The organism is Kitasatospora sp. NEAU-CNBT7 (assembly GCF_057220535.1).
This window is the reverse complement of record NZ_JBXQQB010000010.1, coordinates 1-55,738: the sequence shown is the minus strand read 5'-3', so window position 1 is coordinate 55,738 and position 55,738 is coordinate 1. Positions and strand designations below refer to the sequence as shown.

At 72.8% G+C, this 55,738-nt stretch carries 53 protein-coding genes and 4 pseudogenes (1 of these 57 cut by a window edge); 29 read left to right on the top strand and 28 right to left on the bottom strand.

The window, feature by feature from the left end:
• Positions 1-215: the beginning of a DUF6801 domain-containing protein gene (locus AC2TEW_RS15710; protein ID WP_484624115.1), read on the bottom strand. 841 nt of this gene lie to the left of the window's left edge; the window shows 215 of its 1,056 coding nt (coding positions 1-215); the start codon lies at positions 213-215; its stop codon lies beyond the left edge, outside the window.
• 82 nt (positions 216-297) lie between these two features.
• Positions 298-2,646: a helix-turn-helix transcriptional regulator gene (locus AC2TEW_RS15705; RefSeq protein WP_484623947.1), complete on the bottom strand. Its 2,349-nt coding sequence runs from the start codon at positions 2,644-2,646 to the stop codon at positions 298-300.
• Between the two features lie 216 nt (positions 2,647-2,862).
• On the opposite strand from AC2TEW_RS15705, the gene AC2TEW_RS15700 reads away from it, so the two are divergent.
• The 11 genes from AC2TEW_RS15700 (at position 2,863) to AC2TEW_RS15650 (ending at position 12,957) form a co-directional block, all read left to right on the top strand.
• Positions 2,863-3,546, top strand: a complete 684-nt coding sequence (locus tag AC2TEW_RS15700) for a vWA domain-containing protein (RefSeq protein WP_484623946.1) — start codon at positions 2,863-2,865, stop codon at positions 3,544-3,546.
• Positions 3,547-3,716: 170 nt separating this feature from the next.
• Positions 3,717-4,562, top strand: coding sequence for a protein phosphatase 2C domain-containing protein (locus AC2TEW_RS15695; RefSeq protein WP_484623945.1), 846 nt, complete (start codon positions 3,717-3,719; stop codon positions 4,560-4,562).
• Positions 4,559-6,508 carry an LppU/SCO3897 family protein gene (locus tag AC2TEW_RS15690; protein ID WP_484623944.1) on the top strand — a complete coding sequence of 650 codons (1,950 nt, stop codon included), beginning with the start codon at positions 4,559-4,561 and terminating at the stop codon, positions 6,506-6,508. Before AC2TEW_RS15695 ends, AC2TEW_RS15690 begins: the two co-directional genes overlap by 4 nt.
• A gap of 86 nt (positions 6,509-6,594) precedes the next feature.
• Complete coding sequence (locus AC2TEW_RS15685; protein ID WP_484623943.1) at positions 6,595-6,822, top strand: hypothetical protein; 228 nt, start codon at positions 6,595-6,597, stop codon at positions 6,820-6,822.
• 55 nt (positions 6,823-6,877) lie between these two features.
• On the top strand, positions 6,878-7,429 hold the full coding sequence (locus AC2TEW_RS15680) for a hypothetical protein (RefSeq protein ID WP_484623942.1): 552 nt from the start codon (positions 6,878-6,880) through the stop codon (positions 7,427-7,429).
• A gap of 523 nt (positions 7,430-7,952) precedes the next feature.
• Entirely contained in the window at positions 7,953-8,588 is a 636-nt protein-coding gene (locus tag AC2TEW_RS15675) for a sensor domain-containing protein (protein ID WP_484623941.1), read from the top strand.
• Positions 8,585-10,459 (top strand): DNA/RNA non-specific endonuclease, encoded by a 1,875-nt coding sequence (locus AC2TEW_RS15670; RefSeq protein ID WP_484623940.1) that lies wholly within the window; start codon positions 8,585-8,587, stop codon positions 10,457-10,459. Before AC2TEW_RS15675 ends, AC2TEW_RS15670 begins: the two co-directional genes overlap by 4 nt.
• Positions 10,460-10,494: 35 nt before the next feature.
• Positions 10,495-11,109 (top strand): hypothetical protein, encoded by a 615-nt coding sequence (locus tag AC2TEW_RS15665; protein ID WP_484623939.1) that lies wholly within the window; start codon positions 10,495-10,497, stop codon positions 11,107-11,109.
• Positions 11,110-11,220: 111 nt separating this feature from the next.
• Positions 11,221-12,021, top strand: a complete 801-nt coding sequence (locus AC2TEW_RS15660) for an SCO4651 family lipoprotein (protein ID WP_484623938.1) — start codon at positions 11,221-11,223, stop codon at positions 12,019-12,021.
• Between the two features lie 208 nt (positions 12,022-12,229).
• The gene (locus AC2TEW_RS15655) at positions 12,230-12,670 is read left to right on the top strand and encodes a hypothetical protein (protein WP_484623937.1); all 441 of its coding nucleotides are present in this window, start codon (positions 12,230-12,232) and stop codon (positions 12,668-12,670) included.
• 104 nt (positions 12,671-12,774) lie between these two features.
• Positions 12,775-12,957 (top strand): hypothetical protein, encoded by a 183-nt coding sequence (locus tag AC2TEW_RS15650; RefSeq protein ID WP_484623936.1) that lies wholly within the window; start codon positions 12,775-12,777, stop codon positions 12,955-12,957.
• 217 nt (positions 12,958-13,174) lie between these two features.
• On the opposite strand, the gene AC2TEW_RS15645 is transcribed toward AC2TEW_RS15650, so the two are convergent.
• From AC2TEW_RS15645 to AC2TEW_RS15630, 4 genes and pseudogenes are all read right to left on the bottom strand, one after another.
• Positions 13,175-13,315 carry a hypothetical protein gene (locus AC2TEW_RS15645; RefSeq protein WP_484623935.1) on the bottom strand — a complete coding sequence of 47 codons (141 nt, stop codon included), beginning with the start codon at positions 13,313-13,315 and terminating at the stop codon, positions 13,175-13,177.
• Positions 13,316-13,444: 129 nt separating this feature from the next.
• Complete coding sequence (locus tag AC2TEW_RS15640) at positions 13,445-14,044, bottom strand: hypothetical protein (RefSeq protein ID WP_484623934.1); 600 nt, start codon at positions 14,042-14,044, stop codon at positions 13,445-13,447.
• Positions 14,045-14,183: 139 nt separating this feature from the next.
• On the bottom strand, positions 14,184-14,519 hold the full coding sequence (locus AC2TEW_RS15635; RefSeq protein WP_484623933.1) for a hypothetical protein: 336 nt from the start codon (positions 14,517-14,519) through the stop codon (positions 14,184-14,186).
• 421 nt (positions 14,520-14,940) lie between these two features.
• Positions 14,941-15,321 (bottom strand): annotated as a pseudogene (locus AC2TEW_RS15630) (class I SAM-dependent methyltransferase); the annotation flags it as partial.
• A 61-nt stretch (positions 15,322-15,382) separates the two neighbouring features.
• Here AC2TEW_RS15630 and AC2TEW_RS15625 point away from each other — a divergent pair.
• Positions 15,383-16,051 carry a TMEM175 family protein gene (locus AC2TEW_RS15625; RefSeq protein WP_484623932.1) on the top strand — a complete coding sequence of 223 codons (669 nt, stop codon included), beginning with the start codon at positions 15,383-15,385 and terminating at the stop codon, positions 16,049-16,051.
• A gap of 161 nt (positions 16,052-16,212) precedes the next feature.
• Positions 16,213-16,623 carry a hypothetical protein gene (locus tag AC2TEW_RS15620; protein WP_484623931.1) on the top strand — a complete coding sequence of 137 codons (411 nt, stop codon included), beginning with the start codon at positions 16,213-16,215 and terminating at the stop codon, positions 16,621-16,623.
• A gap of 73 nt (positions 16,624-16,696) precedes the next feature.
• Here AC2TEW_RS15620 and AC2TEW_RS15615 read toward each other — a convergent pair whose 3' ends face one another.
• A complete protein-coding gene (locus AC2TEW_RS15615; RefSeq protein ID WP_484623930.1) occupies positions 16,697-17,521 on the bottom strand; it encodes an alpha/beta fold hydrolase in 825 nt (274 codons plus the stop codon).
• A gap of 99 nt (positions 17,522-17,620) precedes the next feature.
• Between AC2TEW_RS15615 and AC2TEW_RS15610 the strand changes: the two genes are divergently transcribed.
• Positions 17,621-18,040: a winged helix-turn-helix transcriptional regulator gene (locus tag AC2TEW_RS15610; RefSeq protein WP_484623929.1), complete on the top strand. Its 420-nt coding sequence runs from the start codon at positions 17,621-17,623 to the stop codon at positions 18,038-18,040.
• Positions 18,041-18,055: 15 nt separating this feature from the next.
• Here AC2TEW_RS15610 and AC2TEW_RS15605 read toward each other — a convergent pair whose 3' ends face one another.
• Positions 18,056-18,790: a TetR/AcrR family transcriptional regulator gene (locus tag AC2TEW_RS15605; protein WP_484623928.1), complete on the bottom strand. Its 735-nt coding sequence runs from the start codon at positions 18,788-18,790 to the stop codon at positions 18,056-18,058.
• A gap of 94 nt (positions 18,791-18,884) precedes the next feature.
• Here AC2TEW_RS15605 and AC2TEW_RS15600 point away from each other — a divergent pair, with 94 nt between their 5' ends.
• Complete coding sequence (locus tag AC2TEW_RS15600) at positions 18,885-19,970, top strand: alpha/beta fold hydrolase (RefSeq protein WP_484623927.1); 1,086 nt, start codon at positions 18,885-18,887, stop codon at positions 19,968-19,970.
• Positions 19,971-20,135: 165 nt separating this feature from the next.
• Positions 20,136-20,633, top strand: coding sequence for a cupin domain-containing protein (locus tag AC2TEW_RS15595; RefSeq protein WP_484623926.1), 498 nt, complete (start codon positions 20,136-20,138; stop codon positions 20,631-20,633).
• Positions 20,634-21,207: 574 nt separating this feature from the next.
• On the opposite strand, the gene AC2TEW_RS15590 is transcribed toward AC2TEW_RS15595, so the two are convergent.
• Positions 21,208-21,936 (bottom strand): TetR/AcrR family transcriptional regulator, encoded by a 729-nt coding sequence (locus AC2TEW_RS15590; protein ID WP_484623925.1) that lies wholly within the window; start codon positions 21,934-21,936, stop codon positions 21,208-21,210.
• Between the two features lie 111 nt (positions 21,937-22,047).
• Between AC2TEW_RS15590 and AC2TEW_RS15585 the strand changes: the two genes are divergently transcribed.
• Positions 22,048-23,181: an FAD-dependent oxidoreductase gene (locus AC2TEW_RS15585; protein ID WP_484623924.1), complete on the top strand. Its 1,134-nt coding sequence runs from the start codon at positions 22,048-22,050 to the stop codon at positions 23,179-23,181.
• Between the two features lie 335 nt (positions 23,182-23,516).
• Here the strand turns inward: AC2TEW_RS15585 and AC2TEW_RS15580 are convergent, their stop codons facing one another.
• Together AC2TEW_RS15580 and AC2TEW_RS15575 are read right to left on the bottom strand one after the other, a co-directional pair.
• Entirely contained in the window at positions 23,517-24,161 is a 645-nt protein-coding gene (locus AC2TEW_RS15580; protein ID WP_484623923.1) for a putative DNA-mimic protein, read from the bottom strand.
• 321 nt (positions 24,162-24,482) lie between these two features.
• Positions 24,483-25,229: a LysM peptidoglycan-binding domain-containing protein gene (locus AC2TEW_RS15575; RefSeq protein WP_484623922.1), complete on the bottom strand. Its 747-nt coding sequence runs from the start codon at positions 25,227-25,229 to the stop codon at positions 24,483-24,485.
• A 1,320-nt stretch (positions 25,230-26,549) separates the two neighbouring features.
• On the opposite strand from AC2TEW_RS15575, the gene AC2TEW_RS15570 reads away from it, so the two are divergent.
• Together AC2TEW_RS15570 and AC2TEW_RS15565 are read left to right on the top strand one after the other, a co-directional pair.
• Positions 26,550-26,954 carry a nuclear transport factor 2 family protein gene (locus tag AC2TEW_RS15570; protein WP_484623921.1) on the top strand — a complete coding sequence of 135 codons (405 nt, stop codon included), beginning with the start codon at positions 26,550-26,552 and terminating at the stop codon, positions 26,952-26,954.
• A 122-nt stretch (positions 26,955-27,076) separates the two neighbouring features.
• Entirely contained in the window at positions 27,077-28,549 is a 1,473-nt protein-coding gene (locus AC2TEW_RS15565; RefSeq protein ID WP_484623920.1) for an FAD-dependent monooxygenase, read from the top strand.
• A gap of 257 nt (positions 28,550-28,806) precedes the next feature.
• On the opposite strand, the gene AC2TEW_RS15560 is transcribed toward AC2TEW_RS15565, so the two are convergent.
• Both AC2TEW_RS15560 and AC2TEW_RS15555 read right to left on the bottom strand, forming a co-directional pair.
• A complete protein-coding gene (locus AC2TEW_RS15560) occupies positions 28,807-29,631 on the bottom strand; it encodes a hypothetical protein (RefSeq protein WP_484623919.1) in 825 nt (274 codons plus the stop codon).
• A gap of 239 nt (positions 29,632-29,870) precedes the next feature.
• Positions 29,871-30,947 (bottom strand): hypothetical protein, encoded by a 1,077-nt coding sequence (locus AC2TEW_RS15555; RefSeq protein WP_484623918.1) that lies wholly within the window; start codon positions 30,945-30,947, stop codon positions 29,871-29,873.
• Positions 30,948-31,237: 290 nt separating this feature from the next.
• Between AC2TEW_RS15555 and AC2TEW_RS15550 the strand changes: the two genes are divergently transcribed.
• Entirely contained in the window at positions 31,238-31,417 is a 180-nt protein-coding gene (locus AC2TEW_RS15550; protein WP_484623917.1) for a hypothetical protein, read from the top strand.
• A gap of 132 nt (positions 31,418-31,549) precedes the next feature.
• On the opposite strand, the gene AC2TEW_RS15545 is transcribed toward AC2TEW_RS15550, so the two are convergent.
• The gene (locus tag AC2TEW_RS15545; RefSeq protein ID WP_484623916.1) at positions 31,550-32,734 is read right to left on the bottom strand and encodes a hypothetical protein; all 1,185 of its coding nucleotides are present in this window, start codon (positions 32,732-32,734) and stop codon (positions 31,550-31,552) included.
• A 747-nt stretch (positions 32,735-33,481) separates the two neighbouring features.
• Here AC2TEW_RS15545 and AC2TEW_RS15540 point away from each other — a divergent pair.
• Positions 33,482-34,051 (top strand): hypothetical protein, encoded by a 570-nt coding sequence (locus AC2TEW_RS15540; RefSeq protein WP_484623915.1) that lies wholly within the window; start codon positions 33,482-33,484, stop codon positions 34,049-34,051.
• A gap of 428 nt (positions 34,052-34,479) precedes the next feature.
• Positions 34,480-34,866, top strand: a pseudogene (locus AC2TEW_RS15535) (transposase); the annotation flags it as partial.
• Here the strand turns inward: AC2TEW_RS15535 and AC2TEW_RS15530 are convergent.
• The 3 genes and pseudogenes from AC2TEW_RS15530 to AC2TEW_RS15520 all read right to left on the bottom strand — a co-directional run bounded on the left by AC2TEW_RS15530 (position 34,831) and on the right by AC2TEW_RS15520 (position 37,066).
• Entirely contained in the window at positions 34,831-35,616 is a 786-nt protein-coding gene (locus AC2TEW_RS15530; RefSeq protein WP_484623914.1) for a class I SAM-dependent methyltransferase, read from the bottom strand. The pseudogene AC2TEW_RS15535 and the gene AC2TEW_RS15530 overlap by 36 nt on opposite strands.
• Before the next feature lie 242 nt (positions 35,617-35,858).
• Positions 35,859-36,095: pseudogene (locus AC2TEW_RS15525) on the bottom strand (transposase); the annotation flags it as partial.
• Positions 36,096-36,148: 53 nt separating this feature from the next.
• A complete protein-coding gene (locus AC2TEW_RS15520; protein WP_484623913.1) occupies positions 36,149-37,066 on the bottom strand; it encodes a hypothetical protein in 918 nt (305 codons plus the stop codon).
• Positions 37,067-37,278: 212 nt separating this feature from the next.
• On the opposite strand from AC2TEW_RS15520, the gene AC2TEW_RS15515 reads away from it, so the two are divergent.
• Complete coding sequence (locus tag AC2TEW_RS15515) at positions 37,279-37,665, top strand: barstar family protein (RefSeq protein WP_484623912.1); 387 nt, start codon at positions 37,279-37,281, stop codon at positions 37,663-37,665.
• On the opposite strand, the gene AC2TEW_RS15510 is transcribed toward AC2TEW_RS15515, so the two are convergent.
• Positions 37,659-37,832, bottom strand: coding sequence for a hypothetical protein (locus AC2TEW_RS15510; protein WP_484623911.1), 174 nt, complete (start codon positions 37,830-37,832; stop codon positions 37,659-37,661). The genes AC2TEW_RS15515 and AC2TEW_RS15510 overlap by 7 nt on opposite strands.
• Positions 37,833-38,319: 487 nt before the next feature.
• Between AC2TEW_RS15510 and AC2TEW_RS15505 the strand changes: the two genes are divergently transcribed.
• Positions 38,320-40,308, top strand: a complete 1,989-nt coding sequence (locus AC2TEW_RS15505) for a hypothetical protein (RefSeq protein ID WP_484623910.1) — start codon at positions 38,320-38,322, stop codon at positions 40,306-40,308.
• Between the two features lie 15 nt (positions 40,309-40,323).
• Positions 40,324-41,340, top strand: coding sequence for a hypothetical protein (locus AC2TEW_RS15500; protein ID WP_484623909.1), 1,017 nt, complete (start codon positions 40,324-40,326; stop codon positions 41,338-41,340).
• A gap of 162 nt (positions 41,341-41,502) precedes the next feature.
• Here the strand turns inward: AC2TEW_RS15500 and AC2TEW_RS15495 are convergent, their stop codons facing one another.
• The 6 genes from AC2TEW_RS15495 to AC2TEW_RS15470 form a co-directional block, all read right to left on the bottom strand.
• Entirely contained in the window at positions 41,503-42,405 is a 903-nt protein-coding gene (locus tag AC2TEW_RS15495; RefSeq protein ID WP_484623908.1) for a hypothetical protein, read from the bottom strand.
• 264 nt (positions 42,406-42,669) lie between these two features.
• A complete protein-coding gene (locus AC2TEW_RS15490; protein WP_484623907.1) occupies positions 42,670-44,466 on the bottom strand; it encodes a WD40 repeat domain-containing protein in 1,797 nt (598 codons plus the stop codon).
• A 4-nt stretch (positions 44,467-44,470) separates the two neighbouring features.
• A complete protein-coding gene (locus tag AC2TEW_RS15485) occupies positions 44,471-45,328 on the bottom strand; it encodes a nucleic acid/nucleotide deaminase domain-containing protein (protein WP_484623906.1) in 858 nt (285 codons plus the stop codon).
• Positions 45,329-45,375: 47 nt separating this feature from the next.
• Positions 45,376-45,936, bottom strand: coding sequence for an SUKH-4 family immunity protein (locus tag AC2TEW_RS15480; protein ID WP_484623905.1), 561 nt, complete (start codon positions 45,934-45,936; stop codon positions 45,376-45,378).
• Between the two features lie 92 nt (positions 45,937-46,028).
• Positions 46,029-46,928, bottom strand: a complete 900-nt coding sequence (locus tag AC2TEW_RS15475) for a nucleic acid/nucleotide deaminase domain-containing protein (RefSeq protein ID WP_484623904.1) — start codon at positions 46,926-46,928, stop codon at positions 46,029-46,031.
• The gene (locus AC2TEW_RS15470) at positions 46,925-47,650 is read right to left on the bottom strand and encodes a WXG100-like domain-containing protein (RefSeq protein ID WP_484623903.1); all 726 of its coding nucleotides are present in this window, start codon (positions 47,648-47,650) and stop codon (positions 46,925-46,927) included. Before AC2TEW_RS15470 ends, AC2TEW_RS15475 begins: the two co-directional genes overlap by 4 nt.
• Positions 47,651-47,835: 185 nt before the next feature.
• Between AC2TEW_RS15470 and AC2TEW_RS15465 the strand changes: the two are divergent.
• Both AC2TEW_RS15465 and AC2TEW_RS15460 read left to right on the top strand, forming a co-directional pair.
• Positions 47,836-48,426: pseudogene (locus tag AC2TEW_RS15465) on the top strand (transposase); the annotation flags it as partial.
• A 215-nt stretch (positions 48,427-48,641) separates the two neighbouring features.
• On the top strand, positions 48,642-49,835 hold the full coding sequence (locus AC2TEW_RS15460; RefSeq protein ID WP_484623902.1) for a hypothetical protein: 1,194 nt from the start codon (positions 48,642-48,644) through the stop codon (positions 49,833-49,835).
• A gap of 513 nt (positions 49,836-50,348) precedes the next feature.
• Here AC2TEW_RS15460 and AC2TEW_RS15455 read toward each other — a convergent pair.
• From AC2TEW_RS15455 to pdxR, 4 genes are all read right to left on the bottom strand, one after another.
• Positions 50,349-51,239 carry a hypothetical protein gene (locus AC2TEW_RS15455; protein ID WP_484623901.1) on the bottom strand — a complete coding sequence of 297 codons (891 nt, stop codon included), beginning with the start codon at positions 51,237-51,239 and terminating at the stop codon, positions 50,349-50,351.
• A gap of 175 nt (positions 51,240-51,414) precedes the next feature.
• Positions 51,415-52,083, bottom strand: a complete 669-nt coding sequence (locus AC2TEW_RS15450) for a DUF402 domain-containing protein (RefSeq protein ID WP_484623900.1) — start codon at positions 52,081-52,083, stop codon at positions 51,415-51,417.
• The gene (locus tag AC2TEW_RS15445; RefSeq protein WP_484623899.1) at positions 52,062-52,523 is read right to left on the bottom strand and encodes a hypothetical protein; all 462 of its coding nucleotides are present in this window, start codon (positions 52,521-52,523) and stop codon (positions 52,062-52,064) included. Before AC2TEW_RS15445 ends, AC2TEW_RS15450 begins: the two co-directional genes overlap by 22 nt.
• Positions 52,524-52,739: 216 nt before the next feature.
• On the bottom strand, positions 52,740-54,140 hold the full coding sequence (gene pdxR / locus AC2TEW_RS15440; RefSeq protein WP_484623898.1) for a MocR-like pyridoxine biosynthesis transcription factor PdxR: 1,401 nt from the start codon (positions 54,138-54,140) through the stop codon (positions 52,740-52,742).
• Positions 54,141-54,264: 124 nt separating this feature from the next.
• On the opposite strand from pdxR, the gene AC2TEW_RS15435 reads away from it, so the two are divergent.
• Both AC2TEW_RS15435 and AC2TEW_RS15430 read left to right on the top strand, forming a co-directional pair.
• Entirely contained in the window at positions 54,265-55,017 is a 753-nt protein-coding gene (locus AC2TEW_RS15435) for a metallophosphoesterase (protein WP_484623897.1), read from the top strand.
• 117 nt (positions 55,018-55,134) lie between these two features.
• On the top strand, positions 55,135-55,323 hold the full coding sequence (locus AC2TEW_RS15430; protein WP_484623896.1) for a hypothetical protein: 189 nt from the start codon (positions 55,135-55,137) through the stop codon (positions 55,321-55,323).
• Positions 55,324-55,738: the final 415 nt, after the last annotated feature.

Below are 55,738 nucleotides of genomic sequence, written 5' to 3'. Positions count from 1 at the left end.
AGCGACCTGGGGACGTCCGTGGAGATCCTCGCGGTGATGGGCTGGGCGCCGATCGTCGGGAAGGTGCAGGTGTACCGCAGCGCCGGTGCGGCCGGCTGCGCGGCCGCCGTTCCGACACCGAGGACGCCCACCAGCGCGCCCGCCGCTCCCCAGGCCGTCGCCACCGCGACGATGCTCCTCCGCCAGGTGCTTCGCGCACCGTACCCGGCCCTCATGGTCACCCTCACCCTCCACTGCAGGTCTGCACCGGTACTCGAACGATCTGTGCGGATCCCGGGGACCGGGCCCGCGTCCCCGTCAGGTGGCCCGGACCGGATCGCCGTCGGCCGGCGGTCCCGGCCGACGGGGCTCGTGCCGTTCTTGGAAGGCCCGGCTCAGGTGGCCCTGGATCCGGGCGTGGCGGAACTGGTAGACCGCGCCGACCTGGCGGAGCACACCTCGTTGGTGGGCGTCGTCCAGGAAGGCGATCAGCGCCCAGGGCAGCCGCCCGGTCAGCGGGAGCCAGATGCGGGCGAGGGCCACCCACTGACCCCAGGCGGTCAGGCTGAGCCCGTACCCGAGCCCCGCCCCGAAGGCCGCTTCGAGTCCGAACACGGTGCCGACCTCGAGGCCGCGGACGGGCCCGTACACGATCCCGTTGAGCAACCCGACCAGGAGTCCGATCACCAGGGCCCAGGTGACGAGGTGGAAGGCCACATTGCGGCGGTCCATGTCCAGCAGGCCGGCCGGGCTGACGACCGATTCGGTCCTGACGGGGGCTTCGAGCACGGCTATCACGGCGAACACCAGCCCGGTCGCGAGCGCGATCGCGGGGATGAACACGAGCCCGGTCAGCAGTCCGTCGCCGCGCTGGCCGTCCCCGAGCCCGAGCGGGGCGACGAGGCCCTCGTCGATGAGCACCAGCATGGCCATGGCGGCCAGCCCGCAGCCCACCCCGACCACGAACCGGGCGCGGGCGTTCCCGCGGGTCTGCCTGGTCCCGCCCGAGAGCCTGATGCGGACGGGGGACGGTTTGAAGGCCTCACGCTCGGAGGCGTACCAGTACACCAGCCCGAAGAGCAGTCCGGCCGCGAGCCCGTGCAGGACGCCGACCACCAGCCCGCGCACGATCGCGAACCTGAGCCCGTGCGAGGTCGCGACCAGGTCCACCGGGAGGTTGCCGACGGCGGTCGTGACGCCGAACGCCAGCCCCGCCAGGAACCCGACGATGAGCGTGCGCGAGGAGCGGCGCATGCTGGTGCCCAGCTCCCACCAGGCGAGGTCCTGCCGCTCGCGGTCCAGCCGGACCAGGTGGTGGGCGAGGTAGCCGAGCCACCGCTGGGAGCGTTCCGGGTCCCACTGCGCTCGGTGGGGACGGCCGTCGTCGAGCCGCTCGGGGGCGCGGCGCCGGTACACGGCCGGGACGAAGCCCGCGAGGAGGTGCTCCTCGATGGCGTGCGGGTCGGGGAACCGGGTGGTGTCCAGCAGTTCGTCCGGCCGCCGGTCGGGGGTGTCGCTGTACATCGTCCGGGCGAGGGCGATCATCAGCGGGGTGCTCAGCGCGGCGGCGAGGTTCGCGCCCCCCGCGCTCCGCGAGAGCCGCGCCTCGTCCAGGACGGTGTCCCAGGTCGCGCCGGGCTCGTCGGGGCTGGGATGGCCGGGGAACGCCGGATCGGTCCGGGGCAGGTAGTTGCGCAGGTCCTCGAGGGTCAGGTCGCACAGCTCGAGGACGACGGCCGAGGCGAGCGGTGCGTGGGCCGAGCGGACCGCGTCGGTGAACTCGTGGTGACGGCTGGTCAGGACGAGCGGCAGCGGGGAGAGGTTGAGCGCGTCGAGGGCCTCGCCGCGTAAGCCTTCCGCGATCTCGTCGAAGCCGTCGAGGACCGGCAGGATGAGATCGTCGTCGAGGAGGTCCGCGGCGAGCGACTTCCCGCTCGGGACCCGGCGGGCCAGATGCGGGTAGTCGCGCAGCAGCCGGGCGATCAGCCAGTCGCGCAGGGCGACGGCGGTCGGGTCCCAGGAGCCGAGGCTGAAGATCACCGGCACCCGCTCGGACCGGGCCCGGGCGTCCAGCAGGTCCAGCGCGAACCGGATCGCCAGGATCGACTTGCCCGAGCCGGCCCGTCCCAGCACCACCAGCCGCCCGGACGGGATCCGCCGGTAGACCTCGGCCACCCGGCGCAGGTCACCGCTCAGGTCCACCTCGGACGAGGTGTCACCCGGCGCCAGGCGCTGGGTGTTCTCCGACCGGTCGGACACTCCCGCGGGTACCTGCCGCCACCGCACCGGCAGCGCGAACGGGTGGTGCACCCGGTGCTGGGCCTCCTCGCGCCGCCAGCGCCGCTTGCTCTCCCTGGCCAACTCGTCGGCGGCGTCGGCGAGCGGGCCGTGCGCCCGCACCGGTGCGGACGGGGGACCGGGCGGCTCCTGCGGCGGTATCTCCTCGGCGCCGCCGGCCGCCGCCGACAGCCGCCGGCGGTCCTCGGGGCCGGCGTCCAGCGCGTCCGCCAGCCGTGCCACGGTCCCGAGCCGGTGGTCGAAGGGCTTGTCGTTCTCGATCCTGCCGATCGTCCGTTCGCCCAACTGGGCGCGCTCCGCCAGCTGGAACTGCGTCATGCCGGCCTGCTTGCGCAGACGGCGAACCAACCCCCCGAGCGTCTCCGCCACGGCCCGGCCCTTCTCCCCACGATCCGGAACAGGCGTTGAGCCTACCCTGACAACTGGTCATCCATGACCAGTGCTTTGACCTGTGCAGTTCCCCGCCCGGACGCCAGCATCAGCGGTGCGGGCCACCGGTCCGGCGGCCCCGGCGGACCCCTCCGAGGCCCCGGCGGACACGCCCGCGAACATCCGTGCGTGGAAGTGAAGGAGGCGGAATTCCTGATGGCGGAGACGAAGGGCGTCCTGCTGCCGGCCTACGTGGTGGCCGACGAGTCGGGCTCGATGGCGCCGTACCAGAGCGAACTGGGGGGCGGCGTGGCGTCCCTGTGCGAGGGGCTGCGGGCGGAGCCGATGATCGCGGCCAAGCTACGGCTGGCGGTGCTGGGCTTCTCCGACGACGTCCAGGTCCGGCTCGCGGTGGCCGACATGCGCACCGAGACCACCGTGCCCCGGCTGGAGATCCGCGGGATGACCAACTACCAGGCCGTCTTCGACGACCTGCTGCAGCGGATCCCCGCCGATGTGCAGTGGCTCCGCGGGGAGGGCTACAAGGTGCACCGCCCGGTGGTGTTCTTCCTCAGCGACGGCCTGCCCACCGACGGCACCGCCTGGCACCGGCCGCACGCCGCCCTGACCGACCGGGGCCGGACCCCGGCCGCACCGAACATCATCGCCTGCGGTATCGGCGACGCGCAGGCCCGGACCATGGTCGAGGTCGCCACCCGGCCCGAGTTCGCCTTCATCGCCAAGTCCGGTGCGGACGTCGGGCGGGCGATCTCCGAGTTCTTCCACTCCCTCACCGCGAGCCTGGTGGCCTCGGGGCACGCCCTGAACTCGTCCAACCCGCAGCTGATAGTGAACCGCCCGGACCAGTTCACCATGGCCATCGACGAGGTCGGCCTGTGACACCGGGCCGCCGGGAGGACCCGGCCCACCCGGCACCCGCACCCGGCCACCGGCCCGGGCCGCTCACCTCGCCACCGACAGCGCCGCCGACACCGCCGCCGCCCCCGGTACCGCCCCGCGCGCCGTCCGAACCGGCGCCGTGGCAGCGGATCACGGTGGGCGTCGCCGGCATGGAGTTCGAGGCCCGCCCGCCCAGCCAGTACGCCTTCGACTTCCCCGACAGCGAGTGCGAGGGCTGGTCCACCGACGCCCTCACCCTGCGGTTCGCCTCGGTACGCGGCGCCAAGCACCGCTACTACCGCCAGCCGCGCCAGGACGCGGCCCGGGCAGCCGTGCACGAGGCCACCGACAGCATCGTGTTCGCGGTCGCCGACGGCGTCTCCAGCGCCTCCGAGTCGCACCAGGGCGCGGTCGAGGCCTGCCGGGCCGCCGTCGAGCGGATCCTGCACCTGCTCGACCGGACACCCGGACCGCTCGACCCCGCCGACGTCGCCGCGCACGCCGCCGAACGGCTGCGGCAGCTCGCCCAGTGGCGGTTGGGCATCACCGAGCCGGGCCCCGCCGAGGTGGCCCGCCTGTACGCGACCACCCTGGTCGCCGGCGCGGTCCGCCCCACGGCCCAGGGCCTGCGCATCGAGCTCTTCCGGATCGGCGACTCCGGGGCCTGGATCCTCGACCGGGCGCAAGGGCGCTACCGGCCGCTGTTCGGCTCGAAGACCGGAACGGACACCCTGCTGGTCACCAACGAGGTGTCCCCGCTGCCCCTGGTCCCCGACCGGCTGGAGACGGCCACCGGACGGCTGGAGCCGCCCTGGACGCTGCTGGTCGGCACGGACGGCTTCGGCGACCCGCTCGGCGAGGGCGACGGCCGGGTCGGCGCGCACTTCGCCCGCCACCTCGGCACACCGCCGCCGCCGCTGTGGCTCGGGCACGTCCTGGACTTCACCCGGGAGACCTTCGACGACGACCGCACCCTGCTGGCCCTCTGGCCCCGCAACGAGGCGCGGCCGCGATGAGCACCGACCCCGCCGCCCCGGTCGACGTCACCGCCCTGGCCCTGGGGCACCAACTCGGGCAGGGCGGCCAGGGCTCCGTCCACCAGGTGCTCAACAAGCGCATCAACGAGGGCGCCCCCGACGGCGGCTGGGAGATCGTCTACAAGGAGTACAGCCCCGCCGTCCTGCCCCTGCTCGACGCCGCCGCGCTCGAGGACGCCGCGGCCCTGCTCGGCCGGCTCGGCGGAGCACAGGGCCGCTGGCTCTGCGAGAAGACCGCGTGGCCGGCCGCCACGGTCCGGCGCCAGGGACGGACCTGCGGCTTCCTGATGCGTGCCGTGCCCGACCGCTACCACTTCATGCTCCGGACCCTGACCGGCGCGAGGACCGGGGCCCGGCGGCCGGCCACCATGGAGTACCTCCTCAACGACGACGCCTACATCGCCGGGATCGGACTGGCGGTCAGCGACCGCCACCGGCTGCTCCTGCTCGCCGACCTGGCGGCCACCATGGACCGCCTGCACCGGCTCGGCGTCACCGTCGGCGACGTCTCCCCGAAGAACCTGCTGTTCGGCCTGGCACCCGAACCCGGGTGCTTCCTGATCGACTGCGACGCCATGCGCCTGCACGGTGCGAGCGCTCTGCCGCAGGCCGAGACTCCCGACTGGCAGGTCCCCGCGGGTGAGGAACTGGCCACCCGGGCGAGCGACGTGTACAAACTCGCGCTGCTCGCCGTCCGGATCTTCGCCCGCGACCAGACCACCACCGCGTCCACCGCCCTCGCCGCGATCAGCCCCGAGCTCGGCGACCTGGCCCGAGCCTCGCTCGACCCCGACCCGGCGCGGCGGCCCACCCCCGACGTGTGGGCCGAGCGGCTCGCCTCGGTCGCGGTCGGCGCGTCCACCCGCACCACGCCGAGGGCGCCCCGGCACCCGAGGCGGTCTCCCGGCCGGCCACCCACGACCACCGGGACGCCCAGGCCGCCCACCACCACCGGGACGCCCAGGCCGCCCACCACCGGCACACCGAAACCGCCGACCTCCGCGGCGGCCAAGGTCGGCAAGGCGGTCGGCGCCCTCGTCGCCGGCCTGGCCCTCCTGCTGGTGATCGTCAGCAACCAGCACTCCTCGCAGGCCGACACCTCCCGGGCGGCGAGCTCCCACACCCCGTACGTTCCCCACGTTCCCGCGTGGACGCCCGCTCCCCAGCCGGCGGAGACCACCTCCGCCCCGCAGATCCCGGAACCGCCCCCGACCCCGACCCCGACACCAACGCCGACCCCGAGCCCGACGCCGACCAGCCCCTTCGCCACCGCGGAGGTCGGCGACTGCTTCTACGAATCCGGCACCGACGGCCACGCCGTCCTGACCGCCACCGACTGCACCTCCGGGGCGTTCAAGGTCGTGCGGATCAATGCCGGCAGCACCGACCTGAACAGCTGCGACAACGTCACCGACAACGACGAGAGCGTCTCGTCCACCCTGTACGACCGGGTTCTGTGCCTCAGTTACCAGAGTTCCGGCGGCACCGCCTACCACGCCCGCCAAGGCGACTGCGTCTTCGGGGCCCCCGGCGCCGACGCCTGGTCGGCGCAGACCTGCCAGACCGGCAACTTCAAGGTCCTGGCGGTCTACCGCGGAACCGCCGACCACAGCAAGTGCGACAACTGGCCGCACTACAACTACTGGCGTTCGATGCCCACGGCCGGGCACTCCGGCCTCGACGTCCTGCTGTGCCTGTCCATGAACTACCCGGACGACGCCGGCTACGCGACCGTCAACGAATGCCTGCTCAAGTCGGGCTCCACCTTTACCAACGTCGGCAGCTGCGGCGGATCCAACGTCTACGTCACCGGACGCACCAGCACCGCGTACGACACCGCGTTCTGCGGCACCAGCGGCTCCACCTACTGGCGGTCCGTCGACTACCCGGCCTTCGGCTACACCGTCTGCTGGCGCTGGCGCTGATCCCCGGACCCGCCCTCGGCGGACAACCCGCCACCCAGGCTCGCGAGAGCACGAGAGCACGAGAGCACGAGAGACGAGGAACTGACATGGCATACCGCTACCGCTGCGGCGAGTGCGGCTTCAAGACGTCCTGGGGCACCGAGTCCCACGGCGAGCAGGAACAGATCGCGCACTACGCCGACCGCCACCCCGGCCTCTTCCCCGGCGGCCTGGTCGAGACCAACACCAAGAAGCCGGACGGCGGCAACGGCTGCCTCACCTTCGTGGCCGTCGCGATCCTGCTGCTCTTCCTGGCCGCCTCGTGCCACCGCTGACGCAGCTCCGGCACCGCCAACCGCGCAGCACCACCGCCCCCGGAGGAGATCCGCCATGGCCACCCCGACCACCGGCATCACCGACACGTTGATCCGACGAGCCGTCAAGGAGCGAGAAGCACGGCGGTCGGGACGGTCCCGGGCCGTCGCGGTCATGCTGTTGCTGGCCCTCTTCGCCCTCGGCCTGGTGCTGGCTGTCGCCGTCTACCCCGGCCATCCGGACGACACCTCGGCGCCCCGGTGCGACGGCACGGCGATGACGCCGCGCGACATCTGCGACGCGTACGTCAACGGCGCGTTGACGCACTCCTACAGCTACCAGGAGATGCTCCACCGGCAGCAGGCCGCCCACCCCGGCGCACTCGTCGCCGGAATCATCGCCATGGCGGTCGCCGCACTCCTGTTGGTCCCCTTGCTCCGCGCCTTCGACCCGGCGAAGCCCTGGGGGACGGCCCGGCCCGGGGACTGCCCACGGTGCCGACAGCCGAACCTGCGGGAGAAGCCGATGACCCACGCCGAGACGCGCGGCCGCGTCCAGCGGCGCTGGAGCGGCATCGTCACCCTCTGCGCCCCCGGCTGCGACTTCGCCACCGTACGGCCACGCTGACCGGCTGGCGGACCCACGGAAGCCGTATCCGTCCGTCGACGGCCCGGCGGCTCCCACCAACGGTCCGGCGACCACCCGGCCCCCCGGCTGCGCACCGTGCCCGAGGCGGAGCCGCGACCCGAACGGCGCCGACCGGACCACCACGACAAGCGGGACCACCGACCGGCGGGACCACCACGACAAGGGAGAAGGCATGACAGAGCACTACTGGAACCCGGATCCGGCGGCGCCGGCACCCCCGACCTGGCAGCAGACCCCGAGGGCGGTGCCGCCGCAGTTCGGCCGGCCCGGCTCCGCGGCCCCGCCCGCGCGAGGCGGGTCGCCGGGCAACCCGACGCCACCCGCCCCCGGCCCTGCCGCTGCCCCCGGCCCTGCTCCTGCCCCCGCCCCTGCTCCTCCTCCTGCCCCCGGCCCCTCGGGTGCACCAGGTCCGAGCGCGCGCCGACGCGTTCGGGTCCTGCCCCGCCTGCGTCGGCCGCCCCGCCTGCCCCGCCTGCGCCACTGGCGGCTGCTGCTGGCCGCGGTGGTCCCCTGCCTCGTGCTGGCCGGCATCGGGTGGTGGGTCTGGCCGCAGCAGCCCACCGGCCTCCCGCCGCACATAGCCGAGGGGACCGTCCAGGCGGGCCTCCTCGATCCTGACGCCGTCAGCCGGCTGGCCGGGACGACGCTGGCCGCCGGCCCCGGGTCGAACCGGCCGCACGCCCCGCTCACCGTGGCGCCGTCGGAGTGCGCCGCCGCGGCGGGGCCGACCACGCAGTCGGTCTACGCCCAGACCTGGAAGGCGTACCTGTCGGCGACCTACCAGGACACCGCAGGCTCGGGCGCCTACACCGTGAACCAGGTGCTCGGGGTCTTCCCGGACACCGACAAGGCCGCCGCCGCCTTCCGGACGCTCACCGACGGCCTCGCCAAGTGCCCGTCCGCCACGGTCACCGGCCAGGCCGACCGCAGCTCCAAGTGGTCCTACACGGCGCGGCCCGCCACCGAGGTCGCCGTGGCGTGGACCGCGGCACAGGACGGCAGCCCGGGCTGGGCCTGCTACCACCAGGCGCGGTTGAAGGGCACGAACCTGGTCCAGGCCTCCGTCTGCCAGGCAGGTGACGGCGAGTCGACCGCCTGGAAGGTCGCCGACGAACTCACCGGGAAGGTGAGCGGATGACCGCGCCCACGTTCAGGACGGCCGGCCGTCCCCGCCGGGTGGTGGGGCGTGGCGTCGCCCTGGTGCTGGCGCTCCTGCTGCCGGTCCTGCCGGTGCTGCCGGTCATCGGCTCGGCGGCGGCAGCGACACGGGCCGCCGCCGACACGCCGGTCATGAGCCCGCCCGGCACCGTGGCCGCCCTCTCGCTGTCCAGGGACCTCGCGGCCGTCGCCCCGGCGCTCGCCGAGAAGATCGCGGCACAGACGCGGACCCAAGCCGAGATCGACCAGCTGGGGAAGGAGGTGGTCGCCGAGGCAGAACGGATCGCCAAGGAAGCCGCCGAGGTCAGCAGCGCCGACACCGCGCTCGACGCCAAGGCCGCTGCGGTGAACGCGGAGACCGACAGCCACAACCAGCGCGCGAAGGAACTCGGCGGCAGGATCGACGCCCACAACGCGGCCAAGCCCCCCAGCGACCAGGCAGCCGCGGTCGGCCGCTACAACGCCGAAGCGGACCGGCTCCAGGCCGAACAGAACCAGGTCCAGGCCGAAGAGACCAAGATCGAGGGCGAGCAGAGCGAGATCAAGCAGGAGGAGGCCCAGCTCAACTCCCGCAAGTCCCAACTCAACGCCGCCTCCCAGGCCAACGCCGAGAAGGCCTCCGCGGCCAGGGCCGAGGCCCAGCAGCTCCAGCTCCAGACCCAGCAACTGCTCGAGCAGATGGCCCAGTTGCTCCAGAGCCTCGCCCAGACCCCGCCCGACCCGGCGGCGACGATGGACCAGGGCGGCGACGCGCCCGCACCGCTGGAGCACAACGACGAGGCCCGAGGCCAGGACGCCGACACCGCCGACAGCCCTTACCGGCAGCCGCAGACCTCCGCCATGAAGCAGTACGCGCAGCAGACCGGCACGACCCTCGAGGCGCGGCCGGGCACCGCCTACCTGACGCCCGAAGCCGTCCGGCGGCTCCCGGCTGCCCAGGCGGCCACGCTGACCAGCCCCGCCATCACCTACGACGGGCTGGTCCGCAAGCCCAACGGGCACTACACAGCGCTACGGGTACAGGCGCCCACCACCCCGGCCACCGCCCCGGCCACCACCTCGGCCACGGCCACGGCCACGGCCGCCGCCGCCGCATCCCCGGCCCCGGCGTCGGCCCCCGCGCCGGTCCCGACGGGCTTCGACCTCGGCGGGCTCGTCACGTTCCTCAACGGCCGACAGGTCGCCATCGACGCGATCGCGGTGCTTCAGGAAGCGGCCGCCTCCTCGGAGTCCGGCCAGGGGCACGGCAGCCCGAGCACCGGCGACAGCGGCAACCGGCCCATCCCCACCTGCAAGGACCTGGAGCCGGCGGGGGCCGTACCCCTGAACGGTGGCGGATGGGTCGTCTACCTGCCGTCGGACCGTCAGGGCCGCAATCGGGGAGTCAACGCCTGCCTCGAAGGCACGCCCGATTCCGAGAGGGGTGAGGACGCGGCCGGCAACATTCGGGGCTGGAGCGACGCCCAGACGCGGGCGGACGACCTCGGGTTCACTCCGACGTCGGATCTCGCCCGTTGTCACTCCGTGCCGCGCATGGCCGGTGGAACAGCGGACGAGCGGAATCTGACGCCGTGCTTCCAACGCGGTGCCAACATCAACCAGCGGACCGGCGGCAAGATCACCAACAGCATGCGGACATTCGAGGCCAGGGCCGGGAGAAGCATGGGGCAGGGGTTCGTGCTGTACAACGTGCTTCCGCAGTACAACAGCACCAGCAGCACCATTCCGAACAAATGGGAGATGTCGCTCTACGCCTGGAACGCCACCACCGGATCGACCATGGACTCCCCATGGACGACCGTGGACAACGCGACGTACGGCCCGAGCGGATTGGTGAACCTGGGAAACTAGCCCCCGGCGGGGACGGGTGGCGGATGGGAGCGGACGTGAACATCGAGGAAATGCTGGTCGGGCTCGGCGCGGTGATCGGACCGCCGCCTGCGGGCGGAGTGGTCCCGGTCCCGTGGGATCTGGGTCCCGAGGCGGTCGGTTTCCAACTGCCCTCGGATTACCGGGCATTCGCCGACCGGTACGGGATGGTGAGCATCAGCGACGAGCTGCACATCTACACACCATCGGCAGCGCCCAGTTCCAAGACCGAGCAACCGCTCGGCTTCGAGGGATTCCTGTACCACACGACGGATCCCTATGGATACTGCGCCATGCTGGCCCAGGCCTACCGGGACGGGGACCACGACGAGTGCCCGTATCCGCTGTTCCCGACCGAGGGTGGGCTCGTGAAGTGGGGCAACAACTGGAACTCCGACCAGTTCTTCTGGCTGATGCGGGGCCCGGACCCGGACCGGTGGCCGGTGGCTGCCAAATTCGACTCGCGGCTGAAGTGGGACCTGTTCGAAGGCGGCTTCCTGGAGTTCCTGCTGGCGGCGGTGACGGCGCAGTATCCGTACCACGGGAGTGTTGTTCCCGGCGGGATGAGGCAGGTCGGTGACGGCCGTGCCTATCGCCCACGGGGTGACTGGTCGGAGCAGCTCTGGCAGTGAGCCTGCGAATGGTCAGCGGCCGGGTACGGGTACCTGTCCTCAGCCGGGGTAGCAGCGGCCCCCGCGTGTCATACTTCGGCGGCCGACCACTTCTGACCTGAGGAAACACCCTTGCGCAGCTCCCGAGCAGCGGCCCGTGCCGCCGTTGTCGCTCTCGCTCTCGCACTCAACTGCGGGCTGACTGCCTGTTCGGACGGGTCCCCCGAGGGCCCGTCCGGCCAGGAGCTGCTGCGCCGGGCGGCGCAGACCATGGGCAGGGCGCAGAGCGCGGTGGAGCGGATCGACGTCGAGCAGCCGGACGGTATCCGGCGGATGTCCGCGAAGGTGAGTTGGGCGTCGCCGGAGATACGCGCCGATCTCGGGAGCGGTGTCCGGGTGGTGGACGGTGCGGCGTATCAGGACGCTTCCTGGGCGGGGCTGAAATGGGTCCGGATCGACGGCCCCGAGGGCCGGCCGGCGAACGCCTGGGCCGACCGGGCGGCGTCGTTCAACACGGCCGGGGGCTTTCTCCGGCTGCGCCGGCAGCTCAACCCCGTTACGGGCGTGGCCGGTGCCGGTGCCTCGGGCGCATTGGAGAACCTGGGGAGTGCCGACGTCGGCAAGGTCCGCAGCACCCGCCTGCGGGTCCGGATGCCGGCCGTCGACTACTACGCCGCCGGTCTTGGTGCCGACGAGCGCTCACTGGTCGCCCGGTCGCTGTCGGACGAGGGAACCGGCACGGTCACCGTGGACCTGTGGATCGGCGCCGGCGGAGAACTGGTCAAACGCGCGGAGACCGAGGACACCTCCCAGGGCCCGCGCACCACGACCACCACCTACCTGGACCTCGGCGTCACCGTCGACGTCCAGGCGCCGCCCGCGTCGGACCTGTCCAGCAACCAGGAACTTCTGCAGCACGCCATCCACCCCTGACAGCGGCTGGCCGGTGGTGCCCCGCAGGTCCCGGCGGTGCCCCCTGCGTTCCGGCGGCTGCTACGGCCGACCGAGGTGGGTCCGGGCGGAGCGCCGGGGCCGTCGCGGCTCGCCGCCCGCCCGGTCAGTGCTGCTGCTCCGGCGGTCGGGCCCGGTTGCCCGGACCCTGGTGCGTGCGGTGGCGGGGTGGGCAGGCTAGGTTGCCCGGGTGAGTCTTCTTGAGGATGTGGCCGAGCGTGACGGCTGGCGGTGCTGGGTGTGCGACGAGGCGGTCGACCCCGGCATGTCGGTGAACGATCCGCGGGGGCCCAGTGTCGACAGCCGGACCGCCGACCGGAAGGCGAAGGTCGCCGAGCGGCTCGCGCACCGCGGGTGCAACACCCGCAAGGGCGCGGTCAAGGTGGTCATCGCCTGGCCGGACCGCCTGTACGTGGTCGAACCCGCGCCGCTGATCACCGTTGCCGGAAGGCTGGAACGCAAGGGGGGCCGGGAGATGGTGGGCCGCTGCCCGACCAGGAAGGACGCCCAGGAAGCGGCGGACTGGCTGGTGGACCGGTTCTCCCGGCTGGTGCCCGGCCTGCCGGTGACCGCCGACATCGAGCCGGGCGGCGGCCAGTTCCTCGTCACCCTGTCCACCGGCCGCCGCTGACCGGGAACGATCGGCGCCCCGCCCCGCCCCGCTCCTCCGCCGCCCGGACGGACAGATCCGCCGTGAGGCGCGTGCGTGGCCGATTCTGCTACGAGGAAAGGCAGATGATGAGGACAAGAATCAACGTGCGGACGCTCGCGACCGTTGCGGTGTTCTCGACCGCGGGGGCACTGGCAGCCGTCGCCCTCGAACAGCTCGGCCTGGTCCGCGACTCCACCGTGACCTGGGTCCTGTGGTGGGGGACAACGGCACTCGGCGCGGGGGTCGCTTCCCGTCCTGCCAGGTGACAGGACGAGGACACCGGCCGGGATGCGGTGATCGACCTGTGGGCGCCGTACGACGGCCGGTGCTTCGACGGGTTCGGGCGCCTGTTCGGGGTCCGCAACCACGCCGGGTTCCGGCCGCCGTCCGGGGTCGCTCCTCGGGCCTCCAGGATCCCGCTCTCCAGGTGTTGCTGCTGCCGGTGGTGGGCCGGCGCGGGTGGGGGCGGGCCCGCGCCGGCGCTCAGTGCCAGTAGCTGGGGGTGTTGCTGCCGGGCTGGTTCCAGGCCCAGACCAGGAAGGCGATGAAGGCTGCGGCGATGAGGACGGCAAGGACGAAGCAGCCGAGGGTGCCTCGCCGGTTCCGGCGGTCGGTGTCGTCCACTGGGCCCCCAGGAGTCGGGTTCGACGTGAGTTCGAGCGTGGCTGCCGGACGGGCGTAAGGCAAGAGCGCGGTCGACGCGGGGCCGGCCCGACTCGTTCTCACCGACGAGGCCGCGGGAGTGGCCCGGGTTCAGTCCAGCCACTCGCGCCTGACCGGGCGCCACCTCCACGAGGTCCTGCGCGGGTGCCCGGCCAGCTCCCCGCGCCCGGTGCACCAGAGCAGGACGTCCGCCGGGTCGGCGTCCGGTTCCTGCGGCGCGTCCGGGAAGAGCCAGTGCAGCACGTAGTGGCTCGTGTGCTCGGGGACCGGCCGGTGCACGCCGAGGCCGCGGCAGATGTCGTGGGTGTGCAGCGCAAGTTCGGCGACGCCCATCGCCGTGAAACCGCCCGGATCGCAGGGCCCGTCGTGGTGGGCGCGGACATCGTCCGTGGTGCCGTCGAGGGTGTGGGCGAGCAGCCCGCCGGCGGCGGTGACGACCGACAGCACCTGCGCCGGGTCGGCCTCCGGGCGGACGACGAGGTCCATCGGCAGGTAGTGGTCCCTGGGCCGGGCGGTGAGCTGTCCGGCGTAGGCGACGAGCTCGTGGGCGATGTGTGCGGCCGTGGCGCGGCAGCTCCACGCCAGCGCCCCGGCGGGGACGCTCCAGTCCCGGTCGGCGGCGAGCGGGGTCAGCACCTGCAGGCAGTCGAGCAGCGTCTCCCGTACCGGGTCACCGTTCATGAAGATCATCTATCGGGTCATCCTTCACGGGCATCGGCACGCCTGGCGGACCGTCACACGATAGGGCCGGGGTCCGACAGCCCCCGCCCGTCACACCGCCCGGGCACCCGGCCGGACGGCCCCGGCCCGCCCGCGGGGTCCACGGTGGTCACCCGGACCCGGCCAAGGCGTCCCTCTGCAACTGCACCGCCGCCGCCAGGCTCAGCCTCGGCTCCGCCTTCCGCAGTGCCTTCACCGCAGCGACGGACGCGATGTCACCCGTGTACCCGACGTCCGCGAGCCGGGCGCGCACCCAGTCGGCGCGCACCTGCCGCTCGGTGGCGGCGGCAGTGGCGGCGACGAGCGCGGCGGCGCGTTCCAGCCCCGGGCGCTCCTCGGGGGAGGCCACGGCCAGAGCCCGGTCCAGAGCGCCGGCGAGGAGGTCCGAGTCGCGGATGAGCAGGACGAAGTTGTGCTCCGGCCGCACTCCCAGAAAACCAGTCATACCGGCATCGTGGTGGCCAGGACGGTCGGACGGCAACGAACTTGAGCAACACCAGAGGTTGTCCGGCGACGCGGGCGCAGCAGGCAGCGACCCCACCGCGCACGCCGCGCTCGCGGCGGATACCCGCGGACACCTCGCGCGCCCACGGACGCCATGCCGCGTCGCCGCCTGCCCGCCGTAGGGGCGCTGCCGCTCCCGACCGGAGCTGGGCCGCGGCCGGTCGGCGGCCGTGCCCACGATCATCGGGCTCTCCACCCGGGGTACCTGCGGGCCCTCGCTGCGAAGGCCCGACCCCACGGTGAGCGGGGAGGCCTCGATCTCCCCCGGCGTCGCCCGGTCGGGGCGGCGGCCGATCAGTGGGCAGGGGACGGCCGTCCGCCCTGCTTGGCGGCGACCTTCGAGCTGCGGAGCGCACGTGTTCGAGGAACAGCAGCCTCCCGTCCGGCCGCAGCACCCGCGCGATCTCTGCCAGTACGCTCTGCTCCTCCGCGATGCTGAACGGCGCGAAGGTCACCACGGCCGAGCCGAACGAGGAGTCGGGGAGGGGCAGTTGCTCCGCCGAGGCGTCCAGGATCTCGGCCGCCCGGTCGAGCCCGGCGGCGCGGGCGCACAGGTGCCGATCCCGGTGACCGGGGCTCGTGGTGGGCCGCTCGACGAGGTCCGCGGTCGAAACGGGTGCCCTCGGTCCGACAGGCGGAGCCGCGAGCGTTCCCCGTTCCGGCTCGGACCACGTGGCATCGTGGTCCGCGAGCCCGCCCACGGGGGCAAGCACGACGGCGCCGCCCGGCCGACGCCCGCCCATCCGGTCGGGACCTCCGGGAGCCCATCGCCTTCGCCGGACCGAACCCCCCTTCGGAGACCGCATGACCAGCCAGGACGAGCCCTCCGCGTCGGCCGCGGGCCGGATCGCGTACTTCAGCACGAGCCGTCTCGAGGCTTTCAGCGACGGTGTCTTCGCCATCGCGATCACGCTGCTGGTCCTCGACCTGAAGGTGCCGGAGCCGGACGCCCTGCACGACGGGTCGCTGGCTGCTGCCCTCGCGCATCAGTGGCCCTCCTACTTCGCCTACCTGGTCAGCTTCCTGGTCATCGGGATCATCTGGATCAACCACCACGCGATGTGCGCGCTCGCGCGCCGGGTGGACCGGCGCACGCTGTTCGCCAACCTCTTCCTGCTGCTCACCGTCTCCGTCATCCCGTTTCCCACCCGCCTCCTCGCCACCTATCTCACCGCGGACAACAGCGACGCCCACACCGCGGCCGCCGTCTACGCCCTGACCATGGTGGCCATGAGCATCGCCTTCTCCATGCTCTTCCTCGCCTTCACCCGCGACGCCCGACTGCTGAACCGCCCGATCCCGCCTGAGGACAGGCGCACCGCCGGACGCCGCTTCGGCATCGGGGGCCTGTGCTACCTCGCCACCGTCGGCCTCGCCTACCTCAGCCCCGTCGCCATGCTGGCCACCCACGCGGTCCTCGCCGTCTACTACTGCTTCGACCAGCTCGCCCCCGCACGCGCCACTCGCAGGTAGGGGGCGAGGGCGGCGGCGCAGTCGCCGTCGGGCCGGGAGGGCCGCCCGGGTGGGGCGGGGCGGGGTGCTTCGGTTGCTGCTGTGCGGGGTAGCGAGGGGGTGACGGACCCGCCGCCTGCCATTCGACCGGAGCCCGCGTGCGTCACAGAACCCTTGCAGGGATGATCAGTTGCCTCCTGTTGGCGTCGGCGGCCGGCTGCGCGCCGCCGCACGGAAACGACCCGAACCGCGCCTCGTGCTACTACCAGGTCCGTATCGGCCGCGTCGCCGGCAGTACGGGGGCCACCGTGTTCGCCCGGTGCGACCCATCGCCGTCGGCCTTCAGCATGGCGCTGGAACTGCAGTACGCCCCGCCGGTCCCGTTCCAGGACGAGTGGCACACCAAGGCGACCAGCGCACCCGACACCCGTATCCCCGACACCAACGGCCTGACCTACAGCGTCGTCAACACCATCTGCCTGATCGGCGTCTGGCGCGTCGTCGCGCACGCGAAGGGCACCAACCCCGACGGCACCGACATGGGGCCGATCTCGCTCGGGAACGACCCACGGCACCCGGAGTTCTGCCAGTGAGAACCCCGCCCCGGCCGGTCCGACTCCTTGCAGTGCAGGAGATGCGTCGGCACCCGCCCCGGGCGCCTGTTCGTCATGATCGTGCCTCCGCCGACTCGACGTGCTGCGCCACCAGTGCCGCAAAGTCTTCGGGCGCGTCGATCGGAAGGATGTGGCCGGCGTCGGGCAGCAGTCTGGCCGTCAAGTTCGCCGTAAAGGGCGCGATTTGGCGTGCGGTGACGTCGCCGACCGCGGCTCCGCCGATGGTGAGCACCGGAAGTGTGAACACATTCCGCGTCACCCACGAGGCGATCCAGTCCGCGTTCGCGGGCATCGCGCGGTAGTGCTCGAACGCGGCCCGCAAGGACTCCCGCCCGCGGTACGCCTCGACGATCCGGGCGGTCAGCGCCTCCGGGAGCCCGCGGCGGCTCCCGCCGTCGAGGAAGAACCGGATGTAGCGGTCCTCCCGTCCCTCCAGGAGGTCCTCGGCGAACCCGCCGGGCGCCGAGTGGAGGCCGAACCACCAGGGCGCGCCGTTCGCCGTGAAGGATTCGGCGCCGGGCAGAGTGCCGATCATCGCCTCACTCAGCGTCAGGCTGGACACCCGGTGCGCGTGCGCGGCGGCCAACGCGAACGCCGGTGCGGTGCCGAGGTCGATGCCGACGACGTGCGCCTGGTCGATGTCGAGCGCGTCGAGGACCCCGACCAGGTCCCCGGCGAGCTCGGTCGCGAGGTAACCGCCGGCCGCTCGGTCGCTGTCGCCCAGTCCGCGCAGATCCGGCGCGACGACACGAAGCCCGGCCGCCGTCAGCAGGGGCGCGACGTCCGACCAGATCGCCCGTGTGTGCGGAAACCCGTGCAGCAGCAGGACCGCGGGGCCCTCACCCGCCACCTCGACCGCGAAGCGGACGTCGTTCACCGCGACGTACCGCGCTCGGGCGTCCGCCAGGTAGGAACTCAGCATCGTTCATCTCATCCACTCGGTTACCATCGGATACCAGGCGAACATAGGAGACCGATGGTGGACGTTCAAGGAGGCACTTCCCGGAACCCTGGTCACCCCGAGGTGGCCCCCCACCGCGGTGACCTCTTCGACGCGGCCTGCCCCACCAGGCAACTGCTCGACCGGGTCGGCACGAAATGGACGACGATGCTCGTCCTGACCCTCGACCGGACCGGTGGCGAACTCCGTTTCGCCGAGCTCAAGCGCGCCATGGCCGGGGTCTCCCAGAAGATGCTGACGCAGACCCTGAGGTCGCTCGAGCGGGACGGCCTCGTCACCCGCCGCGTCGAGCCGTCCGTTCCCCCGCGGGTGTTCTACGGGCTCACCGCGCGGGGAGAGTCGCTGGCGCGGCCCCTGGCGCAGTTGCGGGAGTGGGCAGAGGTGCACATGCCCGAGATTCGGCTCGATCAGGACGCTTTCGACCGTTCACGCTGAGCGCAGGGCCGGTTCTCAGGGGTGGTCGATCAGGTGGGCGACGCCGTCCAGGATGCGGTTGAGGCCGAAGTCGAGCGGGTCGCCGCCCTGGGGGGCGAAGGCGCCGGCCGCGATGGCGGCGGCGAGTGCGGGGTAGCGGTGCCCGTGGCGTTCCAGCACCTCGCCGGCGAGCCGGTTCCACTCCGCGTCGCCTTCCTCGTCCGCATGGACGAGCTGCTGGGCGAGGCTCCGGATGTGGCCGATGACCAGGAGGACGGTGTCGTGCTGCTGCGCCGCCGTGAGCCCGGCCGGGGCGAGGGCGGCCAGCGCGGAGTCCAGCCAGGCGAGCTGGTTGGGGCCCATGAGCTGGCGCCGCATGGCGGTGGCGGTCAGGATCCACGGGTGGCGGCGGTAGAGCGCCCAGCACTGGCGGGCCCATTCGGTGAGCCCGGCGCGCCACCCGTCCGCCTCGGCGACGGCTTCGGAGGGGGTGCCGAGCGCCGTGTCGACCATCAGGTCGACCAGTTCCGCCTTGCCGGGGATGTACCGGTACAGCGCCATGGTGGTGACGCCCAGGTCGGCGGCGACGCGCTGCATGGAGACCGCGTCCAGGCCCTCCGCGTCGGCGATGGTGCCGGCGCCGGCCACGATGCGTTCGGCGGTCAGTGACGGCTTCGGGCCGCGCCGCGGCTGCCCCTGCTCTCCCCACAGCAGCGCCAGGCTCGCCTTCGGGTCGCGCGTGTTCTCCTTGCCCGCCCTGCTCCCGGCCATGCGGTGTCCCCGTTCGGTGCGTTGACGGTCACTCAGGAACTGTGTATAACATAAACGAAATTGCGTAACCGATACACAGTTCAGGGGAGCAACCGTGATCAGCGCCGTTCTCATCGCCTCCGCCGTCACCCTCGCCGCGCCGGTCGCCGGCGTCCTCGGCCACCGCAGGCTCAAGCAGGCCGCAGGCGCCCGGGTGATGCGGATCGACACGCCCGACGGCATCGACGAACAGGGCTTCGTGCGCATCGGGGGGATCGAGCAGTGGATCTCGGTCCGCGGCGAGGACCGCGGCAACCCGGTCGTGCTGGAGATCCACGGCGGGCCCGGCGCCTCCAACGCCATTTACGGACCGCGCACCCGGGCCTGGGAGAAGCACTTCACGATCGTCCGCTGGGACATGCGCGGCACCGGCAAGACCCTCCGCCGCTCCGGCGCCGACCACCAGGGCGAACTCGGCTTCGCCCGGGTGTACGAGGACGCCCTCGAGGTCACCCACCACGTGCGCGCCAGGCTCGGCGTCGACCGGGTCGTCCTGGTCGCCAACTCCTTCGGCACCACCTTCGGGCTGCGCCTGGCCCGCCGGCACCCCGACCTGTACTCCGCCTACGTCGGCACCGACCAGAACATCCACGACGCCGGCCGCGACGACACCGCCCACCGCGCACTTCTCGCCCGGCTGCGCGCCGCCGGCAAGCGCAAGGACCTCGCCGTCGTCGAGGCGCTCGGCACCGACGCGCGGAGCTGGACCGCCGAACAGCACGGCGCCTACGCCAGGGTCGCCGCGACCAGCGACCCGCTGACCCTCTCCACCATGAAGTCCGTGGTCATGAAGTCGCTCTGGTTCTCACCCCTGCACTCGCTCGGCGAGCTCGGCGCCCTCGGCAAGGGCATGAAGCTGTCCGAGCAGATCCTCCCCGCCACCGCCGGGTTGGACGACTGGGCCGACGGCACCGGCTTCGACCTGCCGTTCTTCATCTTCCAGGGCGACCGGGACGTCCTCACGCCCACCGACCGCGCCAAGCGCTTCTTCGACGACGTGCAGGCCCCGGTCAAGGAGTTCGCCCTGATCGGGGACGCGAGCCACTTCGCCTCCTTCCGCCACCCCGAACAGTTCCTGCACCTCATGCTGGCCAAGGTCCGCCCCCTGGTCGCCGACCACCACCGGGCCGAAGCCCGGTGACGGCGCCGGAGGCGATGGCCCGGCCCCCGCCGGCCCGGGGCAATTGGCCCATGATTATCCATCAGGAATGAACCATCTCATGGGCCTTTTCACGTCGTAGAGTTGTGATCACAAGGCCGGGAGGGAACCCTGACGCGGCCGATGAACAGGGGAGACGCAGAACCGATGAACACCGACACGCCCAAGCCCATCCTGACCCGTGCCGCCGAGGCGGAGACGACCAGCGACCCGAGCAGCACGATGACCCTGCTGGCCGACTGCGGCACCGACGGCAGCCCGATCACCAGCTACCGCTCCACGTTCGCCAAGGGCGCGGTCGGGGCCCCGGCCCACTTCCACACCCGGGCCTCGGAGCTGTTCTTCGTCATCGGCGGCGCGCTCCAGGTGCTGGTGGACGACGAGGTGAAGACGCTGCACGAGGGCGACTTCCTGCTCGTCCCGCCGCACACCCCGCACGCCTTCGCCGCAGCGCCCGGCGCCACGGCTGACGTGCTGTTCACCTTCACGCCCGGCATGCCGCGCTTCGACTACCTGCGCCTGCTCGGCCGGGTGATGCGCGGGGAGGCGAGCCCGCAGGAGATCAAGGACTCCTCCGAGCTGTACGACAACCACTACGTCGACAGCCCGCTCTGGCGCGCCACTCTGGAGGCCGCCGCCGAGTAGGCCCGGCTCGGCGGCGAGGACCCGGACGCCGGCGCTTCGCCTGCCGACGCGGCCCGCGCCGCCGTGCAAGCCGCCTGCGGCCGGCGGCGCCGCCGCCGACGCGGGCGGGCAGCCCGGTCAGGACGTGGCGGCGGACCGCGCGCGGGGGCGAACTCGCCTGGTACCTGGCCGAAGTGACCCGCGGCCACCTCGTGGACGGCGAGTCGTCCCGGGGGGAGAGGCCGGCCCGCCGACCCGACCCGCCCCCTACGGCCGGCGGACTCGTCGGACCGGCCGACCACCGCACACCCCGACGTCCGCCGACCGCTGCGCCTCCGCCGCGGTCGGCTGTGCGGAACAGGCCCGGATGCGCGCTTCCACCGCCGAGGGTGCGAAGAAACGGGCCCGCGCCTGCGGCGCTCTTGCCGGTAAGAGCGCCGCAGAAGCCCAGGTGGCCGCGGTCGAAGCCTCGCCCATCGTCCGCGAGCAGGTGCAGGACGGTCGGGCTGCGGGAGGCGCCGGAGCTCCGGATCGCCGCCGTGGCCTCGAGGGGCTGGCGGGTGACGGTGGGCGCCCGGGTGGGGTTGGCGGATGGTCAGGGCCGGGTCGGGAGGTTGGCCTCCCAGCCGTCGAGGAGTCGTTCGAGTCCCAGCTCGAACCCGCGCTCGGCGCTGTCGGCCGCGTGGGGGAGCTCGGCGTCACGGATGACCCGGGCGAGGAGTGGGTGGTGCCCGTTCTCGATGACGGCGTCGAGGTAGGGAGCGTGGGCGTCCATCCACTGCCGGCTGCTCACTCCGGAGCGTCGGACGGCTTCCTGCTGGGCGAGTTCGCCGGTGGCGTAGCCGCGCACGAAGGCCTGCACCGTGTCGACGATGGTGATCATGACGTCGATGTCGAAGCCGAGGGGATCGAGGGCGGCAAGGGCGCGTTCGATGGCGTCGAGGGAGTTCGGTCCGAGCGATGGGCGCCCCGCTGCGAGGGAGGTCATCCAGGGGTGCCGGTGGAAGGCGGCCCGGGAGCGACGGGCCAGGTTCCGCAGGTCGCTGCGCCAGTCGCCGGTGGGGGCGGGCGGGCTGCCGTCTTCGGCGACCACGGCGTCGAGCATGAGGTCGAGCAGGTCGTCCTTGGACGTCAGGTAGCGGTACAGCGAGGCGGTACCCGTTCCCAGTTCCTTGGCGACGCGCCGCATGGACAGCGCCTCGATGCCCTCGGCGTCGGCGATCGCGATGGCTGCGCCGGTGATCTCCGCCCGGGTGCGTGACGGCGCGGGGCCTTTCGCGGCCCGCTCCGGCCGGTTCCAGATCACGGTGTGAACCTCGTCCATCGGCTTTCCCTCCTCACTACTGCGCCCAGTGTTCGCAGTAATGCTATCGTGGCCCGGCACTGCGAACGCTGTATCCGAGTAGCGCGGTGTCCAGGCGAAAGGGAAACCACCATGACCACTCCCGTCACGATCATCGGCGCCGGGCTCGGCGGCCTGACCCTCGCGCGGGTCCTGCACCTGCACGGCGTCCCCGCGACCGTCTACGAGGCCGAGCCGTCCGCGGACGCCCGCACCCAGGGCGGTCAGCTCGACATCCACGAGTACAACGGGCAGCTCGCCCTCGAAGCCGCCGGCCTCACCGACGAGTTCCGCGCGATCGTCCACGAAGGCGGCCAGGCCCTGCGCGTGCTCGACCGGCACGGCGCGGTCCTGCTCGACCGGCCCGACGACGGCACGGGCGGTCGCCCGGAGGTGCTCCGCGGAGACCTGCGCCGGATCCTGATCGGCTCGCTGCCCGACGGGATGATCCGGTGGGGACACCGGCTCACCGCAGTCCGCCCGCTCGGGGACGGGAGGCACGAGCTGGCCTTCGCCGACGGGCAGACCGTCACGACCCGCCTCCTGGTCGGCGCGGACGGTGCCTGGTCGCGGATCCGGCCGCTGCTCTCCGACGCGCAGCCCGAGTACGTCGGCACGTCGTTCGTCGAGACCTACCTGTACGACGCCGACCGGCGCCACCCCGCAGCGGCCGAGGCCGCCGGGGACGGTTCCCTGTTCGCCGTCACGGCCGGCAAGGGGATCCTCGGCCACCGGGAGGCCGACGCCGTCCTTCACGCCTACGTCGCCCTCGACAAGCCGAAGGACTGGATAGCCGCCATCCTCGCCGCGCCCGACACGGCGGCGGCCCGGGTCGCGGCGGAATTCGCCGGGTGGGCGCCCGAACTCACCGCACTCATCACCGACGGGGAGACGGCCCTCGCCCCGCGCCCGATCCACGCCCTGCCGATCGGCCACCGCTGGGACCGCGTTCCCGGCGTGACGCTGCTGGGCGACGCCGCCCACCTCATGTCACCGTTCGCCGGGGAGGGCGCCAACCTCGCCATGTTCGACGGCGCCGAACTCGGCAAAGCCATCGCCGCACACCCCGACGACGTCGAAGCCGCCCTCGCGGAGTACGAGCAGGCCCTCTTCCCCCGCAGCGCCCGGTTCGCCGCCGAATCCGACCGCAACCACCGGCTGATCTTCGGCGACAACGCCCCCACCGGCCTGCTCGGGCTGCTCGCCGGCCAGGAGCCGACCGGGTGAGCGAGACCGCCGCAGCGCATGAGGTGCCCGCGGGCCATCCGGTCCCGCCCGACGTCGGCGCGGCAGCCCCGGCCGCCGACGGCCCGAGCGGCAGCCCCACGCGGTGCCCGGTTCGCGGTTGTCGTTCCCGGGCCGGGGGCGGCTCGCCGACGCGGCGTCCGATCGCGGGGTCACCGAGCGGGCGCCGTTGCGGGCGGGCCGCCAGATCCAGCCGTCCGCTTGGTTCGCCGGGCCGGTGTCCCTCGACCGTCCCGCCGTAGCTGTGGTCGGTGGGGCTTGTGGGGATGGCGTGGTGCGTGGGGTGGGAGGGCGGGTAGCGGCGCTGCGGTCGGGCGTCAGTGGAAGACGATGGCGTGGCCGCCGGCCAGGCTCGCCCGGCAGGCGCGGTGGAGCTGGTGCCAGATGCGCTTCTCCGCGACGAACGGGTCGCCGGATCGCAGCTGGGCCAGGGCGGACTCCTCGGCGGCCAGGAGGGTGCCGGTGGTGTCGAGGTGGATGCCGAGCGGCGGTGCGAGGCGGACCAGTTCGGTCAGCAGGCGCCGGCTGGAGCCGACCAGGCCGTGGCCGTCGACGCCCGCGTGCGGCGCGAGGTGGAGCGGATCGCCGAGGTCGACCGGCAGGTAGTAGCCCGAGGCGTCCGCGTGGCAGAGGAGGTGGGAGGTGAGCTTGGCCGTCTCGTCGTCGATCTTCCGGCGGTCGCGGTCGTACTGCGCGGCGTCGGTCTCCAGCGCGCAGGTGATCGGCTCACCGCGTTCGGCCAGGACGAAGGCGCGGCGCAGATGGGTCAGATGGTCGTACGGGAAGCCCGCCATGACGGCGGGGACGATGGGCGGGTCGCTGATCTCCGGCTCCTGCCAGTCGATGCCGACGGCTGCGAGCGCTGCGGTGAGACGCGCGAACGCGCCGCGGTGGTAGGCGAGTCCCTCGGCGTCGTGGCGGGCCTGGTCGTCCAGCAGCCCCACGGTGATGGAAAGTCCCATGGCTGCTGAGGGTAGCGAGCGCCGGTGACAGCGTCGGGCGGCGGTCCTTGCGGAGGTCCGCGGGAGGTGTCCGCCGCTGCCGTGTGTGATGTCGGCGGTGGTGGTCTGCGGTGCGGTGGTGGGCGGGCAGCTCGTGTGCGCGGCGCCGGCGGTGCTCCATGTCACCGTCCTGCGGACGATGGCCCGTGCTGGGCGGTGTCTTCCGTCCCGCCTCGCAGGGGCGGGCCCGCGCTCCGGAGGCGGTGCGGGCGGGGCCGGTCGCGCCGTGTGCGGGAGCCGGCCACGCCCCGCAGGGGTGGCCGGCCGTGGTCCGGCCGTGGGTCAGAGGTCCAGGACCTGGTCCGGGAAGATCAGGTCGGGGTCGGCGCCGATGGTCCGGATGTTCCTCGTGTACAGGCTGCGCTGGTCGGTGCGGAACTTGGCCGCGATCTCGCTCAGGGTGTCGCCGCTCCTGACGGTGTAGGTGCCGGTGGGGGCGCCGTTGTGCGGGGAGTCGACCGGGGCGGACGGGGTCGGCGGGGTGGGAGTCCGCGCCGGTCGGGTGGCATCGGCGGGGGCCGGTTGGGGCTTGCGTGCCGGGCGAGCCTGGGCGGGACGGGACTCGGGGGTGGCCGGCCCGGCCTTGGTGGCGGTGTCGACCTGGGCCGGCGCGCCGCCCCGGGTCAGACCGGCCTTCCTGGAACAGACCGGCCAGGCACCGGGGCCCTGCGAGGCGAGCACCCTCTCGGCGACGGCGATCTGCTGCGCCCTGGTGGCCCGGTTGGCCTGCGGGGCGTACGCGGTGCCGCCGTACGCGCGCCAGGTGCCGGCGGTGAACTGCAGGCCGCCGTAGAAGCCGTTGCCGGTGTTGATCGACCAGTTGCTGCCGCTCTCGCACCGGGCGACGGCGTCCCAGGTCGAGGCGGAGGCGGCCGAGGCCGAGGAGGCCGGGAGGAGTCCGGTCACCGGCAGCGCGGCGACGGCGGCGCCGGCGACGACGGCCGTGCGGACGCGGTTGCGCCTGGTGGTGGCCTTGGCGGTGGCCTTGATGGAGGTGGTGGCAGCGGCGGTGTCGTGGTCGGAAGTCATGAACGTCCTCTCGACAGAGCCCCCGGGCGGGCACGGGGAACCAGGCCCCGGTGGGGCCCGCACTCCGCTCGCCTGACTCGCCGGGCGGCCGGGCACGTGTCCGACGTGCCGTGCCGCCCCGGTCGCCCCCGCTCGCCGCCGACCCGTTCCGAAACTCGGCCGGCCGGCGGGCACGGCCCTCGCACCGGGGGTCGGCCGGCGGGCCGTGCATCGGGTGAAACCCGGGTGGTGCTCGTTGCACCGCCCAAGAAACTACGGGTGGTTGCGGTCAGTCATCAAGCAACTCCCTTATCCCGCAGGTCAGTTGACCATTACCGGCGGTAAGGGCCGGGAAGTAGGGCCCGGTATGAGCGCTTTTGGGTGGGTTTTCGTGATCGAAAAGGCCGTCGATGCGCCCCCGATCACGCCAATGCCCCGGCGAAGCCGCCACCGGGCTCCGTCCGAGGCGGTTGTCATGTGACGATCCGTCACCGGATCGGCCGGAGTTCCCGGTTCCGGCGACCGTCCTGGTGGCATGGGCCGCACCAGCCACAGCCGTCACCGATGAGGCGAGGGTCGGTCGCGCAGTGTGATGTCCCGCCGGCCCGTGCCCGGCGCAGTGGACCGGCCACCGCGCCGTCGGTGAGAGGCGCACGCCGATCGGTACCCGTGCCCCCGCAGGGAGCTGGCGCCACGTCGGCCGGGATGCGCACACCCCGGCGGCGAACGGGGCCCAGCTGCCACCCGGCTCACGCCGGCCCCTTCGGTCACCCGGTGCGGCGGAGTGCGGTTGCGTCGACGGGTCGACCGCCGTCGGGCCTGTGAGCAGCAGGAACGTCCCCAAGGCGGCTCGCCCCGAGCCCCGGCCGGACCCATCCCGGACCGGTCCCGGATCCGTCCCCGGTTCCGCGGCGGCCGTTCCGCCGACCCGGCCGGGCGCGGGTGTCGGCGCCTTCGAGGGCGCATTCGAGAGCGCCTTCGGGGGCGCCGGGCCGCCGCGGCCTGCTGCGGTCCGCGCGCCGGGGCCACCGCCCGGAGGCGCCGCGGCCGTCCGCGCCCGCGGCTCCCGCTCGGCGGGTGCCGGGTGGGGGATGCCGATGAAGGCGACCGCGTACGCCGTGCCCATCGCCGCGCACCACCCCGGGCGCCCCGCCTCCACCATCAGCCCCCCCGGTCGTGCGAGCGCGGCCCGGCCGTTGACGGCGACGGCGCGTTCTCCATCGCGCGGTGTGGCGTGCGGCCGGCGAATAGCGTGCGCGGGGCACGCAAACTGTAGTACGGTGCATGTGCGTGCTCGGAGCACGCACTCTCCGTCGAAGCCTGAACACCAAGGGGACCGTCATGACCACCGCCAGCACCCGCGCCGACGTCCGCACCGCCCTCACCGACCTGCTGCTCACCCCGGGCCTGCCCCTGGAGGAGGCCGCCGAGCGGCACTTCGCCCCCGACTACCGCCAGCGCACCGACGGCGAGTGGGCCGACCGCACCGAGTTCCTCGCCCACATCGCCCACCTGCGCACCGTCGTCGCCGGCGGCTCCGTCGAGGTCCACGACGAGCTCACCGACGGCGACCGCTACGCCGACCGCCACACCATGACCGTCACCAAGACCGACGGCTCCACCGTCCGCATGGAGGTCTACCTCTTCGCCGAGTACGCCCCCGACGGCCGCTTCCGCCGCATCGAGGAGACCACCCTCATGCTCGAGGGCACCGACGCCGACCGCGACCTCGGCAGCGCCCGCTGAACCCCAGCACATTCGGCCTACCTGGCTCACCCGGCCCACCCGGCGCCCCGATGCGCCGGGACAGGGCCATCGCCGCGCCGCCGTGACGGCGCATCGTCCCAAAGCGAGAGGAAGTGGTTGTCATGCTCGATGTGCTCATCGCCGGGGCCGGCCCGGTGGGGCTCTGGCTGGCCGCGGAGTTGCGCCTGTACGGGGTGGAGGTGACCGTCGTCGAACGCCGGGCGGTACCGGACGGACGGTCGCGCGCGGTCGGCATGCAGGCCGGCACCCTGGACACGTTCGCCACCCGCGGCCTCGCGGAGCGGTTCATCGAACGCGGCACACCGGTGCCGACCGGTCACTTCGGCGCGGCGACCACCCGGCTGGACTTCGCCACGGTCGGGGCGGTGCACCCGTACATGCTGGCGCTCGGTCAGTCCGTCACCGAACAGCTCCTCGAGGAGCACGCACGCGCCGTGGGCGCCCGGGTACTGCGCGGGGAGGAGGTCGTCTCGCTCACCCAGGGCCCGGACGACGTCGAGGCGGTGATCCGGGCCGGCGGCACCCACCGGACCGTGCGGGCCCGCTGGGTGGTGGGCTGCGACGGCACCCGCAGCGCGGTGCGGCGGGCGGCCGGCATCGACTTCCCCGGTCAGGACACCACGATGACCGGGTGGCTCGCCGACGTCGAACTGGACGACCCGCCCACGGGACCGCTCGCCGCCACCGGGCCGGCCGGTTCGTTCCTGGTCGCCCCGATCGGCGACGGCGTCCACCGGCTGGCGGGCCTTTCCACGGCCACCCTGCACCGTGGCGCCGGCGAACCGCTGACCCTGGAGGAGGTGCGCGAGCAGACCCGCGCGCTGCTGGGACGGGACCTGGGCATCCGGAACCCCCGGTGGCTGTCGCGCTACGGCAACGCCACCCGGCAGGCGACGCGGTACCGGGCCGGACGGGTCCTGGTGGCCGGGGACGCGGCGCACATGTTCTTCCCCGCCGGTGGGCAGGGCATGAACCTCGGCATCCAGGACGCCGCGAACCTGGGCTGGAAGCTGGCCGCCACCCTCCAGGGCCGGGCGCCCGACGGCTTGCTCGACAGCTACGACACGGAGCGCCGGCCGGCCGCCCGCGCCGTCATCGACAACACCCGTGCGCAGCTGGCCCTGTTCGCGGCGGCGAGCCCGGAGCAGATCGCGCTGCGCGAGGTCTGGTCCGCCGCACTGGCCGAACCGCGGACCAACCGGCAGTGGGCCCGACGGATCGCCGGCTTCGACGACCCGCTCCCCGCCGGCACCGCACCCGACGCGCACCCGCTGACCGGCACACGGTTGGCCGGACTCGCCCTGGACGCGGCCGACGCGCCCACCCCCCACCCACTGATGCATCACGGCCGGCCGCTGCTGCTGGACCTCGGCGGGACACGGACGCCCTGCTCCGATCCCGGCCTGGACCACCGGACGGCGGTGGTCGACGCCGAGACCTCGCACCCGGTCTGGCGGGACGTCACCGCCGTCCTGATCCGGCCGGACGCCCGGATCGCCTGGGCCGCCACCGACACCGACCCGCAGCGCCGCGCGGGGGACTTCCGCGCGGCCCTGCGCACCCTGTGCCGCTGACCGCGCCGCCCGGTGAGCCCACCCGCCGGCCCCGCCCGGGCGTCCACTGCCGCGGTGGACGCCCGGGCGGGACGAGCAGTGGCCCCGTCCCGGCGGCGTCCGGTGGTCGCCACCCACACAGATCCGCCACCGCGGTGGTGCGGGCCGGAGGTTCGACCGGCATCCGGCGGCCGTGTGCGGGTGCCCCGGAGCGAACCCGGTCTCCAACGGGCCGGGGGAACGCAGCCCGTGTTCCCCCGGCCCGGGGTCCGTCGCGGTCAGATGGTGGTGAGCTTGGCCTTGAACTGGGTGTAGTCGATGACGTTGTCGGCGGGCGGGGCCTGGACGGTGAGGGGCTTGTCGAAGTCGGTGAAGTTCATCTCGCCGGGCTCCGCGCCGAAGTGGCTGATCCTGACGAGGTAGGGCTTGCCGTCGGTGGCGACGTAGCCGGTGTTCGTGGAGCCCTCGTCGGTGGACACGACGCTGAAGGTGCTGTGGCCGTTCACGGTGGCGGTGGTGCCCTTGACGGCGTCGTCGTCGGTGTCCTGGTTGTCGGTCATCGACTTGACGATGTCGCACATCGCGGCGAGTCCGGCGAGCGAGGGGTCGTCCTTGGCGCCGCTCAGGTAGCGGCCCTTGAACATCTCGGCGGCCAGCTCCCCGGCGTGCGGGTCGCCCTTGCCCGCGGCGATGGTCTTCCAGAACGCGGCGTCAGGCCGCAGGAAGCTGGCACCGCCGGTGTGGATGATCTCGATCTGGCCCATGCCCGCCACACCGATGGTGCCCTGGCAGTTGCCCTTGGTGTCGGTCGCCAGGTCCAGGGTCATCTTCTTGCCGGCCGCCACCAGGTTCCCGGAGATCCTGACCGACGACAGCGACGCCATCGCGTCGTGGGCCTGCTTCTCGATCTCGGCCGCGGTCAGCTTGTCGGTGTCCAGCCGCCCGGCCGCGCCCGCACCCGTGCTCCCGGAGGCACTGGGGGAGACGGCGGCCGCGTCGGCGGAGCCGGCCTGGGACCGGTCCCGGGCGCAGCCGCCCGCCCCCAGGACCAGGGCGCAGCAGACGGCGGCGGTGGCGATGGCGGCGGGACGCTTGGGGAACATCTGTGTGATTCCTTCTGTGGGACCGGCACGGGAAGGCGCCAATATGGGTCCGGACGGGGCACTCCCGCCTCGGATTTCTTCGCCGGTTCCCGCCCTGTGGGAACCGGCAGGGCCGCCGCCGACTTTCGAGCCGCCCCGGCGAACTCGGGCGGTCTCCGTGGTCAAGACGGGCCGTCACATCCCGGGGCAAGAACCGCAGGCCAGTTCGGTGTCGCGGTTCCCGCCCCGGGCGGGCCGGGTCAGGACGTGCCGTGGGCCGCGCCGGCCGGCGAGGTACGGGCCAGCCAGGTGCGCGTCTCGTCGTCGCCGAGGACGCGGGTCAGTTCGGCGCTGCCGGGCAGCAGCGGGAAGAAGCGGTCGGCGTTCCAGGTGCGCGGGTACAGCGGCTCGTCCAGCACGAGCAGACGCCGGCCCTCCACCACGGGGATGTCGTCGGGCAGCCCCTCGTTCCAGATCCGCTCCCCGTCCGGCGCGAGGAGTTCGAAGGCCCCGGCGGCGATGGTACTGCTGCGTCCCTGGGCGGGTCCGGGGTCGGTGGCCAGGCGGACGCTCTCCGTCGACGGCGGGGTGCCGGGCAGGTGGCCGCCGCCGACGAGGACGTGGGCGAGCAGGGTGTGCAGCTGGAAGTTGTCGCCGATGCCGCCGATGCGGACCTCGTAGCCGGTCCCGGTGGGGCGGTGCAGCACCACGAGCGGCTCGTCGTCCAGGACCGCCAGCGCGTGCGCGAGACACGTGAGATCGTGCCGCCCGAGGGCCGCCAGCTCGCGGCACAGGGGCAGGAGCGCGGCCGCGTGGCGGCGGCGGACCTCGGCGCTGCGGCACAGGACGGCGAGCGCGGGCGGCTGCCACCGTTCGACGGAGCACCAGGCCAGGGCGAGCCGCAGGGCCTCGCCCGGCTCCACGCCCAGGCGCTGCGTCAGCGCGTCGTCGATGATCTGCGCGTCCGGCTCCGGGAGTTCGTCCCCCGTGCCGCCGACGCTGCAGCGGCGGGCGAACTCCAGCGCGTCGGCCAGGTCCTGGCGGGTGCCGTCGAGGATCGGCTGCGCGCAGGCGGCGGGGTCGGCGCCGCGTTCCACGCAGAAGCCGGCCGCCGTCGCCAGCAGCGGCCGCGGGCCGGTGGGCGGAAAGGCCGGGATCAGTGCGGCCAGCCGGGGGCCGGCCGGGGCGCGTTCGGCATCCGGCGCCGCCTGCACGGCACGCATCGCGGCGTTGAAGGCACGTTCGGTGCGGGCACCGTCGCGGGCGTCCACAGCCTGTTCCAGCTCGGCCAGCGCGGGTGCCAGGGCCTGGCCCTTCGGTTTCCTCCGGAAGATCATCGGCACACCTTATGACCTGGGTCCGACAGGAGGCACCGGGACCCCGGCCGCATCACCCTGCACGCGACCACGGACCCGCTGCGCGAGGTCGGAGCCGGCACGGTGGACCTGCCCGCCCGCGTCGAGAGCCGCCGCCCCTCGGGCACCGGCGGCCCGGACCGTGCTGCCCACCGGGCATTTCCCGAGGGTCGCTGACCGCATGCCCGTACCCGGCGCGCAGGTGGGCCCGGCGACGGCCGCCCGGCGCGAGCCCGTGAGCACCGCGGAGCGCCCGGCGGGCGCGGCCGCCCATGCGGCCCTGGCTGCGCGAGCAGCGCAACACCCTCGCCCCGCCCGCGGGAACGCCGCCCGTCCCGCTCTCGGCCCCGGAGCCGCAGCACGCCGACAGCGCGACCCGGGACTGCCGCGACGGTCCCCCCCCCCGGGCCCAGGCCCAGGCCCAGGCCCGGCTGACGGCCACCCGGCGGTGACAGGGCGGGCCCGCCCGGCACAGGGACACCCGTGCCGAGCCGGCCTCCGCCTGGCGCCCGCCGAGGACAGGACGCACACACCTCACCGCGCCGGGCGCCGCCCGTGCACCCGCCGCGTCCCCTGTGGAACGGTCAGCCCGCGGCCTGGGCCGGGACCGTGGCGGCGGTGTACAGGCCGCGTCCGGTCCGCTGCGCCTGCCCGGCCTTGGCGAGGCGCTCCAGGCGGGTGCGGACGGCGTTGACGTTGGAATCGCTGCCGTCCAGGCCGAGCAGGCCGGCGACCTCGCGGGCCCGCAGCGGGCCCGAAGCGTCGGCCAGGACCGCGAGGACATCGGCCGGGTCGGTCAGCCCCGGCCGGCGGCCCTTCGCGCCCGAGGCCGAGGCCGGGGCCGGGGCCGGGCTGTCGGCTGGTCCGGCCTGCGCGGGCACCACTGCGCTCGTTGAACGGGCCGCCGGGGACACGCTGTCCTCCGGAGCCCGCTTGGCGGTGGTCTTCTTGCCGCTGGTCTTCTTGGCGGTGGCCCTCTTCGTGGTGGTCTTCTTCGTGGTGGTCGCGGTGCGGGCCGGGGCTGCCTGTTCGCCGGCCGCCACGACTGTCGTGCGGCCTGTCCTACTCGCGGCCTTGACGGCGTTGACGGTTTTCACGGCCTGCGCGGCTTCCGGGGAGGTCTTTGCGGTCTTCTTCGCCGTGCGTCCGGTGGCTGCCCGGGCGGGGGCCTTCGGCGTCGTGGCCGCGGCGGCCGGTGCCGGGTCCTGCTGCGGTGCGGGCGAGGTGGCGGTCATTCCGGCCGCCTTCACCGCGGGTGCGGCGGCGCGGCTCTTGGCCCGTGTCCTGCGGGTGGCGGCAGCTGCGGCCGGTGCCGCGTCCGGCGTCGCCGCAGCCGCCGGTGCCCCGGCCCGGGCGCGCTTGGCGGCGGCCGTGGCCTTGCGTGTGGCGCCACGCCCACGGGCGGGCTCGGCCGCGCCAGTCCCGGGCGCGGGCGTGGTTGCCGTCCCGGCAGACTCGTCGTCGGCGGCGTGTGCCGGTGCGTCAGCGGTGCCGCGGTCGGCGGTGTCGGCCTGGGCTTCCGACGGCGCTGTCACCGCCGCCGCTTCCGGTGCGGCGAGGGCGGGTTCGCCGTCGTGGTCGACGGGAGTGCCGGCCAGCGCTGCGAGGCCCTCCAGCACGCCGACCATGGCGCTCTCCTGCGCGATGACGGCCGCGAGCTGCTCCTCGAGCTCGCGGCGGCGCTCGCGTACGGCGGGTAGCTTCGCCTCCAGCAAAGCCACCGTCGATCCCACACCGCTGTCCGTGCCGAACGTGCTGGGGTTTGCCACAACCACTCCCACCGGATCGTCAGTTACCGCTCGTAACAGCCGAATGTACGGCCCTCACCCGCGGATACCCGGTGCTTTGTCGGAAATTCCCACCCATCGGGCGGCTCGGACCACCGCCGCACGCGCGGTACGGCCGGTTGGTCTCCCGCTGTGCGGCGCGGACGGCGGGCCTGCGGCGCCGGTCGGCGCGCTCGGGGCGGGGGTCAGCGGGCGCTCCGGACGGGGCCGCGCGGGGCGTGTACGTCGAGGTGGATGACGTTGCCGACTTCCAGGGCCCGGCGGGTGCGCGCGACGGCGCAGCACCGCTCGGCCCGGCCGGTTTCCCTTCCGGGCCGCCCCGCCTCGCGGGCGCCGCGCGGTGTCGTGAGCCGGGGCGGTGTGGTCGTGGCCGGCTGCGCCGGCGGCCGCGGCGATCCGACAGACGGGACAGCCCGGCCGTTTGCGGCCGGACCAGAGGCCGGGCGGAGCCGACACACCGCCCGGCGGCCGGTGGGGTGAGCGCTTCGGGGTACCGGCACGGTTGCGGCGCCGCCGCGCGGGGCGCGCAGTCCCCGGGGACGGGGGGACGGGTGGAGAGGTCAACCGGCGTCGTCGGGCGGTGGTACGGGGCGTAGGACCGGCGCAGCCCTACCGAGCGCAAGTGTCGGCGGGCTCGGGTACTTTGACGGCCTGTCCACGGCAGCACCGAGCGCTGCCCAAGAGGGGGTTCTCGTGCGTTCTCATCTTCGTCCCCGTGTGCTGACGCCCGTGCTGGCCGCCGTCACCGTGCTTGTGCTGGCCGCCTGTTCCGGCACCGGCACCCCGTCGACCGACGGCCCCGCCGCGAGCGTGACCCCCCAGCCGACCGGCACGCCGTCGGACGTCGCCACGGTCCCCGCCACCGGCACGCCGTCGACCGACGCCACACCGGTCGCCGCCCAGGTCGTCCTCTGGTACGGAACCGGCGGGGTTGCCAAGCTCGATGCCCTGATCCGCTCCGTCGCGGAGGTCCAGACGGATCATGCCAACGGTCGCGGTGTCATCGACCTGAGCCATGCGTATCAGGGTGTGCGCGAGGCCGGGCAGTACAGCCCGATACCCGACCCGCAGACCCAGGCCGTCTGGTCGAGCGCCTTGCAGCACCTCGGTGCCGGCATGGACAGCGTCAGGCGCGTCTCGGTCCTCAACCCCGGTCCGACCTTGGCCCCCGAGCAGGCCAAGGAGGTGGAAGCCCGTGGGTGGGAAGAGTTCGGCACGGGCATCGCGGAGCTGAAGGACGTCGACTCGCGGCTGCGGGCGTTCGGCTGCCTGCGGGACAGCGACCCGTGGGGCGCGTAAGCCCCCCGGGGACGCCGCAGGCGCCCACCGGGCCACGTCCGGGTGCAGGTGAGGACGCTCTCACCGGGCGGCTTCGACCAGCCGTGCCGCTGCCCCGTGCCGCTGCCCCGCGCCGCTGCCCCGCGCGGCGGCCGTGGTGGCGGTGGCGGCAGGCCTGATGGCGAGAGCACAGTCTGAACGGATCGCGCGCGGCGAGCTTGCTCCAGGCCGGTACCGGGCACGTGCCCATCCCGCGCTGCGGAGGCCCGGGGAAGCCGGTCGCGGCCAGCAGACCGGTCCCTGTTGCCCGGCCGCGCGTCTGCGCCGGCCGGGCTGGGGGCGTGCGGTACGGTCGCTGCCCGGGGCGGGACGTCCACACTGGTCCCGTCGCCGGTTCCGGCCGGGCCGCACCCCCCGACGGCCCGGCCCCACCGGGCAGCTCCACGAGCCAGCTCTACGGCCACATCAAGAAGACCAAGAACCGCTCCAAGTTCATGGAGTTCTGCCGCTACCTGCGCTCCCTGCACCCCGTCGGGAAGCGCATCGCGATCGTCTGTGACAACTACTCGCCGCACCTGACCACGAAGTGGTGCCGCCGGGTCGCGGACCGGGCCGAGGCCAACAACGTCGAGATCGCCTACACCCCGACCAACTCCTCCTGGCTGAACCGGATCGAGGCCCAGTTCACCGCCCTGCGATACTTCACCCCCGACGGCACCGACCACGCCAGCCACGAGGAACAGGGCAGCATGATCCGCCGCTACATCATCTGGCGGAACAAGCACGCCCAGGACGATCGCCTACGCGAAGTCGTCACCAGGGCGAACGTCGCCTGAGGCAGCCGCACTCCGACGGAACAACGCGGTCCACAGGAAGGTCACGCCGAACAGTGGCGAGTCAGGGGACTCCTCCCGCATGCGGCGCAGTTCCACCTCGACCAGGTCGGAGAAGATCCAGCGCAGTGCTTCGGGCGTGTAGGCGAGGCCACCCTGCAGACTGCGCCGGCGGTAGAGGTCTGCGTCGGCGAGCTCCGACCCCATGCCTTGCTCGCCGGCTGCGAAGCTGGTGAGTGCGAGATGGCCGCCGGGGGCCAGGACGCGGTCGAGAAGAGCCAGGTAGCTGACCCGGCGGTGGGGCGGCAGGTGGTGGAAGCACCCTGAGTCGACGACCAGGTCGTATGGGCCGGGCAACTCGGCGGCAGGGAGGGCGAAAGCGTCACCGCACAGGAAACGGACGTCGAGGCCGGCCTCGTGAGCCCGGTCCTCGCCCCAGGCGACGGCCACCGGGGAGAGGTCAACGGCGTCCACCTCGAAGCCACGCGAGGCGAGGTAGAGGGCATTGCGGCCCGCCCCACACCCCAAGTCCAGGGCCCGGCCGGGAGCGATCAGACCCCGGTCGAGGTAGGCGGCCAGGTTCTCGTCCGGCTTCGACACGAAGAACGGGACCGGCCTTGACCGGTCGGCGTAGAAGCGATCCCAGAAGTCCTTGCCGTCACCCGTCGCCAAGCGACCGGCCTCGGATTCAGATGCGAAGAGCCCGTCCAAGAGCGTGAGAACGTCCTCGACGGTGCGTACGGTCCGGTCCATCCGGCCCCCCTTTCGACCGGGGTCGATCATAGGAGCGAGGATGGCAAAAGACCAGGTCAGGCCGCATATGATGACACCCGGAACGGGCTGCTGCGAGCCCCGGAGGACACCGGCAAGCAACCCACTCCAGACCCCGACCCCGCGTCCGCCCAGCCGTCCGTCAGGAGCCAGGACGGGGCCATCCAGGGCTCCGGCGAGAACACTATTTTGACGAGTTTTCCAGCGGTGCCACAGGGCGAACGTTGTCTGATGCGGCGCTGGGTACCGTCGGCCGACCAGAGCCGATGGCGCTCGTAGAGCGCATTCCACGGCCCGAACCGCTCCGGCAGGTCGCGCCAGTGCATCCCGGTCCGCACCCGGTGCGGAATCCCGTTGATCACCTGCCGGTGGTGCCGCCACCGGCCACAACGCCTGTTGCTGACCGGCAGGAACGGCCGAAGCCGTTCCCGCTCGGCGTCTGTCGGACCACCCCGCCCCATGCCCGAACCAACGGCCAGGGAAGACGAAAGTCACATGATCGGCCGGACAGCTCCTAGCGGAGCCACGGGTACGCCTCTGCGCGCTCCTGGTTGACCCGCTCCAGCACCTCGGTCTCTTCCCGGAGCAGTGCCAGCGCATCGGCGTGTTCCCACTCCCGGGTGCGGGGGGCGATGGCGAGGTCACCGGCGAGCAGTTGCCGTACGACGGCGACGATGTCGTCGGGGTGGGCGAACAGCGGCAGCGGCAGCGGTTCGTGCAGTTCCCAGCCCGCCCCGGACCAGATGTCCAGGGGGCCGTGGGCCCAGCCCTCCCGGTCGTTCGCCCAGTTCAGTTCCACGCCGTGCTTGTATTGCCACCGCGTGGCGGGAACGGCGGCGACCGGCGGGTGGCCGTCGGCGAGCGGGTCCGGGTCGCGGGCCGCGAAGGGGAAGTACAGGCCCTCCTGCTCCGCCTCGATCGGGTCGACCTGTGCCGCGGTCAGCGCCGCGTGGACGGCGCGGCGGTACTGCTCCAGCACGTACTGTTCGGCCCGGCGCAATTCGGCGGCCAGAAAGTCGCCGAGCCGAACGGGCGGCCATGCCGGCCGGCGGGGCGCGCCGCCGATGGCGGGCGGTGCGTGGGGGTCCGGTTCGAGGCCGTACTCCAGGGCCACCAGTCCTCGGCGGACCGTCAGCCGGGCCTGCCGGTCGTCCTCCGCCGCAGCGTCCGCCAACGGCCGCAGGTCGTCCTCCGGCTGCTCCGGGTCGAGGGTGTCCAGGTAGAGATCGAGTACGACCTCGTCCGGCAACCGCGCGCCCGCCCGCCAGTCCCGTACCTCCGATTCCAGTCGGCCGAGCCGCGGCTCCACCGCGTCCACCAGGGTGGCGGGAATCCCGGCGATCAACATCCGCAGCGAACCGATCCGCTTCCCGTAGTACTCCTCGACCACGGCCCGTACGGCTTCGACCTCGACCGACCGCTGCTCCGTCATGCGCTCGAACCTCTCAACAGGATGGACGTGCACTGCGTCCGCCATGCTGCTCTGCCGCTGCTTGGCACTGCACCCCGTTTTCCACCCGGCCGGGCCCGGGTCGACCGAGTCGCCGTCGGCGGTCCGCCCGCTGACGGTCAGGCCGCGCACGGCGGGTTCACGGTGGAGGCGGTCCGCGCTGGTGCAGGCCTCGTGGACGTATCCTGCGGATCATGACGGAGACATACGTGCTGGACGGAACCAGCGTCAGAACGCTGGAGGACTTCTGGCGACTCATCGGTGAGGCCGTCAACGGGCCCGGCGGCTACTTCGGCAAGAACCTCGACGCGTTCGCCGACTGCCTCAGCGGGGGCTTCGGGCAGCCCGACGACGATGACTACCTCATCGAGTGGCACGACCACACGGCGTCCCGTGAGTATCTGGGATATCCGGAGACGGCCCGCCAGTTGGAACTTCGTCTCGCACGATGCCATCCCACGAATCGTCCGGCTGTCAGTGAGGAACTGGCCGCGGCTCGTGACGGGCGCGGGTCCACCGTCTTCGACTGGCTGGTCGAGATCTTCGAGGAACGCGCCCCAGGAGTCCTTCGGCTTCAGTGACCTGGCAATGTCGACGCCTCACCGTGCCGGCCGGCCGGCAGGCAGGTCGCGTCGACGTGGTCGGCAAGGTAGATGAGTGCGGCCTGCGCGTCCAAGCCGAAGGAGGCGGCGACGAGCTTGGGGTCATGGGTGTTTACCAGGTCGACGAGGCGGGTGCTGCGGATCATCCGAAGAGGGAAACCGAATTCGTCAAGGACATGGGAGAGATAGGTAGTTGAGGTGGGTCTTCGCCCCGCCTTCGTTCCTTTGGTGACCGTGACGTGGGGGTTGCCGGTCCGCCGGTCCGCTCGGTGGGCCATGCACCGCTGCAGCACGGTCCAGGACACCGGGTCGACGGGAACGGGATGGGGCCGCTTGCCGAGCCGCACTCTGTTGATACCGGCCGGGCCGCAGGAGGACACGGTGCGTGTCAACGGCCATTGGTCGGGGGTTCTCGCCGCGGGCCTTCTCCAGAGCGACTGCCCGCCGCCTGCTGCCGCGCCCACCGTGCTGCGCCCGCCCGGCGGCCACTCGCTGTGCCCGCCCGCCCCGATTGCGTCGGTGCGAGGGGCGAGGCACGGTGGAAGTACCGCGCTCGTACGGCCCGCGGCGGAGCATGACGCAACGCCAGCGCCTGTGGCCGCCGTCGGCCCCCCGGTGAAGAGGTGAAGCGTCGTGACCGGCGTGCCCACGCAGCTGACGGTTGCAGATCTCGTGCTCGGCTCCCTTCGTTCCGGCGGCGGCCCGGTGCCCGACGACGCCGGGCTGCCGTTCTTCCGGCTCGGCGCGCTCGGCCCGGCGCTCGGCGACTTCCTGCCGACCCACCCGTCCGCGGGCGGCTCGAGCGCGCCGATGTTCGGTGTGTGGGCGCCGATCCTCGGGTTACTGGCGGGAACCCCCGGTACCCCGGGCATGGCGGCGAACCTCCGCACGCTGAAGGACGTGCTCGGCCGCTTCGAGAAGGCGGTGCACGACAAGGACCAGCTGGCGCTCCTGTCGATGAAGGACGACCTGCAGGGGCTGCCCGACGTGGTGACCGTCCTGCAGGGCCAGTTCTCCTCGATCAGTGGCCTGCGCTCCTCGCTCAAGGACGCGATCCTGGGGACCCGGCCGCTGCCCAAGGCCCCGCCGGCGGGTAAGTGGGTGCCGCGCGACACCCTGCACGGCCACCGCACCGGGACCTTCTGGCACGCGCTGCGGCAGAAGGCCGCCGCCTCCGGTGACCCACGGATCCGGGCCTTCGGCCTGGGGACCTCCGTGGGGTACGCCGGTGCCCTGTGCGGGAACCCGTTCATCAACGGCGTCGTGGGGGCTCCGTACCGGACCCACTGGTGGCGCCACCGCTGGGTCTCGCACCACGTGGACGCCTGGGTGTGGGGCTACTACCGCACCAGGGAGCGGGTGCGCGCCGCGGGGGAGGAGATCGTCTTCCCGCCCGGCACCGGCGGGCGGGTGCCGCTCCCGCCGTGCGGAACGTGGGACGACATCGCCGGCTCCGAGCTCCAGGACCGGTTCGCCATCGGCGGGATCACACCCGACCTCGTGCTGAACGCCGTCCGCGACAAGGTCCCCCTCACCGGCTTCCTGCCCCCCGAACTGGTGACGCTCTGGCTGGACAGCTACCACGACGCGGTCGGCGACCCCGCCTCGCCGGGCGTCGACGGGCCCGGCCTCGAGGGCGCGTACGCGATGACCTGGCTGACCACCTGGATCATGAGCTCGGCCGCCCTGCTCGGCTCGATGCCGCCCCACCGGATCCAGGAGCCGGACGCCTGCGGCGACCGGCCGGACTGGGTCGAGGCGGACGGCAGCGTGGTCGTCGGCGGCACGACCGTTCCCCAGCCGCCGATCACCCAGCCCGATCCCTCGATCCCGGAGATCGCGAGCGCCATCGTGGCGGCGATCCTCGGCGTGGCGCAGTACCTGCTGGCCGGGCTGGCCGCCGCGGCGGCGCTGATCTGGGCGGCGGTCGAGCTGCTGGACGACGCCACCGATCCCGACTGGGACAACCTGCGCTGCCAGTCCGGCTGGACGGATTCCTTCCTCGCCCGCCTGGAGAACGCGTTCCACGACCTGCTCAGCACGAGCGGGCTCGGACCGCCGTACGCGGTTCAACTCGCCCACAACGAGATCCAGTTCCAGACCTGGGGCACGATCGTCCCGCCGGACAGCGGGCTCGGCACCTGCCGCAGCCCCTCGGCGCAGGAGGGCGACGGGTACCCGGCCGCGTTGTGGAGCCCGGTGCCGCCGGACGAGAGCAACTGGCCGCAGTACCCGACCGAACCGCTCGAGCCGCCCGCGCAGATGTCGTACCCGGAGGGGCCGTGGTGGCCGCTGCACTTCGTGGACGGCTTCAGCTTCACCGACGCCGGACCCACCTCCGTACCGCGGTTCCCCTCGACCCAGAACAACCCGCTCGCCGCGCCCGGGGGCAAGCCCACCGTCCTCGACGCGGCCCAGTGGGAGCTGCGGATGCAGCGCGCCGAGTCCGGCGGCATCCCGCAGGGCGCCTTCGGCAACGCCGTGGACGTGGCGCTCGCCCTGATCGGCAGCCCCACGGCGCAGCTCCCCGAGTGGGACCTCGGCGGGGACCGCGGCATCGGCTGGCCGACCTGGGTCTTCGCCGACCCGGCCGGCCAGGTCGGCCCCGTCGTCAGGGAATGAGCAGAAAGGCCCGCCATGACCCCGCCGACCGATGACACCCCCCGCCGCCCCCGGGGCGAGGGACCACCTCCGACCTACACCCCGTGGCTCGTCGTGCGGGCCGCACCCGGCGACCAGGGATCGCGGCCGCTGCCCGCCGGCGCCGTCTACTACGCCTGCCCGGACATCGCGGTGGCTCCCGCCGACACCTGGGGCCGGGTACAGGCCGGTGACACCGTGACGGTGTCGGTGACCGCACAGAACCTCGGCCACGCGGCCGCCCCGGGCGTACGCGCCCAGTTCTGGTGGGCGGACCCGTCCGCCGGGCTGACGCCCCAGCAGGCGACCTTCATCGGCACCTCGGACCGCACGCCGATCGCCGCGGGACTCGCCGAGACACTGGTCTGCACCACGCCCTGGACCCCGCTGTTCGTCAACGGCGGCCACGAATGCCTGGTGGTCGAGGTCGCCTCGCTGTCGGACCCGCTGACCAGCACCTTCCGCCCCGACCTGGACCGGCACGTGGGCCAGCGCAACGTCACCGTGCTGCCACCGCAGGGCGAGCCGCAGCGGATCGTCCTCACCCTGGCCAACCCGTTCGGCGAGGACGCCCGCACGATCCTGTGCGTGCGCACCTTCCAGGTCACCGGGTTCGAGCGGATCCCCGGCTTCGGGCTGCCTCTCACCCCGGCCGACACCCTGCTCCACGTCGACGACCCGGTCCTCGCCGAGCCGCTCGCCGCCCTGGGCGCCGAGGTCTCCGCACGGGAACCGGGCCAGGGCCTGCAGATCGGCGACCCGGCCCCCGACCCCGACGTCCGCTGCGGCGGATACCCCGATGAGGTCCTGGCCGCACTGCGCGACCGCCGCGCACCCGGCCACGACTTCGGCCGGCCGATCGCCGAGGCCGTACTCCCCGCCGCCGGGGCCGCCACCGTCGAGCTGACCGCCCCCCTCGGCGCCACCGGCGACGCGGCCCTCGTCCACCGCCTCACCCAGGTCTGCGACGACACCGACATCGGCGGCTACACGCTCCTGTCGCTGCCCCTTTGACGCCGCTGCCTTGCGCGCGTCGGTTGCCCGCAGCCGGGGGCCCTCGGACAGGCGGCGGAGGTCCACGTCCGCGCCGCCCTCCACCGGGCACCGACCGTCCCGTCGGCCGCAACCGGAAACCCACCGGGAGCCTGCGCCGCGTCGGGGGACGCCGGTCGCCCGCTAACCGGCGTCGAGTCCGTCCATCGTGCGCCGGGCGTCCTGTACGCGTGCCCGGGCCCCGGCCGCACGCTCGGCCGCCTGCCTGTGCTCCGCGCGGCCGCGCTCCTCGGCGTGCCGGGCGGCACGCAGCGCGTCCTCGGCGGCCTGCAGCACCTGCCGGGCCTCCTCGACCGCCCGTTCCCCGTGCTCGCGCCGTCCGGCGAGCTCGTCCTGGCGCCGGGCGAGCGCCTCGAGCGTGGCCTGCGCAGCCTCGTACTCGCCCGTCGCGTGCTCGAGTGCCCGACGGGCCGCATCCCGGCGGACACGCAGCGGCCCGGCGGCCTTGTCGATGCGGTCGTCGGCCCCGGTCGAAGGCGCCGCTCCGGCCGGGCCCGGCGTGTCGGAACCGGCCGCTTCCCCGCGTCGACCGTCGGCGGGAGCGGCCGGGAGACCGGAAGGTGCTTCCTCCAGGGCCGAGGCGAGACGACCCGCGGCGACCAGATCCGCCTGCTGCTCGCCGGCCGTCGCGGCCCGCAGCGTCCGCTCGACCTCGCGCTGCTGCGCCTCGCCCAGGTGTTCGCCGCGGCCGACCGCGTCCCGCGCAGCCAGGGCGGTGAGAGCCGTGACCGCGCGGTGGCGGCGTGCCGACAGCTCACGCAGCACCTTGCCGTCACCGCGCTGCTGCGCCGTCCGCAGGGCCCGCCCGAGGTCGAGGAGGTCGGCCAGCTCCACGGGGTGGTTCCTGGCGAGGAGGTTCACGGCATGTGCGGCCGCGGTGGGCCGGCGCAGCTTCCGGAGCCGCGCGGCCAGCTCCCGGTCCCCGTCCTGCCGTGCCCGGGCGGCCGCACGGTCCCGTGCCGCGGTGAACTCGCCGACCGGCAGGGCGTAGAGCCCGTCCGCGGCATCATCCTCGGGCCCGGCCACCCACACCACCTCCCTGCCGTTCCGGTTCCGTCGGCCCAATCGTCCGGCACCCGTCAGCGCGCTGCCAGCAGACACCCGGCGCAGCACACCGAGCCGCGGTCGCCCACCTCAGAACGCTCCGGCTGTGCTCGGTGCTCGGTGCTCGCTGCTCCCGGGATCGGCGTCGGCGGTGGCGTCGGCGGTGGTGGGGCCCGGGCCGGACGTCCGGCGGTGTCCGTCCGCACCTCCGGGCAGGGACCCGCCTGCTCCGGCAGGCGTCGGCCCTCAGCCCCAGAGTCTGTCGAGGTCGAGCTGCAGGGCCGTGCTGCCCTCCGGCCCTCCCAGGAGCAGGACGCCGCTGGTGGTGAGGGCGAGGGCGTCGGCGTCGGAGAGGAGCGGCACGGCCGTCATACGGCCTTCGAACACCTGCCACAGGTGCAGCCGGCGGTCGGCCCACGCGACGGCGAGGACCGGACCGGCCTCGGTGTCGGCGAGCGCGAGGGCCGTCGGGAGACAGTTGCGGCGTTCCACCGGAGCGGGCATGGCCTCGCCGCTCGCGGAGTCCCAGAGCCGCACCGTTCCGTCCAGGCCGCCGCTGATCACGAGCGTCACTCCGCTCCCGCGCAGCAGGAGGCAGGCCAGCGCGGTGACGGCGTTCCGGTGCAGGTCGCCGGTGCGGGGACCGGTGTGCGGGTCGGTCAGGGACCACTGGTGGATGCGCCCGTGGGCATCTCCCACCACCACCCGGTCGCCGTCGCCCGCCACGGCGGTGACCCGGTCTCCCTTGCGGGCCAGACCGGTGGCGTTGTGGTGGAGGGCCAGGAAGTCGGCGCCGGCCGGCGCCATGGCCGACCCGTCGACCGGCACCGTACGGAGGGTGCCGTCCGCCTCCAGCGCCATGAGACAGGCGGTGCCGGCCGGTGCCAGGTGCACGGGTCGGATCTTCGGGTCCGTGGACAGGCGTCCGGCAGCGGCCCCGCCGGTGGCGTCGTACAGCCAGATGCGGCCGACGGGGTCCGCGGCCGCGACCCGCCCGTCCGGTGCGCCTGCTGCCGGGAGCACGGCCATGGCGCTGGTCCGCCGTCCCGGGTGGCTCCACCGGGCGGTCCAGGTGTTGGCCTGTGCGAGGGGCCGCAGGAACTCACTCAGCCGGCGGTCGCTGCCCAGAGCCGCCAGGTGCAGGAGTGCACCTCGTTCGGGGTCGGACGGCTCGGCGGAGGACAACTGCGGTGCGGCACGGTTCCACACGGCGCGCAGCTTCTCGGGGGCGGTTATGCGTGGATCCGCGAGGGTCGCGGTGATGGCCGCGGCCGAGCCGTGCACGAGGAAGCCCGGATCCCTGAGCAGGTGGGCGGCCGTTCCGGCGGCCAGTGCCCGGTCGAGTGCCGTTTCGCGTTCGCCGGGGGACGCGCTGCGCCAGTCCACGGTGCGGGCCGGGTCCGGCCCGGCGGCCGGGGCGGTGGCGGGGGCGGGGACCCGCGTCCGGCCGGCCGGGATGTCCGGCGGCGTGGTGGCGTGGCTCGGGTGCCGGGAGGCCTCGTGGTGGCCGGGGGAGACCGGCTGGGGCCCGAAGTCCAGGACGAGGGCCTCGTCGAGGTTCGGGAGGGGAAGTTGCCCCGCCTCGATCGCGGCCCGTACGTGCGTCAGCGCGAGGAGCGGGGCGAGGAGTTCGTCGTAGAGGGTACGGGGGTCGGCGGCGGGCAGGTCGGCGGGGCCCCGGCCGGCCCGGTGCAGATCGGGCACCAGGAGCCGGACGGGGCGCGGATCGGCGCCGACCCGGCCGACCAGTTCGGCGGGCGGCAGCGGGCCGTAGCCGAGTTGGCGGCCCAGTTCCCAGGCCACGGTGGCGGCCGTCTGCCCCTCGGCCGGCACGGTTGCGTGGACGACGGTGCGTGCGTCGCTGTCGGAGCCGGCGAGGAGCCAGGCCAGGAGGTGGCTCTTGCCGGTCTGCCGGCCGCCCGTCAGCAGGCACACGCGCGGGCAGTCGGCGTCCTGGCGCCAGGCCCAGTCGAGCAGGGCCGGCGCGTGCCGGGCGGCGGAGCCGGTGGCGGCCGGCCAGCCGCTGAGGGCGGGGGAGGTCACGGGCTCACACACCTCCGCTTCGCTGTGCGGCGAGCAGCTGCCGGATGCCGTCGTGCCGGGAGGCGGCGCTCTCGCCGTACGGGAAGTTGTGGGTCAGTGTGGCGTCGGGGAACATGAGGGCCAGCCACATCGAGCAGTAGTGGCCGGGCATGGAGCAGGCCTCGAGTTCGGTGTGGATGCGGGTGACCTGCTCGGGTTGGACACCGGCGGCCTCCAGGCTGCTCCACAGGCGTTCCTCCGGGTGGAGGCAGATCGCGCCCGAGGACGTGACGATCTCCTTCTCGCCCTCGTCGTTGACGATTTCGAAGGACGCGTAGGACTCGGCGCCCGCGGTGTCGCGGATGTCGTCGAGAACGAGGGGCCACCAGCTCTCCCGGTCGGCGAACGCCTGGGGGTCGGCCTCCCGGAGGCGCTCCTCGAACGCGGAGAAGGCGGCCGAGGCCAGCTGGGGGTCGTCGGTGGAGCCGAGGGTGTCGAGCAGGACGTCGAGTCCCAGCAGGCCGTCGGCGAGGGCTTCCGGGGAGGAGTTCACGAACCTGAGCGGCTCGTCGTAGCCGATCAGGAGCGCCTGTACGCGTCCGTCCGGGGCGGTCACCAGGTCGTAGGCCCGGTCGGAACCGAGTCTGGCCCAGTCCGCGTGTTCGGCGTCCAGCGGCTGACCGATGTCCTCGGCGTACTCGCGCAGCGGGATCGGCTCGCCCTCGATGGTGTGGAAGTACGGGCCCACCTGGAGAGGGAGGACCAGCGCGGCGACGCGGGCCGGCGCCGGGGCATCTGTGCGGGCGGCGGCCGACGCGCTGCCGAACCGCCGGACCCCGTCCTCGCCGAACCGGTCGACGAGGGGGCTGCTGGGACTGGTCACGGACTCTCCTTGACGGGACGTGAGGTTGTGCGCGGGAACGGCGGCCGCTACTGCAGCTTGGTCGACACGTACTGCAGCACGGTGGTCCAGGCGGACTCCGGGTGGGCGAACGCCGTGCCGTCGGCCGCTTCCATCCGTGCCCGCAGCCGCCGCTCGGCCCCCTCCTCGAAGGTGCCGTCGCCGGCCTCGAAGTCGTAGTTGGGCCGTTCCACCTCGAGCAGGTACAGGAAGTAGGCGAAGGCGTCGAGGCTGCGGTTGAGCAGGTAGGGGGCGCCGCCGTCGTCCGGCAGGCAGTAGACCGCGCCGGTCGAGGAGTCCAGCGCGATGTCGTCGTAGGACAGCCCGCCCAGGTTGATCCACCGGGAGAGGTCGAACGGCAGCCCCGGGTGGTCGTCGGCGATCTCCTCGAAACCGATCTCGAACTCCCCGTCGCAGACCTCCTCGCTCACCTCGAACCAGGCGGCCGGCTTGTCGGGAAGCCCGACGCCGACCAGGAAGTCCCGCGTCGGTCCGTGGTCGATGTCCTGCGCGACCGCTGCGTCCAGGGTGACGAGCAGCTCCGGCGGGAACACCGACTCCAGCTCGGCCCGGCCGACGAGGTAAGCCATCAGAAACACTGCCCATCTATGCGATTTCGGATATTGAACGCCCGCGCTTCAGCCTACTATGAACCACCTTCAGGTCCAATTCCGCCGGGTCCCTACTTGGACCTGAAGGCGTGGTGACTGGGCCTGGGATTCAAGTCCCTCAGATGCTTCTCCATCTGCGCGTTGCCGCGCTTTTGCGATTCATCGGTGAACCCGTATTCGACGGTGTGGCTCACCTGGACGTGGCCGGGAAGATGGTCGCACATCCACGCACTGCAGTTGGCCCTGCTCGTGCAGGGTTCTCGCTCGGTGTAGAGGGCGGTGATGCCGTTCGGATCACCGGCCTGGAGGAACGGGATTCCGAGAATACGTTCGGAGTGGGTCGGGAATCGACTTCGCCCCACCAGGATGAATCCCCCCGGGTCCCCTTCCTGTCCGTGCCTCACCGCGGCATAGTTGTTGCTGCTGAAGTTGTACTTGTCGGTGTCCTTGTCCTTGCTGTAGTTCCCGTAGCTCTGGTCCTCGTGGCGGGCCAGCTGGGTCGCCCGTGACAACTCGTCGTGGTCGAAGCCGACCTGGTCCGAGTGCTTCTTCGGCCGGTTGCCGCCCTTCGGGAGCTCCTTCAGGTTGTACGGGTTCTTCTTGCCGGTCGGCCGCTTGCCGACCTGGTCCTTGCCGTTCAGCTTCAGCGGCAGACCCTTGCGCTCGTCGGCGGTCAGGGCCCGGGGCCCGTTCGGCGTGAGGCGCTCGATCACCCGGTCGTCGCGAATGCGGTAGACGGGCGTCGAGCCCATGCCGTTCCTGGCCGATTGCAGCGTCGACTTCGGCACGTGGATCGACTGCAGATGCTTGAGATGGGCCTCTTCGGCCTCGGCGGTGTTCTTCGCCACCTTCTCGCTGCCGTGGGCGACCTGCTTGACGGCCCCGCTGACCGCCTTGCCGATGTCCTCGCCGACCGCTTTGGTCACCTTGGCGGCCGACTTCTTGATTCCCTTGGCAATGGCATTGCTCATTCGAACGTCATCCCCTCGGTGGCCGCAACGAACCGCTGGGCGTGACCGGCCATCTCGTCCGAATGGCCGTGCAGGGCCTGGGCGTGCTCCAGGAGTTTCTCCGGATGGATCCGAAAGCCGTCAGCGGCGGGTCCCGCGCCGGCCGCGCCGAGCGCCGCCTCCACCCCCTGGAATACCAGGCCGCTCAACGCCCGCTCGACCACCGCCTCCAGCGGGCCGCACATCTGCTCCATCAGCTCGCCGATGATCTGGTCCTCCAACTGCTGGAGGAGTGCGTTCACCACCCGCTTCGTCGCCTCGATCAGCACCGCCTCGGCGGCCTCGGCCGCCCCGAGCGTCGCCACAGCGGCGGCCTGCGTGGCGACGAACTCGACCGCCATCACCCCCAACTCGGCGATGACCGCCAGCTTCGCGGCCACGATGGCATCGGCGGCGACATCCAGCACCGTCCCGGCGGCATGACACACCTCGACGATCTCGGTCATGTGATCGGAGGACATCGCGGCCCACCGCTGCACGAGCACGTCGTAGGAGGCGGCCTGGTACGCCTCACCCATCTGCCTGATGGTCTCGGTGACAGCCATGTGCGTGCCGTCGATGTTCGACGCGAAGTCGCGGATGTGAGCGGCGAACTCGCGGACCTCGTCCTCGTTGACCTGAGGCCAGTTCAGGCCGATCAGATTCATCACCCAGACGAATTCGCCCGGCAGCTCGATGGCCACGCACTCTCCCCCTTGTGCCACGTGACTGACAGACAGCACAGTAGTACGACGTCCCCGGAGCCCGACCTCCAGGGCCGGTGACCTGGGAGGTTCCCTCGGGGACGCCTGCCCGTGGAGGTCCGCGGGTCCGGCCCGCCCGGGCCGGGGTCCGGGTGCGGCAGGTCGGTTGCCCGGGCCGCCGGTCAGTCCGGGGCGCCGGTCGGTCCGTGCTGGTGCTCAAGGACGAGGCCGGCGTCTCGATGACGCCGGCACGGGCCCGCACCTGGGGACGCCGCGGCCACACACCTGTTGTTCGGGTGCGCGGCCGCTCCCGTCGACGGGTCTCGATCGCCGCCCTGACCCGCTACAAGCCCGGCGAACGATCCCGGCTGATCCACCGACCCAGGCTGGACGACGGCCAGGGCCGGAGCAAGGGCCGCAAGGGCTTCGCCTGGACCGACTACCGCGACCTGGTCGTCGCCGCACACAACCGGCTCGACGGCCCGACCGTCCTGATCCGGGACAACCTGAACACCCACCTGGCCGCCGGCATGGAGGAGTTCATCGCCACACAGGACTGGCTGACCGTCTACCAGCTGCCTCCGTACGCACCGGACCTCAACCCCGTCGAGGGCATCTGGCCGCTGCTCCGGCGGGGATTCCGGGCCAACGTCGCCTCCGCCGCCCCGGAGCACCTGGTGCGGACGGTCAGACGAGGGTTGCGGAAGATCCAGTACCGCCCACACCTCATCGACGGCTGCTTGACCGGGACTGGCCTGAGCCTCGCCCCATCCTGACCACAGACACCACGAGTTCAACTCGAGTAGGACAGTCCCACCCTTGTCCCAGGCCGCCGCGCGCGGCCGCTGCCCTTTGACAGGAGACCTCGACCGATTGCCACAGCCTTGACTGATTCGCAAGCCGGCCACCCACGGCACAGTACTGAGGACCAGCGCCGCGCCTGCTGAAAACCCGTTCGCACCGCTGTCACGCGTCCAGGCACAATCGGCCGGTGGATCTGCCCTTGCTGCTTGCCGCTGTCGAACGCGGAGACGACGACACGGTGCTCGAAGCCCTCTTCGACGCCACCACGGACGAACGGGCCGGCGATGACGCCGTGGCCCTGCTGGCCGCCGCCGCGCGGATCGGACGCCAGCGGGTCGTCGACCACCTAGTCCTCTGGGACGTGGACGTGACGCGCCCCTGGGACGGAGGCATGGACCCCGTGGCGTGGGCGGCCGAGAACGGCCGGTTCCTCGTGCTGCAAGCCCTCTTGTCCCGCAACGACGACCCGCTGAGCAGCGGCAGCCCGCACCGGCGCGCGCTGCGCATCGCGCAGGACGCGCTCGCATCCGGGGTCGGCCGCGAGGCTGATCCGCCGCCCGCGCACTGGGCGATTGTCACCGACATGGAAGCCGCGCTCGGCGTCCGTCACTCGCCGGATGAGCTGATGGCCCGTGCTCTTGTGCATGCAGACCCCGACCACGACGACTGGTTCGTCTCGGTCTTCCACCTGGGAACCCGCACCGACCAGGAGACCTTTGACTGGGCTCTCGAAGCCGCCCGGGACACCTCCGGCCCCGACCGCAGGCGGTTCGGCATCAACACGATGGATCAACTGGCGATCTCATTCAGCCTCCTCTCGCTCCCGGACGACGCCGCGCTCCCCTTCGAACGTGAAGCCGAGGACTTCTTGCGCCCGCTGCTCCGCAGCGAGCAAGACCCGCGCACGCTCGCGCTTGTCATCGGCGCTTTCGCCTCCTACAACAACTCGGGAGACACCGTCGCAGCGGTCCTGCCCCACGCCTACCACTCCGACTCCGGGGTCCGGGCGAGCGTCTCCACGATCCTCCACACCAACACCGCCCGGCATCAGGAAGCCCTCGCCGCCCTCGTGCACCTAGCCGGGGACTCCGTGCCCGTGACCCGGGCGAACGCGCTCAGCAAACTCCTCATGTCCGACGTCGACACCCCGGAGCTGCGGGCACTCTTCACTGCGCATCTGACGGACCCGTACTTCGACGCCCACCTGGAAGCCGCCGCCGGCCTTGCCCTGCGCGGCGATGAACGCGGCCAGGCAGCCCTCGACGAGATCCGCTCCGGCATCAAAAACATGAACAGCCCCGGCTGGGGCCGCCTCTCCACGATCGACTACCTGCTGCGCAGGCGCGTCGAGGCAGCAGAGACAACCGTCCGAGGCCGTTGACGGCACACCATCGGTCAGAGCCGGGTGGCAGACACCCCGCACCGGTCATAGCCGCCTGGCGACGTTGTTCACGGGTTGCAGTGGCGACCAGCCTGTTGCCGTCTTCGCGTCCAAGCCGCTCAGCGGCCTCCAGGCGTATCCGTTCCCGACGCTGTTGCTCCTGCGCAGTGAACTCGTCCCCCCTGCGCGTGTCGCACCCCGATGTCGTACCTCAGGGATCAAGGTCCGTCAGCGCCCACGACAAGGCGAGTTCAACCTGAGTACCCGCCACCGCGCCTGCCTGCGGACCGTCGTTGGTGATCGCCGACATGACCCTGCCCTGGAGCTCGGGCGCTTGAAGGCCATGTGAACCGCATCAAGATGTTCAAGCGGCAGATGTACGGCCGCGCCGGCTTTGATCTGCTCCGCAAGCGGGTGTTGCTCGCCTGATCAGGGAACTGTGGCTGTCGGGCACCGACATCAGGTGCCTGTGAGCGCGGTTCGTCATCGGCGTGGGCGCCTCGGGAACCCGGTTTACAAGCCAGCTCTGGCCAGGAGTGCTTCCGCCTGCTCGTGGGTGAGCGCAGGCGGGGCGGGGGCTGCTGAGGGGCATGTGTGGCGGCGGGACGCCAGGACGAATGCCTCAGCCGGGTCATCGGTGATCAGAGTGGCCTCGATCTGCTCGCGCAGCGCTGGCGGAGTGTCCGGGCGACTTGCGATCTCGTTGCGGACACGAAGGCTCGGATCCCCGGCCAACAGCTCGCGCAGGCCGTCCGGCAGCTCAGGATGAGCGGCAACCGCAGTGCGCACAGCGGGATCTGGATCGCCGGCCAGTTGCATGGACGGGGTTGCGTGCCTAACGCTGGCGACACGAGTCGACGGATCGGCGAGCAGGGCAGAGAGCATCTCAGGAGGAGGGGACCACCTGACGACTGCGAACCGACGGACGCCCGGTTCGGGATCTGCGAACAACGCCCGGCGCGTCACGTCTGGGACATTGCGGCAGTACTGAACGGCCCACTCCCGCACGCTGGGGTCCGGGTCCGCAGCAAGACGGGATCCGATTTCCGTCGGCAGATGCTCGTTCATCGCCAGGAACGACCGCACCATGGGGTCCGGGTCCTCGGCGAGACGAGCCAGCAGCCCGAACGGCTCGTCGGTGGCATTGGCAGCGGCGGCGCACCGGACCGCCGACTCCGGGTGCTCCGCCAGGCGAGCCTTGATCGAGGCCGACACGGAGGAGTTGGCGGCGAGGGATCGTGCGGAGCCGAGCGCGATGATCACCTCAACCTGCTCCTCGCTGAGGTCCCGGCGCCGCAAGGCGGCCGCGCGGCGAGCCGCAGGATGCCGCAGCAATCGCCATACCAGATGGGCGGGAAGGTCCTCTTGAGCTGCCAATGCGGTCAGTTCAGCGTCCAGATCCATATCCCGCAGGGTAGACCGACACGATTCGCCGCTCGCAGACGCCAGCAAGTTCCCGGAGCCAGGAAGTTGATTGCTCCTGCGGCAACCTCAAAGCGGCTCGACCTCACGAGGAGAGCCAAGAAGATCAACAATCACTCAGCGTGATCGACCGCAGAATTCGTGCCAGAGCCACAGCTCACGTATCAAGCCAGTCGAGAAACCGCCAGTTCTTTGGCAGCTCGATGGTGAGGAGTTCCTCCACTTCGGTGGGTGGAAAGTCCGGCCAGGTCTTCGTGACGTCGTGCCGGCGGTTGAGTCGTCGGTCGAGGAAGTGCTGCATGTGCGTCAGCCCGCCGGCGGCCTGAGCGGGGCTCAGGTGCCCCGCGGTGAGGGCTTCGGCGTAGTCGTGCAGGTCGAGGAGTCGGTAGGGGTGGTCGGGTGGGCCGACGATGACGTCGATCCACATGTCCTGGGTCTTCAGCAGGGTGCTGCCGTCCCATTCCAGGCTCACGAGGTCGCAGTACCACCAGCCGTGTTGCTCGGGCGGGAACGCCACGGGCTGGTTGATCTGCATGTGTTCGTCGAGCAGCACGAATGTGCGCTGGATGTGGTCGGTGCCGTCCTGGTGGAAGCCCCAGTCGTAGGCGACGACGTCGCCGCGGCGGACTCCTGCCGCTGCCAGTCGGCCGTCGCGCAGGACGGTTACCGGTTCGTCTGGTGTCATGCGGCACGGTACCAACGATCGGTCCAGGACTTCGGCGACCGCGGAGCGGACCGCGTTCTCGTCGACCAGGGACTTGTTGGCGGCGAGGGTGGCGACCAGCGACTGGAGCGCGAGGTTGTTCACCGCGCGGGGACCGGACACCGTAGATCCTGCAGTTCGGCCTCCCGCACCCGCAACGCGCCGAGGTCGCCTTGCTGGAAGCCCGGCGGCGCCACCGGGACGCCGCCCGCCTCGCCACCCGGGTCCGGCGGACCACGGCGCGCCACCACGCCCTCACCTGGCTGGCCCTGATGGCCCCGGAACTGACCCGGGTGGCACGGCGCGCCGGCGACGAGGAACTGCGCGCACTGATCACCACCGACCTGGCGCGGCTGCCCCACCCGCTGAGCCCGGCCCTCGCGCCGGCGGCGCACCTGGCACAGGGAATGCTCGGGGACGATCCGCGCCGGACGGCGGCCGCAGCATGCTCGGCCGCGCACGACGCCGCCGGGATCGGCGAGGCGCTGATCGAACTCGCGGCCCGGGAGGCGGCCGCCGTCGCCGCCGCTGCCATGGGCCTGCGGGACGAGGCACGCAGGCACGGCCGCGAGGCGTTGCAGCGGGCCGAGGAGATCGGCGCGAGCGGCGTCACCCGACGCCTCACCGAGCGGCTGCGCGCGGCCGGGGTCCGGCTCGGCTCTCGGCCGCCCGGCTCAGGGAGCGCGGTCCGAGGCGGCGCCGGCCGCTCGCGGCCCGGCCCGACGGCCTTCGCCCCGCACGCCCTCACCGGGGCGCTTGGGAGCCGGTACGGCTCGGGCTCAGCGTGCGATGTCGGCCAGGACGGACATCAGGGCGTCCAGGGCGAGGGGGTAGCCGTGTCGGGTGGCGGCGCCGAAGCCGACGAGGAGGCCCGGTCTGCCGGCCGTCGGCCGGTGGTGGAGCTCGGTGAGGCCGCGCAGCGCGATGCCCCGGGCCGCGCATTCGGCCAGGAGCCGGTCCTCGGAGGGGCCCTGGGCGGGGAGGGTGACGAGGGTGTGCAGGCCGGCCGGGACGCCGTGCGGTGCGAGGGCGGGAAAGCCGTTCAGCCGTCCGAGCAGCAGTTCGCGGCGGCGACGGTAGCGCAGGCGGGCCGCGCGGATGTGGCGGTCGTAGGCGCGGGTGGCGATCAGGTCGGCGAGAACGAGCTGGCCCAGGGTCTCGGTGTAGAGGTCGGCCTGCTGCTTGGCCTCCACGAACGGGCCCACCAGGTCGGGTGGCAGGACCGTCCAGGCCAGGCGAAGGGCCGGGCCGAGGGTCTTGGACGCCGTTCCGCAGTAGACGACATGGCCGGGAGCGAGGCCCTGCAGGGCGCCGACGGGCTGGCGGTCGTAGCGGAACTCGCCGTCGTAGTCGTCCTCCACGACCAGCCCACCCGTGGAACGCGCCCATTCGCACAGCAGATGGCGGCGCCGGGGGTGCAACGGGACGCCGGTCGGGTACTGGTGGGACGGCGTGACGACCACCGCCCCGGTTCCCTGCGGCAGCGTCCCGACACGAGCGCCGTGGTGGTCCACGGCCAGAGCCGGGGTGGCGAGTCCGGCGCGCTGGACGAGCTCGCGGTAGACGTTGTGGCCCGGGTCCTCCATGGCGACGGCCGTGACACCCGCCGCCCGGAGCAGGCTGCTGAGCAGGTGCACCGACTGGTAGAACCCGGAGGTGATCACTATCCGGTCCGGTGTGGTGATCACTCCTCTGGTCCGCCCGAGGTAGTCCGCGAGTGCGGCGCGCAGCTCGATCCGTCCCTGCGGGTCGCCGGCGCCGAAGACCTCCGGCCGAGCCGAAGCCAGCACCCGGCGGGTCGCGCCGAGCCAGGCTCGAACGGGGAAGGCCCCCACATCGGGAAGCCCGGGGCGCAGGTCGTGGCGGGGGACGGCCGTCGCGGGAACGGGGCCCGGTGGGACCGGGCCGAAGGCCGGCACCTCGGCGACGCGGGTGCCCGAACCGGGGCGCGTGGTCAGGTAGCCCTCCTCCGCCAACTGGTCGTAGGCAGCGGTCACCGTGCCCCGCGAGAGCCCCAGTTCGGTGGCCAGTGCGCGGGTGGAGGGCAGCCGCGTCCCCGAAGCCAGCCGACTGCTCCGGATCGCGTCGCGCAGGGCGGACTCCAGACCGAGCCGCCGCCCACCCGCGGCATCGATCTCGAGATGAAGGTCCAGCCCGGCACTGGACCAATGATTCGGCACGAAACCGGATCTTACCCATGGTCCGGTTGCCGCCTAGATTTCCGCAGGAGCCCGCGCGGAGAGCGCGGCGACGAGCGCCCCGGTCGTACCGAGACCCGGGACATCCGAGCGAGGACCTCGAACCATGGCCGTCATCGCCCACCTGAGTGACATCCACATCGCCGACGAGCGCAGCATCGCCCGCACCAGGGCCGTGATGGACTACCTCGAAGCTCTTCCCCACGACCTCGATGCCGTCGTGGTGACCGGCGACATCGCCGACCACGGCCTGGTGGCCGAGTACGAGCAGGCACGGGAACTGCTCCGTTCCCGCCATCCGGTGCTGGTCTGTCCCGGCAACCACGACGATCGCGCGGCCTTCCGGCAGGGGCTGCTCGGTCAGCCCGGCTCGGCGGCTCCCATCAACCAGGTGCATCACGCCGACGGCTTCTCCATCGTGCTGTGCGATTCGTCGATACCGGGGAAGGACGAGGGGTTCATCGAGGACGAGACCCTGGCCTGGCTGGACGACGTGCTCGCCCGGAGCCCGAGCGATGTGCCCGCGCTCATCGCCTTCCACCACCCGCCGGTCCTGCTGCACACCCCGTTCGTCGACCGCCTGCGCCAGTTCGGCGAGCAGCGACTCGCGGCCGTCGTCGACCGGCACCCCCAGATCGCGGCCTTCCTCTGCGGACACGCCCACACCGCGGCCACGACAACCTTCGCCGGCCGTCCCCTGGTGGTGGCACCCGGCGTCGTCTCCACCCTCCGGCTGCCCTGGGAGCACCGCGCCCACTCGGCGGACCACGTCCACCTCGACCTGCCCCCGGGTCTCGCCTTCCACGTCCTGTACGACGCAGGCGTCCTGACGACCCACTACCGGAGTGTTGCCGGCTGAGACGGCGGGCAGGCCGTGTTCCGGGAAGGGTCCGTGAGGGAGTTCCGGCTGCGACGGCCCGTCAGGACCTCGCCAGCAGCGACGCTGACGATATCGCGCGCCAGGACTGCCCGTGCTGTGCGGTTCCTGTTCATCACCTCGCCGGCGCTGGACGGCTTCTTCGCCGAGATGGCGGCCCTGAACGACAGGACGGGCGGGAACCCGCCGGCCTCCGCGCTCAAGGAACTCGGCGAGCGCTGGGACTGCCTGTTCACCGGCCTGCCCCACGGCGACGCACCGACCGGGATGGTGAACGAACCGCCCTGACACCCGCCTTCGAGCCACCCGCCTCCGGGTCCCCGCCTTCGAGCCACCCGCCTTCGAGCGCCGGCGTCGGGCGTGACGCCCCTCGCCCGACCGCGGGTGTCGGCGGGGCCGTGGCTCACAGGACGTAAGTACCGTCGTCGTCACGCTCGTTGCGCCGGAACAGGCGGGGACGTGCAGGCGGATCGTGAACTGCTCGATCCGGCCGCCGGTGCGGGTGGGGGGAGCGAGTCGTGGTGGAGCATCCGCCGTGAGCCACGTCCACGTCGGCGGGCATCCCCGCGATCATGTGTGGCATCGACACCGAGGAACTCGGCATCGTGCCCCGGCTCGGTCCCCGATGTGCGCCGTCGCCCCATTGGCGAGGCTGGTTCCTGCAGAGCCCGGCGGTACCGCGGAGGCCCGCCCCAGGTGTGGG

What these genes read in the sequence shown, in the direction of transcription:
- AC2TEW_RS15700 (WP_484623946.1), top strand. Translation starts at nt 2,863, where the DNA reads ATGGCGGAGACGAAGGGCGTCCTGCTGCCGGCCTACGTGGTGGCCGAC.
- AC2TEW_RS15695 (WP_484623945.1), top strand. Translation starts at nt 3,717, where the DNA reads ATGGAGTTCGAGGCCCGCCCGCCCAGCCAGTACGCCTTCGACTTCCCC.
- AC2TEW_RS15690 (WP_484623944.1), top strand. Translation starts at nt 4,559, where the DNA reads ATGAGCACCGACCCCGCCGCCCCGGTCGACGTCACCGCCCTGGCCCTG.
- AC2TEW_RS15685 (WP_484623943.1), top strand. Translation starts at nt 6,595, where the DNA reads ATGGCATACCGCTACCGCTGCGGCGAGTGCGGCTTCAAGACGTCCTGG.
- AC2TEW_RS15680 (WP_484623942.1), top strand. Translation starts at nt 6,878, where the DNA reads ATGGCCACCCCGACCACCGGCATCACCGACACGTTGATCCGACGAGCC.
- AC2TEW_RS15670 (WP_484623940.1), top strand. Translation starts at nt 8,585, where the DNA reads ATGACCGCGCCCACGTTCAGGACGGCCGGCCGTCCCCGCCGGGTGGTG.
- AC2TEW_RS15650 (WP_484623936.1), top strand. Translation starts at nt 12,775, where the DNA reads ATGATGAGGACAAGAATCAACGTGCGGACGCTCGCGACCGTTGCGGTG.
- AC2TEW_RS15640 (WP_484623934.1), bottom strand. Translation starts at nt 14,044, where the DNA reads ATGATCTTCATGAACGGTGACCCGGTACGGGAGACGCTGCTCGACTGC.
- AC2TEW_RS15635 (WP_484623933.1), bottom strand. Translation starts at nt 14,519, where the DNA reads ATGACTGGTTTTCTGGGAGTGCGGCCGGAGCACAACTTCGTCCTGCTC.
- AC2TEW_RS15625 (WP_484623932.1), top strand. Translation starts at nt 15,383, where the DNA reads ATGACCAGCCAGGACGAGCCCTCCGCGTCGGCCGCGGGCCGGATCGCG.
- AC2TEW_RS15620 (WP_484623931.1), top strand. Translation starts at nt 16,213, where the DNA reads ATGATCAGTTGCCTCCTGTTGGCGTCGGCGGCCGGCTGCGCGCCGCCG.
- AC2TEW_RS15610 (WP_484623929.1), top strand. Translation starts at nt 17,621, where the DNA reads ATGGTGGACGTTCAAGGAGGCACTTCCCGGAACCCTGGTCACCCCGAG.
- AC2TEW_RS15605 (WP_484623928.1), bottom strand. Translation starts at nt 18,790, where the DNA reads ATGGCCGGGAGCAGGGCGGGCAAGGAGAACACGCGCGACCCGAAGGCG.
- AC2TEW_RS15595 (WP_484623926.1), top strand. Translation starts at nt 20,136, where the DNA reads ATGAACACCGACACGCCCAAGCCCATCCTGACCCGTGCCGCCGAGGCG.
- AC2TEW_RS15590 (WP_484623925.1), bottom strand. Translation starts at nt 21,936, where the DNA reads ATGGACGAGGTTCACACCGTGATCTGGAACCGGCCGGAGCGGGCCGCG.
- AC2TEW_RS15585 (WP_484623924.1), top strand. Translation starts at nt 22,048, where the DNA reads ATGACCACTCCCGTCACGATCATCGGCGCCGGGCTCGGCGGCCTGACC.
- AC2TEW_RS15580 (WP_484623923.1), bottom strand. Translation starts at nt 24,161, where the DNA reads ATGGGACTTTCCATCACCGTGGGGCTGCTGGACGACCAGGCCCGCCAC.
- AC2TEW_RS15575 (WP_484623922.1), bottom strand. Translation starts at nt 25,229, where the DNA reads ATGACTTCCGACCACGACACCGCCGCTGCCACCACCTCCATCAAGGCC.
- AC2TEW_RS15570 (WP_484623921.1), top strand. Translation starts at nt 26,550, where the DNA reads ATGACCACCGCCAGCACCCGCGCCGACGTCCGCACCGCCCTCACCGAC.
- AC2TEW_RS15565 (WP_484623920.1), top strand. Translation starts at nt 27,077, where the DNA reads ATGCTCGATGTGCTCATCGCCGGGGCCGGCCCGGTGGGGCTCTGGCTG.
- AC2TEW_RS15560 (WP_484623919.1), bottom strand. Translation starts at nt 29,631, where the DNA reads ATGTTCCCCAAGCGTCCCGCCGCCATCGCCACCGCCGCCGTCTGCTGC.
- AC2TEW_RS15555 (WP_484623918.1), bottom strand. Translation starts at nt 30,947, where the DNA reads ATGATCTTCCGGAGGAAACCGAAGGGCCAGGCCCTGGCACCCGCGCTG.
- AC2TEW_RS15550 (WP_484623917.1), top strand. Translation starts at nt 31,238, where the DNA reads ATGCGGCCCTGGCTGCGCGAGCAGCGCAACACCCTCGCCCCGCCCGCG.
- AC2TEW_RS15530 (WP_484623914.1), bottom strand. Translation starts at nt 35,616, where the DNA reads ATGGACCGGACCGTACGCACCGTCGAGGACGTTCTCACGCTCTTGGAC.
- AC2TEW_RS15520 (WP_484623913.1), bottom strand. Translation starts at nt 37,066, where the DNA reads ATGACGGAGCAGCGGTCGGTCGAGGTCGAAGCCGTACGGGCCGTGGTC.
- AC2TEW_RS15515 (WP_484623912.1), top strand. Translation starts at nt 37,279, where the DNA reads ATGACGGAGACATACGTGCTGGACGGAACCAGCGTCAGAACGCTGGAG.
- AC2TEW_RS15510 (WP_484623911.1), bottom strand. Translation starts at nt 37,832, where the DNA reads ATGATCCGCAGCACCCGCCTCGTCGACCTGGTAAACACCCATGACCCC.
- AC2TEW_RS15500 (WP_484623909.1), top strand. Translation starts at nt 40,324, where the DNA reads ATGACCCCGCCGACCGATGACACCCCCCGCCGCCCCCGGGGCGAGGGA.
- AC2TEW_RS15480 (WP_484623905.1), bottom strand. Translation starts at nt 45,936, where the DNA reads ATGGCTTACCTCGTCGGCCGGGCCGAGCTGGAGTCGGTGTTCCCGCCG.
- AC2TEW_RS15475 (WP_484623904.1), bottom strand. Translation starts at nt 46,928, where the DNA reads ATGAGCAATGCCATTGCCAAGGGAATCAAGAAGTCGGCCGCCAAGGTG.
- AC2TEW_RS15455 (WP_484623901.1), bottom strand. Translation starts at nt 51,239, where the DNA reads ATGGATCTGGACGCTGAACTGACCGCATTGGCAGCTCAAGAGGACCTT.
- AC2TEW_RS15435 (WP_484623897.1), top strand. Translation starts at nt 54,265, where the DNA reads ATGGCCGTCATCGCCCACCTGAGTGACATCCACATCGCCGACGAGCGC.